General features: G+C 53.5%; 74 protein-coding genes and 1 pseudogene (1 of these 75 running past the window's edge). 66 read left to right on the top strand and 9 right to left on the bottom strand.

The genetic code is table 11. The features are described 5' to 3' along the window. Positions 1–1,087, bottom strand: the 5' portion of a protein-coding gene (locus KZ498_RS24085; RefSeq protein WP_312622207.1) for a hypothetical protein. It extends 146 nt beyond the left edge of the window; only the first 1,087 of its 1,233 coding nucleotides appear in the window; it begins with the start codon at positions 1,085–1,087; its stop codon lies off the left edge, out of view. 233 nt (positions 1,088–1,320) lie between these two features. On the opposite strand from KZ498_RS24085, the gene KZ498_RS24080 reads away from it, so the two are divergent. From KZ498_RS24080 to KZ498_RS24025, 12 genes are all read left to right on the top strand, one after another. Continuing rightward, a complete protein-coding gene (locus KZ498_RS24080; protein WP_312622206.1) occupies positions 1,321–1,956 on the top strand; it encodes a hypothetical protein in 636 nt (211 codons plus the stop codon). Continuing rightward, positions 1,953–2,207: a hypothetical protein gene (locus KZ498_RS24075; protein WP_312622205.1), complete on the top strand. Its 255-nt coding sequence runs from the start codon at positions 1,953–1,955 to the stop codon at positions 2,205–2,207. The genes KZ498_RS24080 and KZ498_RS24075 overlap by 4 nt, the downstream gene beginning before the upstream one ends. Positions 2,208–2,673: 466 nt before the next feature. Further along, on the top strand, positions 2,674–3,024 hold the full coding sequence (locus tag KZ498_RS24070; protein WP_312622204.1) for a hypothetical protein: 351 nt from the start codon (positions 2,674–2,676) through the stop codon (positions 3,022–3,024). Beyond that, positions 3,021–3,371, top strand: coding sequence for a hypothetical protein (locus tag KZ498_RS24065; protein ID WP_312622202.1), 351 nt, complete (start codon positions 3,021–3,023; stop codon positions 3,369–3,371). Before KZ498_RS24070 ends, KZ498_RS24065 begins: the two co-directional genes overlap by 4 nt. Before the next feature lie 365 nt (positions 3,372–3,736). Beyond that, positions 3,737–5,059, top strand: a complete 1,323-nt coding sequence (locus tag KZ498_RS24060; RefSeq protein WP_312622200.1) for a hypothetical protein — start codon at positions 3,737–3,739, stop codon at positions 5,057–5,059. 145 nt (positions 5,060–5,204) lie between these two features. Further along, the gene (locus KZ498_RS24055; RefSeq protein WP_312622199.1) at positions 5,205–5,873 is read left to right on the top strand and encodes a hypothetical protein; all 669 of its coding nucleotides are present in this window, start codon (positions 5,205–5,207) and stop codon (positions 5,871–5,873) included. Positions 5,874–5,969: 96 nt separating this feature from the next. After that, positions 5,970–6,731, top strand: coding sequence for a hypothetical protein (locus KZ498_RS24050; protein WP_312622198.1), 762 nt, complete (start codon positions 5,970–5,972; stop codon positions 6,729–6,731). 130 nt (positions 6,732–6,861) lie between these two features. Next, positions 6,862–7,272, top strand: a complete 411-nt coding sequence (locus tag KZ498_RS24045) for a ribonuclease HI family protein (RefSeq protein ID WP_312622197.1) — start codon at positions 6,862–6,864, stop codon at positions 7,270–7,272. 641 nt (positions 7,273–7,913) lie between these two features. Continuing rightward, the gene (locus KZ498_RS24040; RefSeq protein WP_312622195.1) at positions 7,914–8,369 is read left to right on the top strand and encodes a hypothetical protein; all 456 of its coding nucleotides are present in this window, start codon (positions 7,914–7,916) and stop codon (positions 8,367–8,369) included. 96 nt (positions 8,370–8,465) lie between these two features. Beyond that, a complete protein-coding gene (locus tag KZ498_RS24035; RefSeq protein ID WP_312622194.1) occupies positions 8,466–9,038 on the top strand; it encodes an XF1762 family protein in 573 nt (190 codons plus the stop codon). Positions 9,039–9,241: 203 nt separating this feature from the next. Next, on the top strand, positions 9,242–9,802 hold the full coding sequence (locus KZ498_RS24030; protein WP_312622192.1) for a hypothetical protein: 561 nt from the start codon (positions 9,242–9,244) through the stop codon (positions 9,800–9,802). After that, a complete protein-coding gene (locus KZ498_RS24025) occupies positions 9,799–10,158 on the top strand; it encodes a hypothetical protein (RefSeq protein WP_312622190.1) in 360 nt (119 codons plus the stop codon). The genes KZ498_RS24030 and KZ498_RS24025 overlap by 4 nt, the downstream gene beginning before the upstream one ends. Positions 10,159–10,216: 58 nt before the next feature. On the opposite strand, the gene KZ498_RS24020 is transcribed toward KZ498_RS24025, so the two are convergent. Beyond that, positions 10,217–10,507, bottom strand: a complete 291-nt coding sequence (locus tag KZ498_RS24020) for a hypothetical protein (RefSeq protein WP_312622189.1) — start codon at positions 10,505–10,507, stop codon at positions 10,217–10,219. Between the two features lie 596 nt (positions 10,508–11,103). Here KZ498_RS24020 and KZ498_RS24015 point away from each other — a divergent pair. From KZ498_RS24015 to KZ498_RS23985, 7 genes are all read left to right on the top strand, one after another. Continuing rightward, entirely contained in the window at positions 11,104–11,445 is a 342-nt protein-coding gene (locus KZ498_RS24015; protein WP_312622188.1) for a hypothetical protein, read from the top strand. Then, positions 11,432–12,253 carry a DUF5131 family protein gene (locus tag KZ498_RS24010; RefSeq protein ID WP_312622186.1) on the top strand — a complete coding sequence of 274 codons (822 nt, stop codon included), beginning with the start codon at positions 11,432–11,434 and terminating at the stop codon, positions 12,251–12,253. Before KZ498_RS24015 ends, KZ498_RS24010 begins: the two co-directional genes overlap by 14 nt. 352 nt (positions 12,254–12,605) lie before the next feature. Continuing rightward, positions 12,606–13,115, top strand: coding sequence for a hypothetical protein (locus KZ498_RS24005; RefSeq protein ID WP_312622185.1), 510 nt, complete (start codon positions 12,606–12,608; stop codon positions 13,113–13,115). Positions 13,116–13,132: 17 nt separating this feature from the next. Beyond that, positions 13,133–14,269, top strand: a complete 1,137-nt coding sequence (locus tag KZ498_RS24000; RefSeq protein WP_312622184.1) for a hypothetical protein — start codon at positions 13,133–13,135, stop codon at positions 14,267–14,269. Positions 14,270–14,489: 220 nt separating this feature from the next. Further along, the gene (locus tag KZ498_RS23995; RefSeq protein WP_312622183.1) at positions 14,490–14,978 is read left to right on the top strand and encodes a GIY-YIG nuclease family protein; all 489 of its coding nucleotides are present in this window, start codon (positions 14,490–14,492) and stop codon (positions 14,976–14,978) included. 208 nt (positions 14,979–15,186) lie between these two features. Then, a complete protein-coding gene (locus tag KZ498_RS23990; protein WP_312622181.1) occupies positions 15,187–16,239 on the top strand; it encodes a hypothetical protein in 1,053 nt (350 codons plus the stop codon). A 101-nt stretch (positions 16,240–16,340) separates the two neighbouring features. Further along, positions 16,341–16,703: a DUF6908 domain-containing protein gene (locus KZ498_RS23985; RefSeq protein WP_312622180.1), complete on the top strand. Its 363-nt coding sequence runs from the start codon at positions 16,341–16,343 to the stop codon at positions 16,701–16,703. Between the two features lie 88 nt (positions 16,704–16,791). On the opposite strand, the gene KZ498_RS23980 is transcribed toward KZ498_RS23985, so the two are convergent. Beyond that, positions 16,792–17,106: a hypothetical protein gene (locus tag KZ498_RS23980; RefSeq protein ID WP_312622179.1), complete on the bottom strand. Its 315-nt coding sequence runs from the start codon at positions 17,104–17,106 to the stop codon at positions 16,792–16,794. A 629-nt stretch (positions 17,107–17,735) separates the two neighbouring features. Between KZ498_RS23980 and KZ498_RS23975 the strand changes: the two genes are divergently transcribed. From KZ498_RS23975 to KZ498_RS23960, 4 genes are all read left to right on the top strand, one after another. Continuing rightward, positions 17,736–18,008, top strand: a complete 273-nt coding sequence (locus KZ498_RS23975) for an HTH domain-containing protein (RefSeq protein WP_312622178.1) — start codon at positions 17,736–17,738, stop codon at positions 18,006–18,008. Beyond that, entirely contained in the window at positions 18,005–18,460 is a 456-nt protein-coding gene (locus KZ498_RS23970; protein WP_312622177.1) for a hypothetical protein, read from the top strand. Before KZ498_RS23975 ends, KZ498_RS23970 begins: the two co-directional genes overlap by 4 nt. A gap of 393 nt (positions 18,461–18,853) precedes the next feature. Continuing rightward, a complete protein-coding gene (locus tag KZ498_RS23965) occupies positions 18,854–19,324 on the top strand; it encodes a hypothetical protein (protein WP_312622176.1) in 471 nt (156 codons plus the stop codon). Then, on the top strand, positions 19,321–19,686 hold the full coding sequence (locus tag KZ498_RS23960) for a hypothetical protein (RefSeq protein ID WP_312622175.1): 366 nt from the start codon (positions 19,321–19,323) through the stop codon (positions 19,684–19,686). Before KZ498_RS23965 ends, KZ498_RS23960 begins: the two co-directional genes overlap by 4 nt. A 1-nt stretch (position 19,687) precedes the next feature. Here KZ498_RS23960 and KZ498_RS23955 read toward each other — a convergent pair whose 3' ends face one another. Further along, entirely contained in the window at positions 19,688–20,329 is a 642-nt protein-coding gene (locus KZ498_RS23955) for a hypothetical protein (RefSeq protein WP_312622174.1), read from the bottom strand. Between the two features lie 284 nt (positions 20,330–20,613). Between KZ498_RS23955 and KZ498_RS23950 the strand changes: the two genes are divergently transcribed. The 14 genes from KZ498_RS23950 (at position 20,614) to KZ498_RS24835 (ending at position 30,112) form a co-directional block, all read left to right on the top strand. Further along, positions 20,614–21,360, top strand: coding sequence for a hypothetical protein (locus tag KZ498_RS23950; protein ID WP_312622172.1), 747 nt, complete (start codon positions 20,614–20,616; stop codon positions 21,358–21,360). A gap of 99 nt (positions 21,361–21,459) precedes the next feature. After that, positions 21,460–21,900, top strand: a complete 441-nt coding sequence (locus tag KZ498_RS23945) for an FxLYD domain-containing protein (RefSeq protein ID WP_312622171.1) — start codon at positions 21,460–21,462, stop codon at positions 21,898–21,900. A gap of 94 nt (positions 21,901–21,994) precedes the next feature. Then, positions 21,995–23,458: an AAA family ATPase gene (locus KZ498_RS23940; protein ID WP_312622170.1), complete on the top strand. Its 1,464-nt coding sequence runs from the start codon at positions 21,995–21,997 to the stop codon at positions 23,456–23,458. Positions 23,459–24,129: 671 nt separating this feature from the next. Further along, positions 24,130–24,573, top strand: coding sequence for a hypothetical protein (locus tag KZ498_RS23935; RefSeq protein ID WP_312622169.1), 444 nt, complete (start codon positions 24,130–24,132; stop codon positions 24,571–24,573). 2 nt (positions 24,574–24,575) lie between these two features. Continuing rightward, positions 24,576–24,944 (top strand): hypothetical protein, encoded by a 369-nt coding sequence (locus KZ498_RS23930; protein WP_312622168.1) that lies wholly within the window; start codon positions 24,576–24,578, stop codon positions 24,942–24,944. A 2-nt stretch (positions 24,945–24,946) separates the two neighbouring features. Beyond that, positions 24,947–25,333, top strand: coding sequence for a hypothetical protein (locus KZ498_RS23925; protein ID WP_312622166.1), 387 nt, complete (start codon positions 24,947–24,949; stop codon positions 25,331–25,333). Between the two features lie 62 nt (positions 25,334–25,395). After that, the gene (locus KZ498_RS23920; protein WP_312622165.1) at positions 25,396–25,758 is read left to right on the top strand and encodes a hypothetical protein; all 363 of its coding nucleotides are present in this window, start codon (positions 25,396–25,398) and stop codon (positions 25,756–25,758) included. Position 25,759: 1 nt separating this feature from the next. Further along, positions 25,760–26,026, top strand: coding sequence for a hypothetical protein (locus KZ498_RS23915; protein ID WP_312622164.1), 267 nt, complete (start codon positions 25,760–25,762; stop codon positions 26,024–26,026). Positions 26,027–26,371: 345 nt separating this feature from the next. After that, on the top strand, positions 26,372–26,554 hold the full coding sequence (locus KZ498_RS23910; protein WP_312622162.1) for a hypothetical protein: 183 nt from the start codon (positions 26,372–26,374) through the stop codon (positions 26,552–26,554). Between the two features lie 106 nt (positions 26,555–26,660). Beyond that, a complete protein-coding gene (locus KZ498_RS23905) occupies positions 26,661–26,954 on the top strand; it encodes a hypothetical protein (protein ID WP_312622159.1) in 294 nt (97 codons plus the stop codon). Then, complete coding sequence (locus tag KZ498_RS23900) at positions 26,954–27,697, top strand: hypothetical protein (protein WP_312622157.1); 744 nt, start codon at positions 26,954–26,956, stop codon at positions 27,695–27,697. The genes KZ498_RS23905 and KZ498_RS23900 overlap by 1 nt, the downstream gene beginning before the upstream one ends. Next, on the top strand, positions 27,633–28,082 hold the full coding sequence (locus tag KZ498_RS24840) for a DUF6884 domain-containing protein (RefSeq protein WP_396276200.1): 450 nt from the start codon (positions 27,633–27,635) through the stop codon (positions 28,080–28,082). Before KZ498_RS23900 ends, KZ498_RS24840 begins: the two co-directional genes overlap by 65 nt. A gap of 55 nt (positions 28,083–28,137) precedes the next feature. Next, positions 28,138–29,511, top strand: a complete 1,374-nt coding sequence (locus KZ498_RS23895) for a hypothetical protein (protein ID WP_312622156.1) — start codon at positions 28,138–28,140, stop codon at positions 29,509–29,511. A 100-nt stretch (positions 29,512–29,611) separates the two neighbouring features. Next, entirely contained in the window at positions 29,612–30,112 is a 501-nt protein-coding gene (locus KZ498_RS24835) for a hypothetical protein (protein WP_396276199.1), read from the top strand. Positions 30,113–30,189: 77 nt separating this feature from the next. Here KZ498_RS24835 and KZ498_RS23885 read toward each other — a convergent pair whose 3' ends face one another. Further along, positions 30,190–30,666, bottom strand: coding sequence for a hypothetical protein (locus KZ498_RS23885; protein WP_312622155.1), 477 nt, complete (start codon positions 30,664–30,666; stop codon positions 30,190–30,192). 101 nt (positions 30,667–30,767) lie between these two features. On the opposite strand from KZ498_RS23885, the gene KZ498_RS23880 reads away from it, so the two are divergent. The 3 genes from KZ498_RS23880 (at position 30,768) to KZ498_RS23870 (ending at position 34,041) form a co-directional block, all read left to right on the top strand. Further along, on the top strand, positions 30,768–31,316 hold the full coding sequence (locus KZ498_RS23880) for a hypothetical protein (RefSeq protein WP_312622153.1): 549 nt from the start codon (positions 30,768–30,770) through the stop codon (positions 31,314–31,316). 67 nt (positions 31,317–31,383) lie between these two features. Further along, on the top strand, positions 31,384–31,551 hold the full coding sequence (locus KZ498_RS23875) for a DUF1931 domain-containing protein (RefSeq protein ID WP_312622152.1): 168 nt from the start codon (positions 31,384–31,386) through the stop codon (positions 31,549–31,551). A gap of 72 nt (positions 31,552–31,623) precedes the next feature. After that, positions 31,624–34,041 carry a VWA domain-containing protein gene (locus KZ498_RS23870; protein WP_312622150.1) on the top strand — a complete coding sequence of 806 codons (2,418 nt, stop codon included), beginning with the start codon at positions 31,624–31,626 and terminating at the stop codon, positions 34,039–34,041. Here KZ498_RS23870 and KZ498_RS23865 read toward each other — a convergent pair. Next, on the bottom strand, positions 34,022–34,474 hold the full coding sequence (locus KZ498_RS23865; protein WP_312622148.1) for a TRAM domain-containing protein: 453 nt from the start codon (positions 34,472–34,474) through the stop codon (positions 34,022–34,024). The genes KZ498_RS23870 and KZ498_RS23865 overlap by 20 nt on opposite strands. 236 nt (positions 34,475–34,710) lie before the next feature. Here KZ498_RS23865 and KZ498_RS23860 point away from each other — a divergent pair, with 236 nt between their 5' ends. Together KZ498_RS23860 and KZ498_RS23855 are read left to right on the top strand one after the other, a co-directional pair. Continuing rightward, positions 34,711–35,421 carry a hypothetical protein gene (locus tag KZ498_RS23860; protein WP_312622147.1) on the top strand — a complete coding sequence of 237 codons (711 nt, stop codon included), beginning with the start codon at positions 34,711–34,713 and terminating at the stop codon, positions 35,419–35,421. 205 nt (positions 35,422–35,626) lie between these two features. Continuing rightward, the gene (locus tag KZ498_RS23855; protein WP_312622145.1) at positions 35,627–37,813 is read left to right on the top strand and encodes a helix-hairpin-helix domain-containing protein; all 2,187 of its coding nucleotides are present in this window, start codon (positions 35,627–35,629) and stop codon (positions 37,811–37,813) included. Positions 37,814–37,890: 77 nt separating this feature from the next. Here KZ498_RS23855 and KZ498_RS23850 read toward each other — a convergent pair whose 3' ends face one another. Next, the gene (locus KZ498_RS23850; protein ID WP_312622143.1) at positions 37,891–38,172 is read right to left on the bottom strand and encodes a hypothetical protein; all 282 of its coding nucleotides are present in this window, start codon (positions 38,170–38,172) and stop codon (positions 37,891–37,893) included. Between the two features lies 1 nt (position 38,173). Next, positions 38,174–38,731 (bottom strand): hypothetical protein, encoded by a 558-nt coding sequence (locus KZ498_RS23845; RefSeq protein ID WP_312622141.1) that lies wholly within the window; start codon positions 38,729–38,731, stop codon positions 38,174–38,176. A gap of 596 nt (positions 38,732–39,327) precedes the next feature. Between KZ498_RS23845 and KZ498_RS23840 the strand changes: the two genes are divergently transcribed. From KZ498_RS23840 to KZ498_RS23770, 16 genes and pseudogenes are all read left to right on the top strand, one after another. Continuing rightward, positions 39,328–39,582 (top strand): hypothetical protein, encoded by a 255-nt coding sequence (locus tag KZ498_RS23840; RefSeq protein WP_312622139.1) that lies wholly within the window; start codon positions 39,328–39,330, stop codon positions 39,580–39,582. A gap of 13 nt (positions 39,583–39,595) precedes the next feature. Then, positions 39,596–40,216 carry a hypothetical protein gene (locus KZ498_RS23835; RefSeq protein WP_312622138.1) on the top strand — a complete coding sequence of 207 codons (621 nt, stop codon included), beginning with the start codon at positions 39,596–39,598 and terminating at the stop codon, positions 40,214–40,216. A gap of 772 nt (positions 40,217–40,988) precedes the next feature. Then, positions 40,989–41,984, top strand: a complete 996-nt coding sequence (locus KZ498_RS23830; protein WP_312622136.1) for a ParA family protein — start codon at positions 40,989–40,991, stop codon at positions 41,982–41,984. Next, positions 41,981–42,457, top strand: a complete 477-nt coding sequence (locus KZ498_RS23825; protein WP_312622135.1) for an acyl-CoA dehydrogenase — start codon at positions 41,981–41,983, stop codon at positions 42,455–42,457. The genes KZ498_RS23830 and KZ498_RS23825 overlap by 4 nt, the downstream gene beginning before the upstream one ends. 130 nt (positions 42,458–42,587) lie before the next feature. Next, positions 42,588–43,244: a hypothetical protein gene (locus KZ498_RS23820; protein ID WP_312622134.1), complete on the top strand. Its 657-nt coding sequence runs from the start codon at positions 42,588–42,590 to the stop codon at positions 43,242–43,244. A 28-nt stretch (positions 43,245–43,272) separates the two neighbouring features. After that, complete coding sequence (locus tag KZ498_RS23815) at positions 43,273–43,446, top strand: hypothetical protein (RefSeq protein WP_312622133.1); 174 nt, start codon at positions 43,273–43,275, stop codon at positions 43,444–43,446. 417 nt (positions 43,447–43,863) lie between these two features. After that, complete coding sequence (locus KZ498_RS23810) at positions 43,864–44,175, top strand: hypothetical protein (RefSeq protein ID WP_312622132.1); 312 nt, start codon at positions 43,864–43,866, stop codon at positions 44,173–44,175. A 3-nt stretch (positions 44,176–44,178) separates the two neighbouring features. Next, positions 44,179–44,418 carry a hypothetical protein gene (locus KZ498_RS23805; RefSeq protein WP_312622131.1) on the top strand — a complete coding sequence of 80 codons (240 nt, stop codon included), beginning with the start codon at positions 44,179–44,181 and terminating at the stop codon, positions 44,416–44,418. A 49-nt stretch (positions 44,419–44,467) separates the two neighbouring features. Beyond that, positions 44,468–44,896, top strand: coding sequence for a hypothetical protein (locus KZ498_RS23800; protein ID WP_312622130.1), 429 nt, complete (start codon positions 44,468–44,470; stop codon positions 44,894–44,896). Positions 44,897–45,029: 133 nt separating this feature from the next. Beyond that, a pseudogene (locus tag KZ498_RS24830) lies at positions 45,030–45,134 on the top strand (AN1-type zinc finger domain-containing protein); the annotation flags it as partial. A 552-nt stretch (positions 45,135–45,686) separates the two neighbouring features. After that, positions 45,687–46,268 carry a CAP domain-containing protein gene (locus tag KZ498_RS23795; RefSeq protein ID WP_312622129.1) on the top strand — a complete coding sequence of 194 codons (582 nt, stop codon included), beginning with the start codon at positions 45,687–45,689 and terminating at the stop codon, positions 46,266–46,268. A gap of 65 nt (positions 46,269–46,333) precedes the next feature. Then, the gene (locus KZ498_RS23790; protein ID WP_312622128.1) at positions 46,334–46,513 is read left to right on the top strand and encodes a hypothetical protein; all 180 of its coding nucleotides are present in this window, start codon (positions 46,334–46,336) and stop codon (positions 46,511–46,513) included. Next, on the top strand, positions 46,510–46,806 hold the full coding sequence (locus tag KZ498_RS23785; protein WP_312622127.1) for a hypothetical protein: 297 nt from the start codon (positions 46,510–46,512) through the stop codon (positions 46,804–46,806). Before KZ498_RS23790 ends, KZ498_RS23785 begins: the two co-directional genes overlap by 4 nt. Positions 46,807–46,936: 130 nt before the next feature. Beyond that, positions 46,937–47,203, top strand: coding sequence for a hypothetical protein (locus KZ498_RS23780; RefSeq protein WP_312622126.1), 267 nt, complete (start codon positions 46,937–46,939; stop codon positions 47,201–47,203). A gap of 17 nt (positions 47,204–47,220) precedes the next feature. Further along, positions 47,221–48,006, top strand: coding sequence for an N-6 DNA methylase (locus KZ498_RS23775; RefSeq protein ID WP_312622125.1), 786 nt, complete (start codon positions 47,221–47,223; stop codon positions 48,004–48,006). 19 nt (positions 48,007–48,025) lie between these two features. Beyond that, a complete protein-coding gene (locus KZ498_RS23770; RefSeq protein ID WP_312622123.1) occupies positions 48,026–48,688 on the top strand; it encodes a hypothetical protein in 663 nt (220 codons plus the stop codon). Here the strand turns inward: KZ498_RS23770 and KZ498_RS23765 are convergent. After that, positions 48,680–49,201 (bottom strand): hypothetical protein, encoded by a 522-nt coding sequence (locus tag KZ498_RS23765; protein WP_312622121.1) that lies wholly within the window; start codon positions 49,199–49,201, stop codon positions 48,680–48,682. The two genes, KZ498_RS23770 and KZ498_RS23765, sit on opposite strands and share 9 nt — an antisense overlap. Before the next feature lie 71 nt (positions 49,202–49,272). Between KZ498_RS23765 and KZ498_RS23760 the strand changes: the two genes are divergently transcribed. The 8 genes from KZ498_RS23760 to KZ498_RS23725 all read left to right on the top strand — a co-directional run. Beyond that, complete coding sequence (locus tag KZ498_RS23760; protein WP_312622120.1) at positions 49,273–49,776, top strand: hypothetical protein; 504 nt, start codon at positions 49,273–49,275, stop codon at positions 49,774–49,776. A gap of 86 nt (positions 49,777–49,862) precedes the next feature. Next, positions 49,863–50,147: a hypothetical protein gene (locus tag KZ498_RS23755; protein ID WP_312622117.1), complete on the top strand. Its 285-nt coding sequence runs from the start codon at positions 49,863–49,865 to the stop codon at positions 50,145–50,147. 17 nt (positions 50,148–50,164) lie between these two features. Continuing rightward, positions 50,165–50,650, top strand: a complete 486-nt coding sequence (locus KZ498_RS23750) for a hypothetical protein (protein WP_312622116.1) — start codon at positions 50,165–50,167, stop codon at positions 50,648–50,650. 239 nt (positions 50,651–50,889) lie between these two features. Beyond that, positions 50,890–51,363 (top strand): hypothetical protein, encoded by a 474-nt coding sequence (locus KZ498_RS23745; protein ID WP_312622114.1) that lies wholly within the window; start codon positions 50,890–50,892, stop codon positions 51,361–51,363. A gap of 68 nt (positions 51,364–51,431) precedes the next feature. Next, positions 51,432–51,830 carry a hypothetical protein gene (locus KZ498_RS23740; RefSeq protein ID WP_312622113.1) on the top strand — a complete coding sequence of 133 codons (399 nt, stop codon included), beginning with the start codon at positions 51,432–51,434 and terminating at the stop codon, positions 51,828–51,830. 110 nt (positions 51,831–51,940) lie between these two features. Next, the gene (locus KZ498_RS23735; protein WP_312622112.1) at positions 51,941–53,074 is read left to right on the top strand and encodes a hypothetical protein; all 1,134 of its coding nucleotides are present in this window, start codon (positions 51,941–51,943) and stop codon (positions 53,072–53,074) included. A 28-nt stretch (positions 53,075–53,102) separates the two neighbouring features. Next, the gene (locus KZ498_RS23730; RefSeq protein ID WP_312622111.1) at positions 53,103–53,465 is read left to right on the top strand and encodes a hypothetical protein; all 363 of its coding nucleotides are present in this window, start codon (positions 53,103–53,105) and stop codon (positions 53,463–53,465) included. 65 nt (positions 53,466–53,530) lie between these two features. Continuing rightward, positions 53,531–53,876 (top strand): helix-turn-helix domain-containing protein (locus tag KZ498_RS23725; RefSeq protein ID WP_312622109.1); only part of this gene is annotated, 346 nt, incomplete at its 3' end.

Below are 53,876 nucleotides of genomic sequence, written 5' to 3'. Positions count from 1 at the left end.
ACTCATACAGCGGCCCTACTTCTGCTAAGTCCGAGGCTTCCTCTGAAATGATGTCAGAGGTCTCTTCTTTCGCCTCCTGAAGCTCGTCCTCAGCCCACGAAGTGTCCTGGCAAAGCCAATGCGACCATGCTTCAACGTCAACCTCTCCGTTCCACTCAATCTGAAGATCCACCTTCTCATTACATGCCGTGAAGAGGTCGACTGCCTGCTTCCCTTTCAGTACCATTTCGAGCAACAGATGAGAACGGTGGATAGCGTGAAGCATTGCAGATTGAGCCTTCTCTGGAGACACGTCGCTACCGAGCGGGACAGTCCCCTCTGAAATACACGACTCAAATTCGCGGATTGCCTCCATAGTGACTGATGAAAGGTAGTACTGGACAGCGGTATCGACGTTAATCGTAGACCGGAGGGTGGTGATACTATCGCGAAGGCTGTCCAATTGGGTCTCTTGATCGGCAGATAACTGATACTCGGTGTCTAACTCAAATGTTACAGACGTAGCCTCTTCCTCAGTCACCGTGAACTCAATAGAGAAAGATTCGAAATATTGCTCTAGTTCGGGGTCATCAATTGCGACAGTGTAACTCCCGGATGTCAGTTCCAGTTCCGTCAAGCCCTCCGCTGGTATCGTTACGTCAGCATCAGTCTCGTGTCTTTCCTCCAGGAATTCGTCAGCAGGAGAGAGTGTGGTGCTGAGGCTGCCAAGAAAAACATCGTCACATCCTAAATGAGCAGTTCCAGTCCCGAGCTCCAATTCAACCAGAGCCTCTGTCTCCCCATCCTGGATATCCAACTTCTCATTCACGGTCTTATAGGGGTCGTGAGAGACTGTTATCTTCCCCGTCCTGACGCGGGGGGCGAGTTTGAATTCGACCACGCCTTGGAACTCCTCGGTCTCTGCAGTTGCCGCCGTGGCCTCAGCATCGTCTTCACTATCCAATGGGGTGAACGTCACCTCTGCCCCGGGAACTGGGTTGGTCGTTTCTTCGTCTACGACCAGCACGTTGATGTGCGAAAAATCGATTGCATGTGCCGCGTTATCTGCCGATTTGGAGTCTGAAATCTGCTGACCTTGGTCTGGCATAGTTGGACTGTGTTCATGCTCCCCAGAAATCTGAATGTGCCTGCTGTAGACAGTCAGTCTTCCTGAGGTTGATAAAGGAAACACGCAGTCCCGTCACTTATCTTTTGTTCAACCCTTCGCTGAAATGCGGTGAGCCGGCGTATTGAGTCCCACGCCGAGATGAACCAATGACTGCCACTACGTGTGCTGTAAGTGTTCGGACGGCCAATAGTGCAATCACCGAATACCGAGGCGTGACGTTTGCCGACAGAGGAGTCGATCCCGATACAGGAGTCCCGGGTGTGATTCTCCAGTACAAGTGCCAACCGGGTGAAAAGACGCCAGACACCGAATTCATCGAGAACGGAACCATCGTCAGCAGTTACGATGAAGTGTGTCAGACCCAGCCGGCAGACGACTTCTCAAAGTATCTGAGCGACGAAGCACGCCACGGGGAGAGCGTGCCGCCGCATATTCCGGCGGGGACTGAAATCGAAGCCAGCCCTGGCGTTCTCTCTGGAGAGTGTGACAATGCCGTGCTAGTACCCAAGCAAGCAATCGACCTGGTGAAACACCGCGCCGAAATCGAGTACAATGAACTCATCAGCGGGTATGGGAACGTCGACGACGAATTCCTTGCTGAATTCAACGACGCACTGTCCGAACTCGAAACGGAGTTGAATGCCTCAGAGGAAATCGCTCAGAACACCCAGTCGGACTCTCCCGACACAGTAGCCGTCGAATCTCCCCGGAAGTCCTTCGAATTCCTTCTCAGTGCAGCTGAACAACGACTCGCCCAACTCGAAGAGCATCCTCAGATGATGGCGAAACCTGCTGAGCTTGGAGCCGCTATTAGAGACCTCCGAGCAGACCTCGAACCGGCACAATGAGCACAGTCGAATTACTGAATCCGAACGGGCGTAACCCAGAGTGCACACATTCGTTCGACCTGGACGAGGAGGTTTATATCTCGGTCGACATCGCTGATCCCGACCGAGGGACCGATATCGTGTGTGCCGTAGTGGTCGACCGTGGCTACACTCGGCCGAGCGACCGGCCAGTCTACGTACTCGTGACTGACGAGAATCTCGAGTACTCACGCATTGAAACAAACGTCAGAGGCAACCACCCAGAAGAATGAGCCGACAAGCAACAAATCCCGCTAGTCGCGACCCTGCAGACGTCCTTGGGACCTCGCTTCCAGATACTGTCAGTGCCGCCTCCTTCGTCCGTCCCTACACCTACGTGGTTGTGAGGACGGACGACAACCGGCGCAAGCAGTTCGACAATCATACGGAGGGGAGAAAGATGAGTGGCGGCCTCCACACTCGTCACAACGCCATCGGACGCAGGGCTGTTCTCTCACGGCGTCACCCCAGTGCCACGTACAGAATATTCGCCGAAAAGAACGACAGTTAAGCGAGTATTCAGCGGGCCAGACGAGATAGGCCGCAGTATCGGTCAGGTCCTACATAGGAGGCCAAATTAATGACTGACAACACCCTTGACCCAGTAGTCGAAACGCTCTACAGTAGCCCCGGTAGTTGGCTGAATGCATCTACAGACGTGTACTACATGTCTGTTGGGGGGGAGGTCGAATCGAATCGTTGTGTCCCACTGGGGTTGAGTTCATCAACTTCCTGACGACAACTCTCCCAGCACACGCAGAGTTCTTCGAAGATATCCAAGAGGAACGCGAAAACAACGACAAAATCAACGGTGCAAGGGTCGTTTCCGAAGAACCCGACTTCAGTGCCGTTGACCAGCCAGTGACGTGGATAGAGCAGAACAAAAATCACGTCTTCATCAAAGAGTTCGTCCCGTTTGACGACCGGGTCACGACACGAGAAGGGCTCCAAGACGAGCTTCTAGAGATTCTCGACTACGAACCGGATTTCACGACAATATTCCAAGACGCAGCACGAGCCGCGAACTCCCCCACTCTCAGGAACGCATGACACGGCCACCCAAGCGACCCGACGACCTCATCGACGCCGATGCGTTTGAAAACCCAACTGGATGGGACTACGGAACCGTAGTCCACACCGGAGGCGGGATATATAATCGAATCTGGAAACAACAACGGGGAGAAACCACCATCGAAGTCGCCTACGACCCGAAGAAACCAAGCGGTGCCTCAGCCGGCCTCTACGACAGCAACAGGGAATGGCTGGGCGTCATCAAGACGCTTGAGCTGGACATCCAAGATCCAGACGAGCAAGACGTGCTCGACCTCGCGATTAAGTTGATGAAAGCCATCAACCACGGAGTATATGAAGACAGAATTGAGAATCTATCCCCATGAACAGTTCTGCTACGCCAGAGCCGATTCCGGCTGACGACCTTGGTCCCGCAGAGCGGAAAGTCCTCTCGATCATCCACCTCAACACAAACCCAATGCAAGGCGAATGGGTGTCGAAAAGTGTCATCAAAACCATTGCCTGCCCCTACGGGGAACTTAGTGGCTCAAAGGCCGACGATACACTAGACAGGCTCAAGGACAGAGGACTAATCATCCAAAGCGAGCAAGGTTACCAAACCGCTGAAGGTGTCGGTCGTCCCAAGCATCCAGGCGAAAAGTAACAATGAGACGGCGAGCGTTCCTCACTGCCGCAGGTGGGCATTGAGAGTGGCAGTCCGCGATGTATTCAGTATCGTGCAAAGTGAGCCATGAGCCTGCCCAGTCAGACAATAGTTGAGGACGGTATCATCCCGTTTTCGGGACTGTCTCCGCGTGACGGAGAGGTTAAGATACCGCGTGTCGTCGCAGAGGAACTTGACCTCCCGCGGTATCCCGAAGCGTCACTGAAAGAAATAATCGAATCGCTGCCATCAGCAGAGCGCAGAACGGTCGAGATTGACAACTCGTTCGTCGCGGGCAACGGGATCGTCGCGACCGACGAGGTCAAATCTCTGATAGAGTCTGACGACTCGATGGGGTCCGGCCTCAAGGAGTTCAACGATACGAATACCGGAGACCCGTTCGACGCTGGCCGCCAAGAGCCCACGCAGCGAGCTCACGACGCCCGAGCGATTGTGGACCCACGGCGAGAAGCACTTGCCGCTCTCGGATACAACGTCTCCTACCACTGGCAGATTGGGAGCGACGGGTACACGGTTATCAACCCGACCGACTGGTATTACAAATGCCATCAGACCCTAGAAAAGCACGGCGAGAGAGAGCCTATCGGCTGGGTAGAATTCTCAGACTTCGGCGGGGCAGTCGACCTCTACGTGCTGCTTCCATCGCAGCGGTTCATTCCGCCCACGATGGAAGAAGGCGATGAAGACCGTGGGCCAGTGTATCTCGGCTACCACTCCGGATACCGCTTCGATGGGACCCGCTCGCTCGATTTCGAACTGTTTGGATTCGACACGGAGCATCAGACAGCGTACTGGGCGCTCGGGAAGTCCAAGTCCCAACCGCATCGTGGCGATGTCATGCAGTACGCCAAAGACTGGTGGGAGAAAGGCTACGAGGATATCACCAGCGCCACCTCCGTCGACGGCGACCTGCTCGAAACCGTCGACGATGCATCCACGCTCAAGTTGGACTTCAGCAATGAGGATACCTGGGACCCCGCTGAGTTCATCGAGCATCTTGGACTCCCACCCACGTACGCAGAAGAAATCGCCGACCGGGCCCAGCAGATCAGCGCCGAACCAGACGTCCTCTCAATGTGGAATCTGTTCGTCAACATCAGCGCCGTCATCAACGAGAAATACACCGGCGAGGGGAAGTCACGGAATTCGATGACGTTCCAGGGACACGCCCGTGTGGGCCGGAAACTCCTGCGGGACCCCGAAACGGAAATCAACCGTGCTAAGCGGAAATACGACGAAGCAACGGATGGAGATGAAGATGTTGAGGAGTCACAACGGACTCTGAGTGAAAGTATCGACGACATCGACGGCGTCATTCAAAGCGAATCCGAAATGTCCACGCACGAGAAGTTGACCGTGACCCAGCAGATTCAGGACACACTGGGGTAATGGAAGGAGCTAAAGAAGTCCGCTTGAGACTGAACTAGAGTAAATCGGTTCTGAGACTGATTTTTATCCTGATTCGTCCGTGGGTTCAGTCACGCAACAGTATTCAGCCATCTGACGGTCTGAGTTGAGTCAGAGGAATACACCGATGGCAGTTGACAATCATACCACGGCGGCATCAGCCAGTAGTACAGGAGACGGCGGCCAGAGTGTGGAGACACTTGCAGACAGTGCCTCATTCGCCTGTGAAATCACCATTAGCGGGTCCGTTACCACCGAGAATACGATAGCCGTCCGAGAGGATGGGGAGGTCTTCAAATATCACGACGCGTGTGAGCCAGTCTGGATGAGCCACACCGTCGATACCTACGAGTGTCTACACTGCGACGAGCAGTTCGAAACGGAAGCAGAGGCCAGAGAGCACTTAGAACGGAAATACAACAGGTGGAAAGCCCGCTATACACTCCCAGGAGTCCCTCACAATTCGGTTGCAGAGTCAGTCAAAGACCAAATCCAGTTCCGGGAGCTTGAACAGTTCCGGTGGGACGGCGTCGAAGTTTCGGTTCGCCCGAGCGGGGAGAAGCGAATAGGCGAGATAGAAGACGGAACTGAGTACCTCATTGCATCCAGTCACCGGTCTTTCGCGTTGCCGCCCGACTATGAATTTAGCTCGTGGGAACCACTGGATGGAGGGAAACTCACATACCCTGACGGGGTCCCACGAATCAGAGAATATCCACTCAAGAAAGCTATTCACTATTTGTCGGTTGGTGTCGGAGCCAATTACGACAGCGAGAAGTACACGCTCTATGACTGAGGGTGGAGCCCCTTCGTCTTGGTAGCGCACGGGAAAGCCGTCGCTATCAATCCAGTAAGGCACCGCTCAGACCGGTACACGATTCCGTAGAGAGCCATGGACGGAAGCACAACGCTAACCGATTTTGCGGAAGAGCACGGGACGACAGATTCCATTAGCAATTCGAGTGCGGATACCACCGAGGTGTCTGAGCGAGATTCGCCAGACGACATACCGGCCCCTCTACTCTCGCTTGATGGAGCGGTCGACAAGAAATACATCTTTCCAGATCGCCACGTCTCACTCAATCAGGTCCCTCAGTACTGGGAAAACACCCGGAATTCTTGGAACCTCATTCCGGAAGGAGCGTTTTCGATCATCTTCGATAGCACATCGTGTCAGAACGGGTGGCCAACCGAGAGCGAACTTCAGACCGGTGTCTATCTCCGTGGGAAGCACATCTCGAATCCGCCGGCCCCCGTCGAAGTAGACGACCAACTGCTATGTGGTGCCGCAACGACCGCCGCTCAAGCGGCCCACAAGATTCTCTCCGAGTACGACTTGACCGACGCTCCCGTGGTCGGCCTGACGAAAGAGTGTTCAACAAGCCTCAGTATCTATCTCGACGCAAGGAAAAAGCCCCGACAGCGAACCGTTTTCCGCCAATCAGCCCCAGAAGAATCGGAGCTTGAAGCAACTATCCCAGCCACAGAACAATCCCCAGCGCTGTTTCACGGCTTCGAGCATATCCGGTTGTTCAACAAGAGCATGAAAAATCGTAGCAATCGCCCAGGACACGAAATCTACACAGAAGCGACAGAGCCGAGACTCTCCCTCGCCGACATAGGCTGGACCGGTATGCTCAACGATTCCCTCTGACTTTAATCGCTTGGAGTATTCAGCTCAGACGCAACAGTGTATGACTGTGGAGATGAGCGAGTGCGACTCATGCCAGTGGACAGATATTCGAGTGGATGGGTCCCCGTGTCCACAATGCGACGACGGAACAATGATAGTTGAGGATACGCCCGAGGAAGCCATCGTTCGTTTCGACGGTGGTGCCAGACCAAATCCCGGCGCTGCCGCCGTTGGGTGCTGGATTGACGGTGACGGCTGGAGTGAAGAGTACAGCGATACAATCGGGACGGCTACGAACAATCAGGCCGAGTACATGGCACTCATCCGTTCCCTGAAAGTAGCCCAGAAAGAAAATGTCGACCGTGTTGAGGTGGAGGGGGATTCCCAGTTGGTGGTCAAGCAGGTCAGTGGCGACTGGAACACGGATGACAGTGAACTCAGGGAACTTCGTAACCGAGCACAGGAGTTGGCCAACCAGTTCGAGTACTTCAGTATCAAGCACGTCCCGAGAAAAGCGAACAAGAAGGCCGATGAATTGGTAGACCAGGCCCTGTGCGAGTAGTACAATTAACAGGCGGGGACCGAAATCATGGCTGTCGCATATAATCACGAAGCGGAGTCAACCGAGTTCCATCCTCGATCGGAAGAAGCGAGGCACGACTTTGAGCTAACACAGCCGCAGAGCGTAGACGACCTCCACCTGACTCGGATTGAGAACGAGCAGGACATTCAAGCATTCCTGAACCAATTTGGGCATACGACTGAGGTGGGCGAGACGGAGGCCTGTTTCGGGGCCACCTGTCACGGATATCTCGTTGCCATCGGTGTCCTTGGCCCCGCCGCGTTTTTACAACACGTAACTAGCAGTGCAACTACCGTTACCCATCTGTGTGGCAGGCCAGATACCCCTCATAATACCGGAGCATGGCTTCTCGGGAAAATCCGGAGATGGGCGATTTTAGAAGGATACGACTCACTCTACGGTCTCGCAGACAAGAGAGGATATGCAGGGACAGCCTACGAAAGGGCCGGGTTCAGCCGAGCGCACTCTATGCAAGCACAATCCGCGCTCATGATGGAATCCATCTGGAAGTGTGATATTACACAGTTCCGCTGATATTCCGTATACCACCCTCCGGTGGTATTCAGCCATCTTGCTTTCGTGGGATGCTCGAAAAAACCAACAGTGGGCGAGAGGTGCCAATGGTAGAAACACCGGGGGACCAGCGACCTGTATCTCACCAGGTGATAGCACAGAACCGTAACGGAGTGGACTTATCCAAACTCACAGAAGGCGACTGGCACCCAGTCGAGGTCGAGGGATTTCTGACGAACGCAAAAATACTCCATGCCAATACCGCTGAAGACAAATTCGTGGTGAAATACGAATACCATTTCGAGATGTACGAGACAGTCGTTGATGGAGACGCGTTCCAGCCCATCGTTACAGAGGTTCGCAACCCAATCACCGACGACGAATTCGCTGCACTGAGTGAAGGTGACCGTGTTGCCGTCTATCTTCGAGGGTACGAAGCCACTCACAGCTGTTGGGTTGAAGAGGTGGACCGCGAAGCAGAGCAAATCTCTGTCAGCGGAGAATATGGCGGCCATAGTATTTCTCGAACAATCCCCCGCGAACTCATCTACTCCCAGTCGTAAGGGTCGCACGTCCCTGAAAACGATATTCTTGGCCGGTCCAAAGAAGCTTGAAACCGTAGAGTCCAGTATTCCAGCAATTCGCTCAGGTAAAACAATATGGAGGTCAAAACTGAACAGCAGACACTGGTAGAGGCGGGTTCAAGAAGCGACGAACCAGCCGCCTTGGATACCGCTCTTCCGACCGCCCCCAGTGTCGACGAACTAAATCTTGTCCGTGAGCGGACGAAGGCCCCGATTGACCTCTTTCTACAGGAACACCACCACCTCGGGTCAATACAGGGCTGGAAAGCCTGCTTCAGCGCTCGGTACCGAGGCCATATTGTAGCAGTCTGCATTCTGGGCCGACCAGCGAACCCCGACGTCGACGACGGGACGAATATCTATATCACACGGCTGGCTGCACGCCCCGACCGTCCACAGAACACTGGGTCTTGGCTCATCGCGAGAGCAAGAGAGTGGGCTGCATTGGAAGACTACGATACTTTAATTGCACTCGCAGGTATCGCAGGCAATCCTGGCACTGTCTATAGTGCTGCAGGATTTACCTGCGAGAACTTTGACGACCCCGATACCGGCGGCGGCGATAGCTGGCAGTCCCGCGAAGGGCGACAAGCATACGAGGAGTACGACAAGCGCCGATGGACGTGTGACCTTAGAAACTACCGATAGCAAGGGTAGAATACATTGTAGAGGATGCCCTCGAATACCTCCGGGGTCTGCCCTCCAAGTCGGTCGATTTCGCACACCTAAATGACGCCTGGGCCAGACCACAGCGCTCCGGTGGGTTCGGGGTCAACTATCGGACGCACCCCTTTGATGAAGACGATGCAGAACTCGTTGAAGGAGAGCCAAGAGTTGATACGAATCTGACAGTGGTCGAGTTTCTCGATGCGGTGTATGATGCTCTCCAGCCAGGTGGGTTCCTCGCCCTCGATACGGACTCTTATTTGATTTCGCGAGCCGGGAGCTACTTCGAGAAAGTATGGCCGGGTCGCTGCCAGTTTACCTATACAGTAACATCTCTCACCTCAGACGGAGTCCCGGATCGAAGCACTCCAGGTATGTACGGTTCATCTGGTGGCTACACCATCCTCATAGCGCAGAAGGAGGCAACGCCGGTTCCACAATCGCATCCTGTCGGGGGGCGGCATACACGAGGGTGTCCGTGCGAACGAGAACGGCGAGACTGGGAGTGGGGGACAGTCAAGCCACTAGCCCCTTATCTGGACCTCATACAAGAGTACACCTCACCAGACAGCCGGATTATCGAACCCTGTGCAGGCACCGCGCCAGCAGTAATAGCCGCAGAGCGGGAGTACGGGACTGACGTCGACGCCACAGCCATCGACATCGAGCCTGATGCAAAACGAGCCTACGAGCGCCGGCGTGAAGAAGAACTCCCGCGCCAGACAGGGATCGGAGAGTGGGGATGACGGACACTCCGCCACCAGAGCCACAAGAGATCACCGAAGCTATACAGAGCGTTCTTTACGAATTTACGCAAGAACGAGACGACATTACTGCTAACGACCCGATCACGGTTAACTCAGGGTACTGTCGAGAGTTCGCAGAAGAGGTACTGGATTATCTTGGGTACCCGAGTGAAATCACCCAGTACGATGCTTGGTACGTTCATTCATGGATTGAGTTTGACGGACAGCACTACGATGCAGAACACCCCCGAGGAGTCAAGCACCCGCGTGAGTTCCCTATCTGGGAACGAGTTACCGCCGACGAATACGAAATGGCAGTGTCCGACTGTGACATACTCAATCAGAAGACGCCATGAGGGATAACAGCGGAAACGGTGGTGTGTGTTCTGCGTCCAACCAGGCCCACGAATGACATCACAGCGGCCCGTCGATTAGGGAATTTTTGTTTGGTCCCCTCCAGTCCTCTTCGTCCTCCTCTTCATCATCACGAGAGTGTTCACGTTCAATATTTGCGGAACTGTGAGAAGCGGAAGAGTTGTCAGGGTAAGATGAGTCCTTTGGCCTGTTACCGTGTCCTCGTTTGGCGATTTTCCCTACTGTCGCAATGTCACCACCACACTCAATTGCTTCTTCGGGACTAAGTGTCCGAATATGCTCCCCCTTGTACTCAACCACAACTTTCCCCTCCTTGACGTACGCATCCACTCGCGACTTCACCATGGGAGATATGCTACATCAGCCTATGACAAGTAGATTATTATTAGAAGTTGAATACTTGGATGGCTCCTTGTCTGAAGCGTATTGAGAGTCGTCGCAGGGTAGCGCCCTCATGGCAACCCACTCTGGAGTTTCCGTGGGAGTGTGACAAGGAGTCAAAAATCATGTCAACCGAATCATCGACACTCGCAGACTACAGCCCGGAGAGTGAATTCCCCTCAATGGCCGTCATGAGGCGGTTAACAGGGCCTACTCCGTCAGCGAGCGCAGAGGCGATAATAAATCGCCTCACCCGCTTCGGAACAATCGTTACTCTCGAGGACGAATTGGGACCATACCTTGTTGGCGGGAGCATCGGTCGGCAGGTGTGCGATTACCGGCTGTATCACCGCCCAACCGACGCAGCCAATAGTGGCCTCGCAGGGGTCCTCCGATGCGAGAAACACCTGACCGAGAGAGGGGAGCCAGACGAGTATAGATTCGGCTTCGAATCATCTGACAGCTGTGCCGGCGAAGGACCCATTCGCCATATTCAATCGATATCGGCGTACCCCCACGCACTCAACCAGCGGTTAGACAGTTTGTTGCCCGAGCTTCGTACACATCTCACCGACACCGACTGGGTCGATGCGGACCACCCTGACGCCGGCTACGGTGAGTGGCTCCAGGCGGCGAGTTCGTTGGCAGATAACATTGCCGAGACTGAGACACCGTACGCCATCGAACCAAATGACATCCACCGAAACCGAGTAACGCACGCTATCGCTCGGTATCCCCTCACCGCAGTCGATCTGCTTGCACAGGTAGAGCAGTGCTTTATCGACACACGAGACGACGGCGTCGAAAACACCACTCCCGAAGCCATCCGCCAACTCTTGTTCGACTACGCCGACGAACACAGCGTCAGTAGCTATGCAGACGACTAGTATATCGTGGTGTGACTACTCCTGGTCGCCAGTCACCGGGTGTAGTCGTCACGGACCAGAGTGCCGGTCGTGCTGGGCAGAAGCCTTCACCCGCCGACAGGCGGCCCGAGACGACGCGCCAGAATATATGGACGACCTCGAATGGACGCAAGAAAACGCCGAGGCCGTCGTCGACACCCACGAAGATCGTCTTGACGAGCCACTGGCCTACACCTATCCCGATGGGCCGGGCCGTGTCTTCGTCGTCTCGATGGGTGACCTCTTCCACCGCGAGGTGCCGACGTCGTTCGTCCGCCGCGTTATTGCCGTCGCTCGCCAGCTTCCAGAACACGAGTTCGTGTTTTTGACCAAGCGACCCGGTCGGGCTGCCGAAATTGAGGTTTCGTGGCCAGACAACGCCATCGTCGGGGCCAGCGTCGGAAGCGGTCCCGGTGGGGAGTATCCCGACACCACTCACCGAATCGAACAATTACGCAACGTCGACGCCCGGCGCTGGGTGAGTTTCGAGCCACTCATCGAGCCCGTTGGCGAAGTCGAATTAGATCATATTGAGTGGGCGGTCGTCGGCGGCGAAAACGCCAGTGACGATATGCGTCGAGAGATGGACCACGAGTGGGCGCGGGATATCCTCCGTCAATGCCGACGCAACGACGTCGCGTTCCACTTTAAACAGAGTAGCGCGGCGACGAACGAAACAGGCACCCGGCTCACCGTCAAAAACGAGCAGTACGGCGTCTACGAGCAAAGAGTAATTCGTGAATTTCCACCTGTCCCGGAGTGCGTGCAAAACGCTCGCGACGAGCAATGACGACACCCCGTTTCAAGTGTTTTTTAGCCTCCCGTCAGTGGGTTTCCAGCGCCAGATTGAACCCGGCCAACTAATTCCAAAATCATGAGTCAAACCTGTCCACACTGCGAAGAACAAGTAGAGACACTGAAAAACGACAACATGGGATACGCCCCAGTCGACGACACTGAATTCGAATTGTGGGTTAATGGAGAATGCCCTCACTGCAGAGCCGATCTGATAATCTATGGTAGTGGGGTCTTGCGGCGGAACAGTGAATGACCGCGCCCCGTTACAACAGCCCTCGACGTTTTTGGATTGAAACTGCATTAACTGGTCTGTATTCAGTGTTTTGGCAAAGATGAGTCAAATCATGGGAGAACATCCAATACTAGAAGGGACCCTCCAGTTCCCGTCGCTTGAATCGCTTGAAGAACAAATCACCAAACTCCAGAGAGCAGGGTACTTGAATACCGACGAGCAGTGGGTCGAAGACAACGGAAAAACCAATCCAGTCAGTGGTGACTACGAGGCGATTGACCGAGAAGAACTGGTTATCCGTCTGCCAGAGGGGTGCTATCGCAATCTCAATCGTGGGCTCTCCGGACTCGCTGACAGTGCGACTGCAGGAGGAATCGTTGGGACGATACGGTGTCAACGAATCGGAATCATTGCTACGGCAGACGATGGCCAGGTGTCCGTTGACTTGGAACAGTGGGGACTGAGCCGAGGTTGGGACTCCCCGCCTAGTATCGAAGACGAGCAGTACATCCCAGAGAAGCGCGACGAATGGTTCCGTGCCGTCGGCAAGAAATTCGTCGACACGCATCGAGCTGCCTTGAGAGGAGAGTATGCAGCCAGCGACGAGCCGATAACAGTCTGAGTCGGTGAGCCTAATCCATGAACAACAGTCAACAAGGTCTCGGAAGCTACGGAGTGAACGTGGAGAACAACCCAGGGTCACAGGTCCGACAAGACCCACACACTATCGGTATCCTGGGCAGTGCTGACGACTACGCGACTCACTCGATGAATAGGGAGGTACTTCCCGACATCGAGGGATTCGACTGGGAAGTCCAACCCGTTCAGCAAGGACCAGTTAAAATCCTTGAATACTGGCGCTTAGATGGTAAATTTCACGACGACCTTTCCCACGAGGAGATTCCTGGGAGCGGCGGAATCATCATTCACGGCGCGGATGACTACCTTCGGGACCACGCCCTCTCGGAAATCAACGTGCCGGAATATTACACGAGTTTTGACGAGATGGATACCCACTATCGCTGGAGTGCAGACGGGCGTACACACATTTCGTGGCGGTTTTTGAAGCGTGCCGTCAGGCTATCGAATGGGTACGGAAGAATTGACCCCGTGACCACGAGGGTCGTCCTGTGCGATACCGGCCACCTCTTCGTGTCTGGGCCACGCGGTGCGTTCTTGGTGGACATTCCGCCAGGCCGGATTTTCCGCAACGGCGACGACCTGCCAGAACCGCCAGACAGCGTGTATGAAACCATCCGTGGGATTCAGGTGCCAGAAGAAAATCCCGAGCTCCAGACAGCCTTCGAGAGGTACATCGGACTTCTGTCTGAATCCCCGTATCCATCCCCCATCAGCCACGCCGGATTCAATGGAGCCGACCACGTTCTCGAAACAACAAGCGGAACAACGGTCGTCAATGAGAACAGTCTCAAAATAGTAGGTGGGCAAGCCGAGTCCTTCGAAATCACTGTCGGCGTATATTCTCGGCAATGTGAAGGGACTAATTTTGTTGTCTCCGTTGACCCGATGCACCTGCCCGGAAAGATTGGAGAAGAAGTGACTCTCGCTGATGACATTACGTCGTTCGGTTCAACCGGCGACACAACAGGCATCATCACTGGGTACAGGACAGAGTGGCGGGAAGACGATCATATAGCACCGAGTAGTTCAGGAGTGTCAACCCTCCGCTTCAACCTCATTGTCGGGCTAATCACTCCAGACCTGACCGTTACCCGGCGGAGAATCAACGTGGCCGCATTTGAACCACGAAAGTGAAAGCGCCGGTCTCAATCTTATATTTTCAGTTAAAACGGAGACGTCCCGCAGCCCCGCAAAGGTAGTTGCCCTCTCGACCGTGGGGACTGATTCTGACTCGAATTCGTCCTCGGTATTAGTTCCTCTGGAGGGGGAGGTTTTTGTATCGGTATATTAAATTGATCCTATATCATTCGGGGTGCGAGGAACCGCAACCATCACCCGGACTAGGGAAGAAGCGATGCGGGATGAAGTCCAGGAGAGAATTGTCGAAGGAATCCCCACCGAGACGTACCACGAAGCAGAGCAGATTCTGCCGTTCAAGCACGACACAAGCCGATCTACCATAGCCAGCGCACTCTTGCCACACACCACAGGAGAACCCCGAACCTATGCTGTGTACGTGCTTGAATGTCTCCAAAACGGCACAGGGGCCGCTACTGTTCTGTCTCAAGGAGTCTCCACAACGAGTGTAAGTCGCTACGGAGACGCCGGCGAATGTCGACGAGTCATCTACGTCGGGATGGCAAAGCGGGTCCTCGACAGGATAGACCAGCACCTGAACAAGCCAGGAGGTGAAGGAGCCTACTTTACCGCGTTGTATCCGCCTATTCGCGTGCTGCAGGTGGGATGGTTCAACGGTAAGGAGCAAGCTCAGGAAGCAGAGCGGCTCACTGCTGACCTCCTCGAAGAGAAATTTCCTGCCGACTTCATCGCCTATCCCGGGTAACGTTCCCACCGCACGTCTGAGGACGATGTGGCCGTTCTGTCGTTCAGCCACGTATTCAGCCGAATTTGCTTTCGTGAGAGAAACAATGAGAAACGAGTGCGACCAGTGTGGTCGGGGTGGGCCAGGTGTCGAACTATGCCAGACGCGACGAGGGGATACGGAAGTATATCACGACAGCCGGCCCGGGCGGTTCTGTCGCCGGTGCCATGTGGAGGCGCTTGACGACCCCGAATTGGTCTACCCGCAGTTGCTTGACGATGATTTTACCTTCTACTACTCCGCTGCATCAGGAACATCGCGAAAGGTCCTTGCGGCCATGGAGGAGACACATACGCTCGTGTCGTATCTGACCCAAAATAACGGTCGGATTGGCACTGAGGACCAACATTTCGTCGACTGCGGAGGCAATCCGGAGACGTTCCTCAACAATACGAGTGCAGACTTGTCCTACCCAGACAGTCACAGCGACTATCTGGACTACGTCGAACAGACCACAGCCGGCCGCCAGGACCGCTGGGCGCTCCGAGACTTCCCAATAGTCACCCAGATTCAGGAAACCTTCGAGATGTCCGTAGAGCGTCTGCAGGACCGGACTACAGATGCTCATCGTACCTTGCTTAACCAAGCTAGCGACCGTGGCATCTCCGCCCAGCCAGTGTCAGTCATTCATGGCGAGACGGTCGCAGACTACTTGCGGCACATTGACCATCTCGAGGCTCACGGAGCGTTGACCGACTACGTCGGTATCGGTTCGTTCGCCCTTTCCTCACCCGATTTTAAGCGAGACGTAATTCTCGCCGTTCGAGAGGCACTGTCCCCGACAATCGATATTCACGGCCTGGGAGTCTCGCTCAAGACCCTGCAGAAGGATAACGTGATCGCGGCTCTCAGGAGTGCGGACAGCGGTGGCTGGATATCACAACGGATGCGTGCCAATGAAGACCCGAGATGGGATACAGACAAGCGAATGGCACTGCGGCCAGGGGCATACGAGTATCTCGAATACACGCAAGAACTCGGCATTCTGATTTCCGAGTCCCTCTCAAAGGCGGATGGAGAATCGACGCTGAACCAATTCACCAGCCCGGAGCTACGGACGGACCGTGACTGGAGCCACACCCTCACCGGAGAGGCAAAGCGAGCTATCGACAATTACCAGGCAGACTCACAGACAGCCTTCACTGCAGATAGCGGAACAGCAAGCAGCCAATCCAAACAAAGCGGAGTGTCCGAGTTCAGTGTGGCGTCATCCCACAGCTGATCCGTTTGTATCCACGCCGGAGAATACCCTCAATCAAGGGCATTGCAGGAGCTCTCAGACCGAGCGCATTCAGTGCATTTGGCTTCCGTGAGTACTTTCCAATGAACACAGTCAAGGGGATAATCGAACGAGCAGGATACGGTTCGGCAATAGAAATGAACGCCGGCGAGAATATAGAAGTTTCAGCCCCTGGCGTGATGGACCTGACCATAGAAAAAATCAGCCAGGACAGACTCTCAGTCGCCCATTATTGGACCCAGCGAGGTGATATGATGTGGGACCCCGAGGTTGTCTTCGAGATCGGGAATAGCGATTGGCGGCCAGTCGAATACCGTCAAGATCCGCTCTTCCATCAAATGGATAGTAACGGTCTGGACATAGACGACTTTCTGGAAACGTGGAACGATAATCTCGAGGCGCAAGGATTCCTTGAAGACGTGAGCGAGGCGGCCTCCCACGAGTAACAATCTTCAACTAAGACTGGTCTATCACACTTGCGACTCTACCATAGCCCTTGACTAGATATCTATTGGAGAAGAGGGAGCGTCTCAATCACAAAGACAAATCAATAGTATTAGACTCACCAGCTACGGCTACAATATAGGAGCAAATGAGTTCCTCAATCATCTGGGAACCGAAGAACATCTGATTCTCAATGTACGAGGGAGCGTCCATTTCTCGGAATGTCTGCTCCATCTCATCCCGAATATAAATGAGGTTGTCAAGCGTCTCATCCTCGACAAACATATTGAAGAGTTCTTCCTGCTCATTTGTAGTCAGGGTCTGCCAATCAATCGCGGTATCCTCTTCATCAAGGGCTCTGACAATGGTTGCAAGCGGTTCGTCAGTGCGTGGTATTTGATTCATTTTCATTTTAAGAGTCCCTGTCATCGTACAGGTGGGCTACAGCTCGTCTGCCCTCATCTGGTCTCGTGTATTCGTTAACGACTTGGAGATCTCTTGGGGCTATGATTGAAGAGAAATTAGTAGGTGGCATAAAACCTCGCGTGCCATTTTCATTTGCGATAAATTCTCTAACAATTGCTTGTTTACCGTCGGCAGTGATGTACAAGACCCGCAGACCCGGTTCCTCACGATGAGGCCCAGATAGCAGGGTCCCGTCTTTATCAACTGTGTACTCCAAGAGCAATCCTGTCTTTGCTTGAAATGCGTAAAAGGGGTCTCTCTCGTCGGGTATATCGTCTCTCTTTCCGTTTTCAGCCCAGGATTCCGGGATTAGTTCAGCTTCAGTTAGTTCGTGCCACCGGAATTCGTACCCAGTCCCGCTAGAATGTCCCGCCGAGGCGGCCGCCGTGCTTGCTCGACCCGCCCGTTGCTGAGATGCCATATTTAACGTTATTAGCTCCCAAGTCCTTCAAATTAATGATTCATGTATTTGGTTCGTATGACTACTTCATATCACTATATCATGCACACGTACCAAAAATTGAAGTCGGATGCGTAGAATATATACACATATCGAATATATGCTCTCTATGGTCCAATTTGAGATTGATGATCTGATGGACGAAATCCTCGATCTGTTCCAGGAGAAGGGGAATCTGACGACTGGAGCGCTTATGGATATGACCGGCACGAGCCGGCAAACTGTTGTGAAACGGCTGGACAAGCTGCGGGTCGCAGAGTGTATCGGCTATGTCCACGAGCCCACTGCGCTCCATCAACTCATTGAAGATCCCCGGGACGGCCATGAGGCAGGCCAGCAGTCGCTCGACAACATCGGTACTGAAGGAGGTGCCGGTGAATGAGCGAAGCCCCCTCTTTCGAGGGCCTCGATGGCCGAGTCGACCTCGCTGATATCCATCCGCTGCTCAGCGACGACGTCTCTCGCGAGGAACTCAGTGCTGGGCGTGGGGCTGACCCTGCCATCAAAGAGTTCCTGGCCCAGGATGTCGTTCACGACCAGATAGCAGATGCTGGTGACCAGGTAGATGCTCCGTCTGAATTCGTCACTGCAGTCCTTGATGCCATTCTCTCAGCTCAGGGACCGGTCACCTACAGAGAGATCTGCAGCCACGCAAAGACGTACAATCTCGAAGCGGTCAAGGCTGCCGCCCTGGAGCTCAGCCATCGGAACATCGTCTTCCCCCAGACGATGAACGGCGAAGAGTACGTCGCATTCCATCACGGCGGTCTCGAAGCAGTGCAGCGAGCACGCAACAAGCAGCGAATCCGGGCCGCTGCAGTCGACGAGTTCTGACTGCGTTTGCGTTTGCGTCTGCGTATTGAGTTTTCTGCCACCCTGAGCCATGAGCATAGCTACAGGCCACGGTGCTGTTACCCCGGTAGAGGAGGTCCAGGTCACTTCAAAACAGGACGAGCCGGTACCCAGTGATTCTGTCAGCGATGACGAGTCAGTCCTAATTCGCGTTGTGCAGGGCCCTGACGGAGTTACAAGGTGGTTCGAAAAGTCCTTTGCTGGGAGTCGACGCTGCCAGCCACAATTCACCGAGTGGGGAGAGGCCGAACAAATCCAGCAATGCCCGGACTGTCGAGAGTTCCACAGCGCCAACAGCCCGCCGCGCTGCTTCGGCTGTACGTTCGGTCTAAAGTAGCGTGCGAGACCGTATTCAGTGGTTTGCTACCCCGAGATATGTCACAGGCAATTGCTAACCGAGCCCGAATTACAAGTCTCGGCGAAATCGGCGTGAAAATACACCAGTACGTTGCAGAAGTGCTGGTCGAATTTCAGGCCAGTACTAACGCGGGTCCGGCTTCGGAATGGGTTGGTGCAGTCGACACGCTCGTCGGTGGAAGCTTCCTAAAAATGTCCGAGGACAACCCGGGCGATATTGACATTCTAGTCGCGACAGACGCCCCGCCATCGCAGGGTGTCAAAGACGGGTTCTGGAGGTACATCAACGAGAAGCAAATCCCCCTGACCCATTTCGGATACTCAGACGAAAGTGTTGAACTCGACTGTTGTGGCGTAGTCGAAGTGGATGCGGTTGATGAAGCAACGGCCAAGCCCCGGCAGTACTCCCTCCGCTTGGGAGAGCACGTCCCAATCGAAATGTATGCCGACATCGCTCAACTGATGCAAGAACACGAGGTGCACCGATGACGATTCTCACCGGCGAGCAGATTGTTTGCGAAACCATCGACCAGTTTTTCGACCGAACATCCTTCGAACTCGTCGACGTTCTCGAAGCGATTGACGGTAGTGACGATGTCGATATGCCCCGGTGTGCCGGGACCATACTCGAGGATGTCCAAGACTACCACGAGCAGTACCCTGAGGAATTCCCCGAGCCGGTCACCGAATACGGAGAAATCCCGGAAGAAGAAGCGATGGAGTATATCTGGATGATCGGAGAAAACCAGGCCCTTCAGCTCCTCCTTGAAGACGACGACCGCGATTGGGTGCACCTCTACAACGGGATGACACACAATTTCGTCAAAGTAACGGATTCAAAGGAAAGATAGGTTACTGCATTTCAGCCATTGCTTCAGCCGCTTCTTCAGCCAATTGCGTTCGGTACTTGAATGTGAACAGGATAGTAATGAGGAATAACTGAAAGAGAATAAACAGCGTCAAGAGAGTTACTGCATACCTCTGAACCACAGGAACAGCTGGGGTAGCTGTTTTAATCAATGCTGCAGTTTCTGGGGCTGTTCCACTTAGCCGAGACTGGAGATCGGCAACTACAAACGGGAACGCAAGTATGGCAACAGACGATTTTATCCACAGTTTAGGAAACTGCAGTGTTCTACCCCGTAATGTCGAACGACGTCTCGTGATATCGTACTTATTTCTCTTGGTGGGTGACAAATGATGCACCTCATCGATGCCGAAATGCCAGAGTCCAAGTGCCGCCGGAAAACCATAAAAAAGCAAATGAACGGCTAAAAGGGCGTAAAGGGCTGGTGCAAGAGGGGTTACTTCACCGAGCGATAATCCGAAGATAACTACTAGTGCAATGTCTGTCATTATCAGGATTTTATGAATGTAAGTAGAAACGTAATCTCTTAAGAAGGCATGTAGTATCGCGTAAAACCGAGTGGTGAGGTCCAGTTTTTCTTTTAAATCCTCTATACTGTCTTCAGTTGTTGTGGCTGCTGCCACCATCAGTTAATGACTGGATAATAACTGATATAAAATTTGGGTATACTTATCAGTATTTTAGCCACGACAGTCGTCATAGAACGGCTGAGAACTGAAGTTACTGTGACTGCTTCTTGTTTGATCGTCAGCGCCGGTAGGTAAGATGTATACCCGTATCTCAAATGCCGAGTCACAGTAGATGAAAGCCTCTCCTAAGATGACCTCCGTCGACGATTGTATTCGGAGGAGAACGCCCTGCTGCATCAAGCGGACTAGGACCCTGTTAGGGGAGTAATCAGGAGGTAAGAATGGGACTTAGTGAATTTAGCACGACTGTCGATTCTGAACCGGTCAGTGAATTATACCAGGTTCTCGGCCGGCTTCGTGACAAAATCGATGGCCCCTATCGGTTAGCCGACCTTGATGGGACGTTTGACTGGCCTGAGAGGGGCATCTACTGGTTTTTCTCACCGGAGAGTTCACTGAGTTCCGGATCTGTCGCTGACAACAGACTCACACGCATTGGAACGGTCGGTGTCTCTGAGGGAAGTTCCAACACACTCTGGAATCGATTGCGCCAGCACAGAGGCAACAAACGAGGCAAATATAGTGGAGGCGGCAACCACAGAGGCTCGATACTTAGGCTGCACGTCGGTGCCGCCCTCATCGAAAAGCACGATTGGTACGATGAGTACCCTCACTGGGGCGAACCGAACCCAGATGCGCCTACGACCGAAGTCCGCGAACAGGAGCACGAGTTGGAACAGAAGGTTACTGAGTATATTGAGGCGTTGCCGTTTCTGTACGTGAATGTCTCTGGCGAGCCGGGTCCAGAGTCTGACCGCGCAACCATCGAGGCAAGTACAATCGCGATGGTCAGCCACTATCGCCGGACAGCGAATCCAGCCGACCTCGACTGGCTGGGATATCACTCGCCCAAGCCCGAAATCTACCGCTCTGGCCTGTGGAACATCCAGCACATCTCCGAACTCTTCGACCCGTCCGTTATCTCGCTTTTGGATGAGTACGTCGACGAAACGAGCCCGATTGAGTGACCGGCATAAAATTGCTTAGAGCGTCTTGTAGTATTTTTATAAAAATGTGTTTAGTATTAGCGCGAAACAAAAGTATATATGAATCGACGTGACGTTATCATGCGTGTCGGCGCAGCAGCGACCAGTGGTGTTGCCATATCTCTCGCCGGTTGCTCCGGGGGGAGTGGAGGGGGAAACAACGGGGAGGATACCAGTGGAGAGGGGGATTCGGAAATGCAGCGAACAGTCATGTATAGAAGTGGAGCGGAAGAGATTTTCAGAATGTCAGAACTGTCTGAAGAACCTGGGCAGGTAGACGGGTCTGAGGGACTTCTTATTTCTGGGGTAGTGACGAACACCAAAGAAGACGGGACTGCCGATGGGGTTGGGTTACAAATAATCTGCCAAGACAGCGACGGGGACAGAGTCGAGGCAGTAGAGGTGTGGCCGAAGGGGATGGATGAGAAGTTACAGCCCAAGGAGTCCGTAGAATTCGAGGCTAGAGTTGCTGGGAACCCCGACGATATCACAGGGTACATCATCAATGTGACGGCGTTTTAGCTGACCGAGCACTCATATTTTTGACCGCAATTTGATTTCGGCCCGTCTGGACCGCAGTATTTAGCTGACACTGCGGGGGTGAGGTAGTCCAGATATGAGCACTCACTCAGAGGCGGGTGGCAGGGCACAGCCAGTTTCAACGCTCTCCCCATTGTCAGAAAACGACGTAGAGATTCTCAAGGACAGTGGCGTCGAAACGGTGGAAGATTTCCTTGAAAACGCTGACCAAATCCAGGGGTTCCTCCGGGACGAAGAGTTCGAAGCAGCCCTCACCGAAGCAAAATCTGGCAGTGGAGCCCTTGACATCACTGAGCAAGCGTACCAAGAGCATGCCGAGTGGCACGACGAACTGGTGAGTGGAGGGCACGACCCAGTCACCGAGATCGTTGATGCTGAAGACATTAAGCAGCCTGCCGGTCGCCCACGCAGGGACACACCTATCGGAGTCAAATGCCCCGAGATGGACCACTCGGTCGAAGAGGCCCTCTCGAGTGTTGGCTACTCTACCGGCTCTGATTTTAACGGGGTGACCCCCGAAACCGTCGCACAAGACTCCGGGCTCGATATTGAAACCGTCCGGCCTATCGTCGAGCAATGCCGGACGACATACTACGGCCTCCCCGTTCTCGAGGACAACGGCCACCCACTCATCCCAGACAGGGAGACGTATCGAGAAATCTGGACCAGGCGGACGCTTTCTGGGGCAAAGGATGTTGTCGATGTCTGCTACGGCGCCGCAGCGAACGAGTACCCGATGTGCCTTGTCGGCTACCCCGGCGTGGGGAAGTCGTATCTAATAGCGCACATTTGTGCGATGACGAACCGGCCCCTGATATCCATGGATATGGACTCGTCGCTCAGTACCGAAGATGTACTGGGATTCCACATCCCCGAAGACGGCCAGCAGGTGTCGTTCAAGTACGGACTGTTCCCCATAGCGTTCCGATACGGTATCTGGCTGAACATCAACGAGTTAGCAGCGGCAGACGCAGGCGTGTGGCTGGCCATGCATCAAATGACAGAGAGGGAGCCACAGATCATGCTACGGTCGACGGGTGAGAAAATTGACCCACATCCGGCCTTCCGGATCACTGGAACTCGGAATCCGGACACAGACGCGTTTGCCGGCCACGGAGCAAGCAACGAAGCGTCCGACAGTCGATGGGAAGAGATTTGGATCGACTATCTTCCGCAGCGAGATGAGGTCGCGTTGCTGGACCACATGGTCAATGGCGACCAGCAGCTCGTTTCCGACTACCAACTCGAACAGTTGGTCGGCTGGGCAGAAGGGTTCCGTCCAGGTGTGCCAGACGCAGATGCAGACCCAGATGAAAGCCCCGAAGCAGAGTTGGAGTTCAAGAGCCACGTCTTCACTGGCCAAGAGCACTCACGTCTCCCCCGTCTGTCTACACGCGAACTCGCTCAAATCTGTTTCAAATCGGCTCGACCCGGAGCGACAATGAAACGAGCGGCCAAGGCTGTCGTCTACCACACCTGCCAGCCGAATAAACACAACATCGAAACTGCCATCGAAAAGGCAGAAGATATCAACCTCTGACCGGATATCCAGACAGCCACCGAGATCGCCCCTGCATGAATTTCCGATATTTCACGTCCTCTGATTTCGACCCCGATATTCCTCGCCCACTTTACGGATACGTGCAGCGGCTCAGGGACGGGCTTGTTCCCGTATGGGTCCTTCCAGTGACGGTGGACCGAGACATACTCCGACGGTGGTTACATAGCGTAGATGGGCAGTTAGAAACGGCAACTGGAGGACGGTTTCCAGACGGAATCAGTGCAGTACCGCTCAGTTCCCGAGCCCCGACAGAAAGTAACAGCTCTCTCGAATTCGAAGTCGACCCTTCTCGATACGTCGAAATAAAACGAGCAGTCGCAACAGAAATCTCAGACCCGTATATACGAATCCCACTCGCCGTTTCAGACTCACGACGCAACCAATTTCAAGAAGGCCGACAGCAGACGATTCCAGCCAAGATCGAACGTCGGTTAGAATCTATCACAGAGTCGCCGGCGTGGGAGGAGAAGTGCCAAGCAATGGATTTCAAGCACTGGGTCTTGACATACAAACTCGATATCGAACGAACCGAGAGCGGTGTCCCCTCTCGAATCGAATCCGTCGCTATTGAGGCCCAATTTCGCTAAGAACCGTATTCAGGACTGTCGCATGAATGTCCAGACTGTTTTTGGACAGGAACGAGTCCACCTATGGGAGCATACGTTAATTTCCGACTCGCAGATCCATCACAAGCACAGAAGGCCAACGACTGGCTAGAAGACCAATCAGAAACGTCTGAATTGAAGCCTCTTGAGTACGGCCAGCCAATCCACTTCTGGGATGAGGTCGATATTGGCATCGAGAAAGCCAAAGACACCGGAGTTCCAGATTTCCATGAGGTTGGAGAAGGACAGATCAAAGTTAGTTGTCTCCGCCCGTTCGAAGATGGAGCTTATATCAAATCACTGTGGGTATCCCTCTTCGAGAAGCTCCATGCCCACGAACAGTTCGATGTTGAGGTCTTGAGCGATAGTTGCGGCTTCAACAACCACTACTTCACTAGCGACCAACTGGTGAAAATCACTGACGACGGAGACGCCCTCACCGGGTCCACTATCGAAGAGTTTCAACGCACCCTCTCGGAGGCGGACTAACCATGGGTCACGAACGAATTATAACGGTCAAAGCCACCGACGGTTCGCTGTACAGCGTTGATAAATGGGAATCCACGGACCGAAGTTCAACGTCGCCGAAACTCAAGTATCCCGCTCGAATCAAAAACCTCGACGAATCGTACCGGCTAGACCGGTGGGAAACCGGCAACCGGCCAAAAATGGCCGTTCGCATGGTCGACCCGCTGGAGGTGGCTATAGAAGGGCTTGAGCGCCTACTGTTCGACTACTATGTCGAGCCGGAGGTCATCACAGTCACCCGGCATGCTCCCTTCTCAGTGGATGAACTCACCGCTGCAATAGACGTTGACGCAGAGTTCGTTGAATCAGCGGCACAATCTCTTCGGGAGTAACCATGCTGGTGCAGTCCAAATTTAGAGACTTCTGCGAGTGCCTTCCAGGAGAGTGGGAACATATAGCAGAGAGCAATCTGCACTATCGGCTAGAACCTCCCAATGAACACGACGAGCCCGTTGAAATCGCCTTCGAGAGAGACACCGGCACGGTAAGCGTGCAAGCACAGGATTCGGAAAATATACTTCTATTCTCCTATTCCGCCCCGGTATCTGAGTGGCGAGTGAAGCAGATCGTCGACGACCACAACCTGCTGACCCTACTCCAAGTCAACAGCCACGGGCAGCACAAAGACATCTTGAGCATTCGCGGGCCCTACGCTAAGCACACCCCCGAAGGAATCAGTCTGCCGAACGTGGACGCCGAAGAAAAGTTTCTATTAGGCTGAGGTGGCCAATATTACAGCGATTCGTCCAAACTATTTAGCCAATAGATAATAACTGGTAACCAATGAAAGCATATTCGAAAGCTCTCAAGCAGGTTCTCTTCGGTGTCAAGCCGTATGACTACACTGCTGAAGTCGAACGTTCAGAGTTAGTATCATCAGCCTCTATCGGCCTTGATGAAGAAGGAGCGGTGCTGACTGTCAATTTCGTAGAGGCGATTAAAGATGGAAACCAGATTGACGGCATGGTGGTTCTAAATGGGGGCAGAGCAATCGACAAGAAGAGTTTGCTTCCCGGAGAAACGAAGGCCAGCCTCTTTTTTGACGGGTTCGATATAGGCGGCACGGAGTACGAAATTACTCTAGTCGATACAGATGAGCAAGTAATTGAGACAACTGAAATACAGATTCACGAGGTGCAGCGGTAAGATGGACTGGGAGAGGGTGAGAGTATCCGTCGGCATTTACAGTCTCAAACTGAAAAACAAACTTCGTTTCGGGGTTCAGATTCTCGGCCTCGCCCTCGTACTTCTAGGCGCATACAACCTAGTCGCCGTCCCAGTCTTAGGTACAGAAGCGTACGCACCGTATCGACTCGGCATCGCAATCTGGGCGACAACCACATCTCCGGCGGTCTTTGCTCTGGGGGATGTCCTGGCGATAGCCGTGGGTTCGATACTAGCTTTCTGGGCTTGAATGGGGTGAGAAGGCCCTCACAAGGTCGTATTTTAGTCCCGAGCCAATCTGGAATATGGACAGAGAGACACAAAAGGACCCGTCGACGGGAATGTGTGTGGCACTGGAATTGACGATGGGAGTCATTCAAAATCAAGACGAAACCATGGAAGACGCTGTCCGGCGAGAACTCAACCAGAACCTCACTGGTATTCGAGCAGCTAATCTTCTCGATTCTGCGAGAATCACAGATGTACAACGGATTCAAGACCTAAGCATGGACCAATCTACCAATCCTAAAAGCGGAGGTGAAACATTACTCTCGTAGAATCCGATCGAACCGTCGTCGAGGGTTACTACAAGACGTTGATCCGTGAGCTGGGGCTCGAAGACGAGTTCGAGGAAATCACCGGGGGTTCGCTGGAGGACCACAATCTGGAGGTCGCTGAAAGAACCCTCATCGAAGACGTGCTTGAAGCGGGCCCCGAGGACTACCTCATCATCACCCCACAGAAGCGCCCTCTGGAGTACTGGGTTGAAGTTCTATAGCGGTCAGAAAGTGGTCCAGTTTGGCGCGAGAAGCCCCTTTGCAGACGGTCACTCAGTAGAAGGCGTGCCGAGACGATAACAGCGAAAAGGAAACCCCCGATCCACAATGGAATCAGAAACCGAACAGCAGTACCTGGAAGAAATAGCACAGTACGGCCAGAGGAAATTACTCTTGTGGCAACTCGCTGCCGACGGAAGAAGTTTCTGCGGAGTGTCGGCCACGGTGAAGGCGTTAGGATTAGAAGATGCCTCCGTTGAAGAGCAGGTCGAAGCCTTCGTCGAAGATCTACGCCAAGATGGAGAAATTAGGCAAGAATACGATGACGGAACGGACTGGAAGCAGCTCGAACGCCTCTACGGTGATACCGCGACGGAGCTATTAGAAGAGGTGGAGAACTGATGACTCCGTTCACCATCCTCGAGAACCACCCTCTCCCGCTAGAAAAGCATCTTGTAGAAGCCCTCCAAGATAGACACTGCCAGTTCAGTCCAGAGGACGATGGCTACCTGTCAGTCGATGAATTGCACTCGGAGTACCAGCATGTTCTCGCCGAGACACACAATTGGCGAGCATTCAAAATCCCCATCGTCGGGTGCGAGGGGCTCTACCTCTGGAATCACTATGCTGGCTACGGTCTCCGCATACAGGGCGAAGAGAACTACACAGAAACGGAACTGGCCAAACTGCTCGCCGGCTACTCAGACGAGATTCCCATAACCATCGACGAGTTGGATAACACGATTCGCTTTGCAGAGAAGCACAAGACGCCGATCCTCAACGGGGAGAAGACAGCGACTCTGCGATTAGGGTACCCGACGATTGCAGCCGGTGACTCCCTCACGCTCACCAGTGAAGGCAGAGACGAGTGGGCAACTGCGACGTGCGAATCGACATTCACGAGTCGGGCCGATGCCGCCGCAGAATACCTGGAACGCCAAGACGCGCACCACTCGGCAGTCCGTACCGACAAACCAGTCTCTGAAATTCTCGCTCCATATTATGACCAGCCAGTGACCCCCCAAAACTACTGTCAAAGGCATCGTATTCACCGTCGACGAAACAAGATAACCAGTTCACATGACTCGCTTCACGTTAGTCAGTTGCTCGAAGTCCAAGCAAGAGGGAGTCCGCCTCGCTCGTAACCTCTACCAGCCGAGTCGAAATTTCCGGAAGCGGGTCGAGTACGCAACAGAACACGGGACTGGGTGGGGAATCCTGTCGGCAGAATACGGCTATCTCTATCCGACAGAGGCGATCCCAAAGTACGAGCGGAAAATTTCGAGCCGGAATGATACGTGGGGGGCGATTGTCCTGCGGAAGCTCCTGCCGGTGTTAGAATCTCACGACGTCGATGAAGTGACTATCCTAGCCGGAAAACGATATATCGACCCAATCCGAACTGAACTGGAATCGCGGGAGTACGAGGTACACGACCCACACGCCGGCCACCGACCGGGGGAGCGATACAGTGCGCTTTGCGACGCTCTGTCCCCGGGCGAGCAGAAGAATCTGAGCGAAGATTTCTAGCAAAGTCCGTTTCTGGTCCGATCTAGAGTATTGAGAGCCTATGCAGAGGTAGAGCATGTCTATTCAGTCCCGCCTCGGTGGATTTTCTCAAACTACAGGCGGGCCAATTGTTGACCGGCTTCCAGACCCTCCGAAAGACAACGAACTGGACTCTGTCATTGCACCTACGGAACTCTACCCGTTTCCGGTCGATGAAGTCGAAGGTATCGATAAACTCCGTAGAGAAATTCGGGAGATTATCTTCTTTTCAGATGACCATATCGAGGCATGGTCGCGGTTGCTTGGAGATCACGTTAGCTACGGGAATAAAAAAGTCGCAGACGAGACGGCTATCTACAATTTGGGCTCCGCCCACGACTGCGTTAATCTTGGAACTGCTTACTGCCAGGTAGAGGACAAGCATTGTTATGCCGCCAAGTCGGAACGCAATTATCCACAGCCGCTTGATTACCGCCGTCGTCAAGCGATTATCTGGTCGCTGCTCGACGGCGAAACGTGGGCAAGAGCCTTCCGTCGACATGCAGAACGGAAACGAAGTCCAATTGATGCCCTCCGGTTCAACGAATCAGGAGACTTCGCAACGCGGCAGGATATTTTGAAACTGGAGACGATCGGAAAGCGGTTGGAGGACCTTGTCGATACCTACACTTACAGCGCAAGCTCAGACCTGCCATGGGAAGAGGTCACTTCGGTGGCCGTCAACCAGTCAAATGATTTCCGTAACTATGGAAAGGGTCGGTTCATCGTTGTCGACTCAGTTGACGAGATTCCGGACGACGACGGCATCAGATGTCCCAACGACCTTGATGAGAGTGTGAAATGCGGCGACTGCAGACTCTGCATTGATATGGACGCCGATATCGACATCTACGTGAAGAATTTTTACACCGATGGAGGGGGGGAAACTCACTCACCCACGGATTCACTCTCCCTTGCCGAGTACACCGAAACGATACGGACCGAGATACCGGACGGCTGGTCGGTCGCAGCCCTCGAAAAAGAGGAGAACATAGTTACAAACTCAAGCATGGTCTTGGACGGTGCAGTGGTTTCAGATGGCTCAGATGCCATTGTTCAGGTCGTGCCGTTCGGGACTGTCGAAGACGAATCGGGCTACAACGCAAACAGGGTGCGAGTTCAGGACAACGAAGCCGATAACGAATGCTACGTCGGGCTTTCGGCCACTGATATCGATATTCCGCCGGAGGGAGTCAATGATGCGGTCGCCACTGGGTCGGTCGACCCTGATACAGTTTTCAAGAAGGCGACGTTCCCCGACCAGACTGTCATCCACGGCGAGTCAGGGAGCGTCGACACGAAGACCCGCTCCACATTCTGGAACCCGGATATGACAGTCTTAGCGGTTCTGGCAGGAGTGAAGCAAGTGGAGAAGGGACGAATGAACCAAGCGGGGCTCTCAGCGTTCTAGTGCTGACACACCCCGTTATCGATTTGTAATTGCACCAAAATTCCTTTTCGGAGGGGCGAACGAGTCGTATTAGTTTTACAGATGGATGCGGACTTGAAAGATGCCAATGGATAACCCGCAGCCAGCGCTTGACCTATTAGTATCATTGCCCTCTGAGAACAGAACTGTTCTTCGCGACTGGTGGGTTGTCATAGACGGTGCTGAGAAAGGGGATGATATCAGAGATTATCCGGAGGTGTGGAGAGGAGAAGATGGCTGGGAACTGCCGCCCGGCCTCAAAACTATCGGTGAGCAAGATTGGGTTAGTATCGGCCACTGGAACGAGGGTGATTCTCCGCTCAGTCTTAACGCAATAGCGATTGGGTTAGGTCTTGATGACATCAAGTACGAGCCCGAGCAATTTTCTGGATTAATCTACGACCCGCCTGAGCACAGTGGGATGGTCTATTCGTTCTGGGAAACAGCTCTTGCGGTCGGTGATACAAGAGACGAAGCGTCTCACGCCTTCGATTATTTCATGGAAACGCTTGAGCGGCTAGACCTCACTGATGGGACTTCCGTCGAAGTAGAAACAAAGAAAGTGAGCAACGTCATCTCTTGACCCTCGATTCCTCTATACAGGCCGTCAAAATTCGATGCTCTCACTGCCACTCTGTATCTGCCTAAAGCACACAGTTCCTATGCGACGCCAGCAACCGATATGACCATTTTGGCGGTTTCCTTCAGGACTGGAATCTTGTCTTTGAACTCTTCCTTTCGTTGTTCCCACGTCAACTGTTGTAAAGCGTCAGCATCGTGTGAGGCGACCGCTAGCTTATTCGTTACCTCCTTGATTTGCTCTGCGTTTAGTTTCCCCAAGCGAAAGACAATCGCTTTATCTCCCTCCTCAACCTCTTTAGGATGATCTTCAAGGACTACCAGCCAAGGCATGTAGACAGAGGTCCAGTCAAGGCCGAGATTATCCACAACGAGTTCTTTTTGCGCTTCAGTGTTATTCGCAATGAGATACAGAACTGATTCGACTTCTCCGAAGTCTGACTGTGCCTGATAGATTGCATTTTGGATTTCAGTATCGGTACTGTCCCCAATCTCCGCAATGTACATATTGAACCCATTCTCCACTACTGACCAGTTCCAGTCATGGGCTGTGGACATAGTTAACAATTCACAAGTAGGTTACTTAATTACTAGGATAAAGCAAGTCGCCTGAAACAGACTCCCTGAGCTTAACAAGACAGACAGTCAAGCGGTATGCTGTGCGAGACCACTATGAAGCAGCTGGTAGGGTGGCCAGCGCCGCTATCGCGAACGGGGACAGAATCGTACACACGTATGATACAGCAGCCAACGATCGGGGTCACTTTGGGCTTCACATTGAGTCGAGAAATACGACAATACAGGTCGATGCTGACCCAGCAGCACAGTATTTGAGTGGCGGCGCCGTCACCAGGCTGACACACGAAAACGGGTTCAGTCCCAGCACCCTTCCAGAAGCCGCAGCGGCACGAGAAGTCATACTCGAGGACAGAGACTTGCGGGATTTCGATGGAGATATCCACGTTCTTGAGTGTCAGGAAGGCAGCGATGACACGGAGACCTTCGACGGTATCCGGGTCATACGGCCCATATATGCGTACGACTCGGAGTTTAGTCTTCGAGATTACCGTGGAGTGATCAACGACTTAGTGTTCAGAGGACGGGAAGCATTTGATATCGTGGCCGACGAACTAGACATTGACCTGACCGGCCAACAACCAATCGAGTCAACCGAGGCAGAGCCAGAGAGCGGACGGTCTTTCCACTGAGTCCGCATGCCAATCCGTAGATACGTTGGAAAAGGTATATAACTCAAGTCGACTACAGTACGCTTGCATGGCAGACCTAGTCGTCAAAGCCGCAGTTAAAGAAGCGCTGAGTGACATGAATGTTTCCGCTGACTTTTACGATGCCCTCGACGAGGAAGTTGAAGAGCTGCTTCAGGACGCGGCCCGTCGTGCAGAACAGAATGACCGGAAGACAGTCCAGCAGCGCGACCTGTAACAACGCAGATCCCTTTCTGAGATAGGTGAGGGGCTGGTCGAGAAATCGTATTCAGCCTCTTGCCAGTGTAGAATGAGTACAGCCGTTAGTCCCACAGACGACCCTGGAGAGATAGCAGACGCTCAAATACCGGATGTTGCTGCGTCGGGGTATCGAGAGCGGGCGATTCGAGACTACCTACTCTCGCTTGGCGGTACTGACGGCCTCTCAGTGAAATGCATTCCTGAACTCACCACGGCCACCATCGAACAGGACAGCCGCGAAGAAGCGCCTACAATACGGATTCCAGCCAGAGACTTTCCCCAGCGAACGCACGACTACTCGCAGGAAGTCGCGAATCGGCTCATCCAGTACGGATTAGCGCTTCACGAACACGGTCACGACCGCTACACGGCAGGGCCATTCCTCAAAGAGATATTCAACCGGGCTGAATTCTCTCAGCCCTACGGCGACCTCTACTGGGACTGTATCAACGGCTTCGAAGACTACCGTATCGAAACGGCGCTCATTGAGGCAGAAGGAAAGTGGGCCGAAGAGCGTCTGATGTTCACCCACCAGAACTTCACGTACGTCCCGCCTGAGCAGACTCCAGACCCAGAGAATATCACGTGGGCCACCGCAATTCAATCAGCCACGATCCACTACGGAAAGGCCCGTGAAACATTCGATTTCCAGCCGATATTAGAGGATGAATCCAACCAGTCACTCCAATGGAAATCGACTCTCGATAAGCAGATCTACGACACTATTCTCCCCGAACTGAAGCGAACTCTTGAAGCGGTCAGTTCTGAGCCAGATGGAAAGGCCGCTGTTCGGCGAATGATGGAGTTTGTTCACTCTTTAGACGAGTTCCTCGACGAGCTATCTGACGACCCGCCAGAACGAGATCAAGAACAAGAGGACTCCGTCGACAACAGTGGCGATGACCAGCAGAATGATATGGGGTCACAAAAGGAATCGGCAGATTCGCTCGAACAAAGCGATGAAAGCGGCGACCAGGGCCGTTCAGAAGAAACCGACGATACCACCGGAGACCCCAGCGACAGCAGTACCAGCGGTAGTGAGTCTGAACAAGAAGATGGACCGGAGGCAGAACACGATACTGAGGAACAAGCGGAGAGTGGCGGGACCCGGGAAACTGACTCTTCCAACGCCGAAGGGAAGAATGAGGCCGAGTCAGAGACCGATTCAGATGGAGTAGGCAGTCCAGATCACGGTGGGGAACAGGAGAAGCAAGATAACGGCGATGGTGACGATAGCCCCGACTCGAAAGCCACCACCTCCGGAGACCCTGATAGCGCCGGCGAAGAGAAAGAAGACAACCCAAGCTCGAGTCAGCAGCCGGTCGAGACAGTTGATGATTCAGTCGAGGACGATGAAGAGACCGACGACGCCACGCCTGGGGGCGACCCTAAAGAAGCGACTGAAGACTCAAGCGACCAATCCAGTGGTAGGGCGGGCACCGAACAAGAGAGCAACCAGTCTCCCAGCGGGGAACAGCAAGAGCACGACGAACAGCAGGAAGCCGGAGAGTCGGAGCGTGATGGTGGGGAGGAACCGTCCGGACACCAGCCAGAGGGTTCGGAGGCGGCGCAGTCTGAAAGCACTCAAGAATCCAGCCACGAGCCAGAACCAGCCCTCGTTGAACGGGAGTCTCGAAAAGCCTCTCACGAAGAACGAAAATTAGAGCGAGACAAGCAGGAATTGGAGCGCGAGATTGAACGGCTTCAGGCAGCGGTGGCCAGCGGTGACGGAGAAGTGGACCGGTTACGAATGGTTGACCCATCCGATGAGTCAGGCAATTCCGAAACGTGGGACGATATCACCACAGAAGCCCGAATCCTCAAGGGGCCGCTCCAGCAGTCTCTCCAGCAATCTCAGAGAACGAGCGAGCGGCGTGGGACCCACACCGGAACATTTGAGCCATCGCTTAGCCACCGTCTGTCGGTCAGTAATCTCGCGATCAACAAGCGGACAACTGACGGGCAGAAGAAGTCCTACTCGGTTGTGTTAGTCCTCGACCGGTCTGGGTCAATGGCTCAGCAGATCTCAACAGCCGAAGTCGCTGTCGGTGGGTTCGCCCTCGCCTTAGAACAACTTGGCGTGAACGTCGCAATAGTAGACCTCTACCGGAGTAATGCCCGGATGGTCAAACCCTTCGGAACCCCGACTCGACAAGTCCGAAACAATCTGACCAGTAAAGAAACTGGTGGGGGGACGCCGCTCTCAGATGCACTCGTTGTAAGCCGGGAACGGGTTCGCCAGGAGCCCCACTTCCCGTTCATGTTCGTCGTCTCAGATGGAAAGCCCCACAACAGTGAAAGGTATCTCACTGCTCTTGAGGAAACGCACTTCCCTGTTGTCGGAGTGACTCTAACGCAGTCCTCGTCGGCTGGCAAATTTGACGAGTACTACGACGTGTGTCGGTCAGCTAGGCCTGACGACATCGGAGACGAACTCGTCTCACTAGCTACCGAGATGATGTTTTAGAAGCGCCGGTGACCCGGCCACTAACAGGTTCTGCGAATGCGTAGCTGTCGTGGACTGTCTCGATCTTCACCTCAACATCGTCGCCCACCTGGACTTCGGGAACAAATACGGCATACCCAGTGTCAATAAAGGCGACACCATCTCCCTCCGCCCCCTCACTCTCGATGTGAACACGGCGGTGTTCGCCCTCAGACACCGGGGGCGTAAGGCCCTGTCTCCCAGCCATCTCTTCGTCTGTCGGTTGTCGCTCCTTTAGCGAAGCAGTTGACGAACCTGCCCCCACTTCAGATTGTAATATTGCCACTCTGTAGAGACTGTCTTCTGTGAGGCTCCCCATCTCCACCTCAGACTTCGGTATCCGTATCTGATATGCCCCGTCAGAAGAGGTGACCCGACCGTGAAATAAGGTTAAGAGAGCGTCCTCAATGACCATACTGACCAAACACAGTCTGTATTATTTAAAATCTGGTGGCTGGTCGATCCAGTGAGTTTGCGTGGCCAGTGGAGGGTATCTGCACCATATTTTTAATACTGAGACTGATTATATGGAAAGTAAGATGATAGCAAAGTGGGGTGAAAATGAGTAATCCGATTCGAGGGTGTGTTGCACGAGTTGAGCCGACCCCATACCATCGTGAATTCGTCCAGACTGTCGAACCAGACTGGGCAATGTTGAAACTCCACCACGCTGAGCGGTTGGTCGAAGATGGGTATACTGGAACGACGTGGGGGTCTGGACACACCCAGTTTATCACGACGTCAACGATCAACGACGAACGGCTGGATGATATTTCGTGGAGCGAAGAGCGGGACATCGTCCGGGAGTTCAGTCCGACCTATCACATCCCCACCGACGTTTCCGTGTATGCGAGCCAGCGGGCCAATGAGCGGGCAGAGTGTATTGAAAACTGCTTGACCGGAGCCGCTTATATGCAGTCGGAACTCGAAGAATATGCCCCCTCGATTATTCCACTATTCAAGGGATTAACACACAGCGAACGGGAATTGTGCCTGAGCGCTGCTGACGCCCTTGGAGTAGACATGGTTGCGATTTATGTCTCACCGTATTTCTCTTCCAAGCAAGGGAACAATCGCAAGCAACTTTTCCGCGACCTCAACCGGTGCTGGAATCACGACATGCCGGATGTGTTTCTCATCGGGCTCTTATCCCCAAACTACCTCGACCGGGTCCCAGGATTCGTTGTTGCAGCAGCGGGGCAGTACCAGTGGAGACAGCGATACGAGCCGGAAGCACAATCGACTGACGAGAGGCGCTCAGCATATCGTGAGTTAGAGACTCAGGTCGAAAGCGCACTCGGGGTTAACCGCCAGAGCGTCACAAGTCAGGCACAGATTAGTGAGTATATCCAAGGAGACTAACAGCATGTCACTACGCTGCCCAAACTGCGGTTACGTCGACGAAAACCACGACAGAGAACAGGGGTATCGCCTCGAAAACGAAGACACGGGCCAATCAAACAGCGGTACTTGGCGTAACGACCAGGGGTTCGAGACGGTCTTATCCACCCCACAACGACAGTCTGTGCGGTGTCCAGAGTGTGGCGAACGGATCTAACTTCACAGCATGCAGAAGAAGAAAAACGCTGGGGGAGTGAACGTCGAAGCCGCTGGGGAGCAGTCAGTTGAATATGCCCTCTCCAACGCAGAGAACTCAAGTACTCAAGCCTCAGTTGGCGAATTCCAAGAGGAGATTGAAGACGACGTCGAGAAAGCCAAGAGCGACATCGATGAAGAGTCTTGGCAAGAGCTCGTCGACGAAGCCCGAGAGACAGAAACCACCTATGAATCTGAGATTGGGTCCCGAGCCGAAAAGTACAACGAAAATGGAATGGAGGTCGTTGACGAGGGCAGCAGCCAGCAGTACGATTTCGATGAGGGCGGCGGCCATAGAAAAGCCGCACAACCCGGTGAGCGAGAATCCGTCCGGCGAGACAAGCCGTCCGCAAAAGAAGGGTTCATAGAGACGCAAGAGCCTCAGATAGAGACGGTCTCTGTTGCTCAAGAACTCGGTGCAGAGAACGAAGCGGTCCAGCAAGTGTTTGTCGAACCTGCCGAACAGGGAGAAAGCAATCAACTTCGACTCGAGGAACATCACTTCGAAGATGCTGAGGCGTTTCTGTCTGGGAACGAGGAAGTCAGCCTCCCCGAGGATAGAGCATTAGACGACTCGTTCCGCGACCTCGAGCGGGACGAAGTTACGGGAATCGACTTTGACAACCTCGAACCGCCTCAATCCGAGGGCGTTGGACCTGATCCAGAAGAAAGCGGTGGGGGTATGCACGAAGGGATGGAGAGGGCTTCAGCTAACCAAGCAGAAGCCGAATACTACGCTCAGAGAGTCGTCGAGCAGTATAATAATGGAGAATCGCCAGGCAAAGCATCGAAGCACGCCATTGAAAATTCAGCCCTTCGAGAGGACCGGCCGTGGGTAGGAGAAGACCAAGGCCCAGCCACCGGCGAAGATTATATCTACAGATTCGTAGAGGGCGGAGCCGGGGTCGATACGCTCCAATCTCCAGCATTCCAGCAACAGCTCGCAATGCGGCAACCAGAAAACTCCGTCACTGTCGACAACACCGAATACGGGAATGTGTTTGAGGCCATCACTGACGGTAATAAAGTCCTCGACGACGATGTCGAACCTGCTCTGGTTGCCCAGTCCCTATCAGCAGATAGCCACGACTATCTTGGAGAAACAGCCGTCCAAAATCTCAAAGATGCAGGATATGAAGAAGTCACCGACTTCGCGGACGCTACTGTTGACGACCTGACTGAGGTTGACGAAATTGGGCCTGCTAAAGCCGAGCGCCTCATCGAAAACGAAAAAGAGGCCGTCAGAGAGCTAAACCGCGTTGCAGAGCAGCTGAACGACACGATTGAGAGCGATGAATTCGATACTGGAGACTACAAGCGTATTTTAGAATACAGCGCAGAAAAAGGAGTCCCACCAGAGGTTGCTGAAACAATCTTCTTTGACTCAGCAGTCCGCAAGGAGATCCCAGGGCCGACTCCCGTGACTGACCTGACGCCAGGAGAGAGCCAGCGGCGTGCCCAAGTCAACAGGAGTCGCAACCGGCAATACGTCGATACACACGAGACCTCAGACGCTCCGTCGGCGTTTGAGCCAACTCATGGCAACTACGACTATCAGGCCCCGATTGAAGTAAAAGCGACAGTTGAGAAAGTCCACAAGCCAAGCAATCCAGACCACGGTGAACACCAAGTCGTTCGAATCAAAGACCACGAAGGGAATTTGAGCAAGCTTACGATATACAAAGACTCCCTCTATGAGTGGGAAGATGACGAAGAGTTCACGTCCGGTGTTCACGACTGGGGTGAAACAACCGACCCAGACGCCGCTGTCGATCCAAATTTAGTGCTCAAAGAAGGCGACCAAATTACAATCAAAAATCCACAAGTCAACGAGTTCGGGGGTGGCGACGACGACCACTACGACGGCAACACTCTCGCGACCACACCAGATACCACAATCAAAACCGATGCCCCGCCGCGGTCTGGTACAGACGGGACGATTTCATGGGCCGAACCCTCCCGTGGTGGAGTACAAAAGAAGCAAGAGAGAAACGGCGTTCCAGACTACGTCGAAAACAAGAGTCGAGCCATGCGGCGCAGAGACCGGCAATACAAGAAGCGACACGGCCAGCAGGACCAGCATCAAGAGAAATCCGTTGATGACCGGACCGAGAGCACAGTAGAAACCCGAGATACCGACGACCTCTACAGCCACTGACCGCACCTCTTTCGAAAGGGCCTACCCCCATTCAAGAACGAACCGGACAAACACTGGCCCACTGAGCGACACGCTGGTCAGTCATCGTGCTCCAATTCAGCAATCCGGTTTTCCAATTGTTCAAGCCGGTCCTCGTGAGCGTCCAGCCGGGCTTCCTGTTCGAGGTCGATGCTGAAGAATATCGGCAGCAATGGGTGCTGGGGGTTCAGCAGACCGCTGGCATCCGCATGCTCTCGGGCATATTCGAACAGTCGATCGTATAGCGGTTGGTCGCGGCGGCGAAGACCTCGTCGGAAGTCGCTCCATCGATCTTCAGTAGCGCCAAGCAGGTCACGGAACGTTGGGTTGGTGCGGCCCATGTTACCAGCTCCTGTTCGCGGAGAGCGCGTCTTGCAGTGGATTAGGATTCAGTGGTTGGTCTGACCCATCCATCATTGAGCCCTTTCCAAGACCCGTGTCTGCGGGCTGTGGCGGACCCTCCGGGGTCGAAGAGAGCCCTACCTGCTTAATACGGGATTCGAGTATATCTCGCCAATAGGCCAGCGTTGTCTGGTAGAAGCCGTCTTCAAGCGGATAGAGTTTTGTCTCGAACTCGTCGCCGACAAATCTCGGGCCGAGATCGGTTATCTCGCAACGCAGGTGGTTGTCTGCGATAGTTTCGACCGGGGCTGTGAAGTCGCTCTGTTGGGTCCTCGTTACTATAACGGGGGCGTCAAACCCATCTGCATATTTCCGTAAGAGAGTGACCGCACGAGTTTGGAGTGTTGCAGCCTGTTCCCGTTCCAAAGAATCCTCCTTACGGTAGAGCACATCGACAGCTGGAGCGACGATCAGCGCAGGGGTCAATGTCTCAGAAGCCTCACCCTCAGTATGCCGACAGTCTCCCCCACCTGACTGCCACACGTCGGCTTCAGACATCGTCGCCGCTGCTTGGACATGTTGGCTAACTGCCGTCGGCAGATGGTCGAGGAGGCTGTAATGCTGATAGGCAGTGAAGCCCCGTGCAACGTGGATTCGGTTGAGCAATCGCTGACTTGGCGCTAACCGAGCCAGCGACGTCGTCATCGCATACCCGAGAGCGTCGACCCAGTATGCTGGGCCCGAATTCATGAGCATATGGTCCAATACGAGAGATTGCAGGACCCGGACGTGCCTACCATCCACATCCAAGAGAGTAACACCGTCATCGAGAGAGGGGAGAAGAAGGTCCTCGTGTCTGGACCGTCCCCCCTCAGTCAGTGACGACTGGTTCCGGTCAGCTCCACGGGTGGGAGGATTAACAGCCATCGGTTCTCGGGTGGGATTGTGCTCGTCCATACCAGAAACAACGTACACGGGCCAAATAAGCGAATGAGGGGTACTTCCGGGTTTCAGGGATGGAGAGCCAACGCCGTCGGTACCGCCACTGTCCAGTGAATCTATCGCACAAATCGTATTTCCACGTTAGTTTCCGGATTCAGAGAGACGTGCAAATCGGCTGGTCAATGTATTTAGCCGGATAGCAGGAGTGACTCATGTCCGATGATGACGATTCAGAGAAAGTGACGAGAACAGACGTCGGGGCTTCGATTGAGGCGAGTTTGAAACGAGGCAATGACCCCCGAGACCAAGACAAGGTCAAAATCAAGGCCAAAGGCGAAACCGCCAGCGAAGCAATCGATGAATTCGACGAGCTGCTCCGGGAATACGAAGAGGAGTACGGGACCAGGCTCAGAAACATTGACCCCGACAGGGAATCAGGTGCTGTTCAAGAGACAGATGAGAAATAGACTACTCTGACCGATGTTCGAGTATCACTGTCCGAATCCTGACTGCCAGACGACCTACGACGTCCACGAAGCTGGGTGCCCACACGAAGGGAAAAGCCGGAGCGAGATAGAGAAAGCCTACGTTGATATCCTCTCTGTCCTCTCACGGCTAACGTGCTCGAAGGAAAGTCTGGAAGAAAACGCCCACGAGTGGGATGAACTACACGATAGGGCATTCGAGAGGCTTGTCCAAGTCGGTCACGTCGCGAAGACCGAAGAAGGATACTACACTATTGGAGATCGCAGTACCCGTGAATCGAAACGGCCCTATAGTGACCCCCTGGCCACGATATACCGCCACGGGACAGTCTCTGGCTGCCACGATAATGGCCTGTTCGCGCTCATGGCCTTCTTCTCTCACATCGGGCTTTCCTGGGAAGAAACAAAGCGAGAACTCATAGACTGGTACGAGAGAACAGGAACCTGGGAACGAGGAGGATTCACTGAACCGAGCCCAGAAGCCCTCATACTCAAAAAGAAGCACATCTACGACGAAGGCTACGGGTGGAAAACGAAGGGGCAAGCTGCAAAAGAGGTGATTGACAGGCACCGCGGTAGGGCCACCAGTTCACAGCAGGAGACAGCACAATCGTAAGCGCGATCACCGGCTGATTTCCCAATTATTACAGAAATACATTAGAAATCGAGGGGCGAACATATTCTTTCTAAAAACAACTTTTTAGACCATCTATCCGCATTTTTGGGCCCATTTGTTCTCGGTGCCGTGTGTGGATGCACTGAATTTATTGGGCTTCTTTTTTATACCTAGAGTATTTTTACAGATGATAGGAACAGAACTCAGTCTGTTCCTGACGTATGGCCCCAGCTAACGGTAGGGGTATGCGACGGGGTGCGGAGCGTGTGACACTTTCATTCCAGCCCCTCCGTTCCGCTGGCAAAAGTAACGTGCCTGAGGAAGTCGAAGTTGATCCACGATTCAATTGTCACAGTGAGACTCTATAGCCTTCGACTAATCTGTGCCAGACGCCTGTTACAGAATATATAGCCGGATCTCGAATATCTGGTATAGCATACGGTTACAGACACCTGTAACAGAAGCTTGTTACAGATGACATGGCCGCTCCAGAATATCTGGCATAGCTGACAGTTACAGATACCTGTAACAGACACTTGTTACAGTAGAGTTAGTCCCATCTGGAATATCTGGTATAGCATACAGTTACAGATGTCTGTAACAGATGTATATGGAGCAATGGGGAGCGGCATTTTGGCTGAATAGTTTGAAATCGCAGTAAGGAAGCGGTACTGACAGCTATCGCAATCGTCTGTAACAGGTATCTGTTACAGACATCTGCCCTGAGTGTCTGACACAGATTTATGAGAGAGCATGTTATAACACGCACTATATGATTACGGCCGTGGTGTACTCAGAGTCCGGCGGGACGTACAAGACGACGATGACGGCCAACTTAGCCGTCGCACTTGAGCGGATGGGGCAGAACACACTCGTTCTGGATTTCGACCCACAAGAAGGTAACCTGACCAGCCTCTTCGATGCCGGCGAGCAGCGTAGCGACCCAGACGCGGACAATCTGGTCAAGCACATCTTAGACATGCCCGACGGGGAGTTCGAAGATCTCATCGAGACGACTGAAGAGGGCGTCGACATCATCCCGAGTCACGACATGCTCGGTGACTTCACGTCCAACCTAGAGCAGAAGATATCCTACGAGACGGGGATGCAAAACATGTCCCGGGAGGAGTATCCCCGGTTCGAGCTACTATACGAACTCCTCTGGGAGAAACAGGCACTCCACGAAGAGTACGACGCAATCCTCATTGACCCTAACGCCCGTGCGGAGGACTTGCTGTATAACGCTATCTTTGCCCTTCGGACACTCGTGGCGCCGGTCAAGCCCGCGGGCAAGGGGAACCTGAGTCTCGATGGGCTGGAAGAACTAGTCGGCAACATGGAGACACAGCTCGACATCGAGATCGGGCTGTCATGTGTCGTTCCGTCGGGGGTCGGCCAGACCAATGCCCACAGACAGTACCAGCAACAGTTCGAGGATACGGCTGAGTTCGCCACACCGGTGACGATTGGCGACCGCGAAAGTCTCATGGACGCGATGTGGGAGGCGAGAGGGTCTGCGTTCAAAGTGGTAGAAGAGCGCTGGAAAACCTTTGAGAGAGACGGCAAGATGGTCAGCGAGGCTGGCCAGCGACGTGTCCGTGACCGAGAAATCGACACACTAGAGAAACTCTACGAACTGGCTCGCTTCATCGCGACGGAAACATTCGACGCCGAGATTGACCCCATCCTCGAACTGGATATCGACGGCCACGACAATCATCAAATCAATCTTGAAGAGGACGAGCCAACGGAGGCGACAACCGCATGAGCAATTTCAAATCCGGCTCCGGGGACCTCGACTTTGGGGATAGTGACGACAATGCCGACGGTGGCGAGGCGGCGGCTGAAGAAGACAAGAGACAACACCCGTCTACGGGCAGTCAGTCCAAGACAGCCGAGGGGAATGATTCGACGGCGACAAAGACCAACTCGGCAGACGCGTCCACCGCGACGTCGTCGGATGCCGAGGCAGTTTCGGAAGATGAGTCCTCCACTCCGAACTATCCATACTTCGTTCGTCGGAGCAACGTCGGTGACGAGCGTGACAAACGCATAGAAATCCACCTACGGGAGGAAGTCGCCGAACAAGAAGCGGCGTTCCGAACCGCACTCGCAGACGAACTCGACACGGATGAAGTCGCGAAAACCGACGCTCGGGAGTTCGCCCTGCTCGCTGCGTTCCAAAACCCCGAGAAGGTCGCCGAATTGATGGAAAATCAAGGCTTCGGCGCATTGGATTGAGTAGCCGTAACGGTCTGTTTGCGTTTGTGCGTATAGTCGAGTAACACGTCGGTTCTATTTGCTAACCAACACAGAGCCAGTGGAAGCAATTGCCAGCGTATTCAGTGCACCTGCTATCCCGAGGCTGATTATGAGCATTCAAGAAGGAGGCTACCACGTCGAGGGATTACATCAGGTCCATGAGGAGCTGGATGAGCAAATCACGAAGGCAGAGCAGCGAATCCAGCAGTGGAACGAGTATCAAGAAGCCCTCTCAGAGATTGACGATGCAATCGCCCACTTCGATTCCGTTGCGTGTGGCACCCTGAAGGTAAACGAACGCGAAGGAACGATTGTCGCAAAGATTGCTGCCCCACAAATTGGCGAGCGACTACGGGAACTCCACCGGGAACACGACTGGGACTCGATAGAATTCAAACATCTCCAAGATGTGGGCGTCTTCCAGGTGAAGATGGAGATGAGCACTGAAGGAATGCTTGCCCCAGACGCTGACAGGACCCCTCTCGGCTATATCGAGGAGATCAAACACAACGTCGAAGAAGGTCTCCGTGCGACAAGCATGGGGGAAATCCAAGACGCCGAATCAGCCCTCAACAGGTTGGTTGATATCGGTCGGGAAATGCAGCAGGACCCTGACGGTAGCGTCTCAAACCGAGCAGCCGAGGAGCTTGAAGGGACTGCACGTACACTGCTTCAACAACTTGATGACGGTGACATTGATCAGGTCGAAGACGGTCTGCGGCACATTGACCGTCTGGAGTTCATCGTAGGTGATGGCAGTGTCTGATATCAGTTCTCTGGTCCCTGGAGATAAAGTGCAGTCGATTCTCACCGGGTACACGTACACTGTCGACAATATCGACGAAGCCGAAGGGGAAATACAGATGGAAGGCCAGCCACCAGTCTCTATCGACGCCCTCCAAGAGGACATCGATGAGGGTCGATTGCGGGTACTCGCTGCGAAGTCCGATTCAGACTCCATCCCGTAGAAAAGTCCCGAAGAGAGCGCTCAAATTCTGTTTCCTACCCGGCATCCGGTATATTACAATGGCAAGTACCACCACCAGACAGTCCACCGTACCGTTCCAGTCCCCGAATGGGTTTCACCGGTCTTCTGAGGCCCCAAATGCGCTCACTGCGTCTGTCGCCGATTGTTTCAAACACGACGGGGGGCAAGGCCAGATCGTAATTAAGAAACTCCAAACAGTTGACGGCGAGAGTTTCTGGCAAGTGGAACGCTGGCTATACCGAGACGGCAACTTCTGGAGAGAGGCCACCTTCGCAGAACAAAGCCGTAGTGAAGTCCACGAGCGTGTTTGCGAAGAGACGAACATCATCCGTCGTTGAGAGAAAGCCAGTCGCTCAGACGTGCTGGATTGTATTCAGTCGGGTGGCCGATGCGACCTATGGCAACTAGAGTTGACAAGGGCTACTACAAGGTCGGACGCATCGAAGTGAAACGAGGTGGACCACGGCCGAGAAACTGTGGTACCTTTGGAGTGATCTTAGGCGAGCGAGCAGAAGAACTGGGGCACCTAGAATGGATGTCTTTCTGTGAGGGCTCGCTAAAGACGAGCAAATGGTTCGCGTATCGAATCGGACCGGGCGACAACGGAACCGGGACGCGAACTGACCTTCTGAAAGCCTTCGACACGAAATCCAACGCAATCGACTATCTCACCAAGCGCTACGGTTCAAAGTTCGACGAGGAGTTCTGATTCATGCCTGAGGATAGTAGCAAACCCGGTGAGGAGAAAGAATATGTCGTCTATTCCTACTACGAGTCAACGCTCGGCTTTTACGAGGAACTGGCGGCAACTTCCCCAAGGGACGCCGTAGAGAAAGCCGTCAAACAAAGAGACCAAGAGAACTTATTACCCATCAAGGAAGGCTATCAATCTGAAAAGGGCGGATTTCAAGCGATTCGGAAGGAGAACATCCACATCTTCCACCACCAGTGAAGCCGGGTTGAGACTAGTGGTGTGTATTGAGCGCCAGTTGCACTCGTGTATGCCAGACTCCAATGCCCCCGCTGACACGGGCTCTTCGCAGCACAGTAGGGAGAAAGGACAGCAATCGGATGACGTCGCAGAGCACACCTGGACCGCGATTTCATACAATCGACCGCTCACACGTCAAGCCCGTCGAGCTCTGACGGACTGTGAGATACTCGAAGAACGACATCCTCAGGAACCAAATCGGTGGTCCGAGGTCGACGTCGACGAGCGTCCGCCTGATGAGCTGCTAGAAAAACACGAGCTACATCTGGAAGACCCGACAGGCGGCAAAGAACCAACTGCGGTCTACAAGACTCCCGACGGCAAGCGAGTCGAAGTGTTTGACGACGCGGTCTTCACCAACGGTTCAGAAAGCACCGTGAGTCCCGAAGAAGCCCGAAACGTAGCTAAACAGAGCGGATGGGAGAAAGTCTCCGAGTGAGAGCGAGAGGCAGAGAGCAAAGAGCGCATCCGACACAATATCCGTATGAGCCTATCGAAGAAGGAGATTTTATTAGTTGATGAAATAACCACTTGCTCACACTTATTTACCATTCCAAGAAAGAGATTGTACTATGGCCGAGTGTGAGACCTGTGGGGCCACCGACGAACTGGTCCATACATGTAACCATTGTAGTGGTAGGTTCTGTCCGAAGCACACACTCCCCGAGAATCATAACTGCCCCGCGCTACGGACTGACAATCTCGAGTCTGGAGCGTATGAGAGTGATGAGGACAATTCAGAGGTTGGCCCAGAAACAGGCTCACGGGGATCGCCTCGGATAGTCGATGAAAAACCGGATTTCAAAACAAGTCCCGATGTGGCGATTGATGGGTCTGTATCAAGAAGTTCAAACACCTCAAAGACTGATGATCCACCCCAATCCACGACGGGTCCGAGTGGCTTCCGACGGGTGAAACGGGCCTTCACTGGTGGATTTGTCTCACAGCAATACCGGGGGACATGCCCACACTGTGGAAACTACGTGTCGGAACGTGGAAATACAGGTGCTGCTGGTATTCTTGAGTGTCCCAACTGCGATTGGCGGGCCGGATACCCAGTACTACGGCATCTAACGCATCGAATACACTGGAGGTTGTGGAAGCGCAGGACGCTCAAATCTGTCAAATTTGCACTGGTCCTGATAAGTCTGTTCGGGTTAGTCGCTGTATTCGGGACTGGAATTGCCCCGGTAGATGCTGCTGCAGACGGTGTAATCAACGCGACTGGATTGAGTCAAGATGCAGACCGCGCCGGAGCCGCAGTTGCGGGGTTTGCTAACCGCACTGAGCAATCAGACGCATCGAAGGCGGCCGAACCAGACTCCAGTGATGGCGGGGGTTCAATCAATGAAACCCGGGTCGAAATTCTGATACATGAGTATATAAATCAAGAACGTAACGAGGCTGGTCTGCCCTCCCTCGTTTACAACGACGAACTCAACAGCATCGCAGACAACCACAGCGAGGATATGGCGACACGATCGTATTTTTCCCACGAAAATCCGTTCGGCAACGGCGTTAGCGACCGATACGCCGAGGCGGGCTATGAGTGCCGGGTCAGTACCTCTGGCAACAGCTATGCCACCGGCGGAGAAAATATCGCCCAAACGTGGGTATTCAAGCGCATCGACACTGGACAGGGGACTCAGTACTTCACTTCTGAACGTGAGCTAGCACGCGGGGTCGTCAACCAGTGGATGAACTCATCCAGCCACCGGCAAAATCTACTTCAAGACTACTGGGAGTCCGAAGGAATTGGAATAGCCATCACGCAAACAGGAAAGGTCTACGCCACACAGAATTTCTGCTGAACCACGAATCGCTCTCAGAACAGTAGCAGCGGACGTATTCAGTTCTTGGCCAGTGTGGAATATAGATGCCAGAGTCAGACTCCAAATCCAACCGCCGGAAAATAGCCGTTCTCGAACTGACTAACGAACCGAGCAGTGACGAGATCGCGTTCCTCATCGACGATACGATTGAAAAGCACCCAATCACGGCCGAGTCAAATCAAGACGGTACATACGATATTTTTCTCTTAGAGGATGCCGAATGACGGTTGATGACCATTATCTCGATGGAGTATATTACGACGGGGAAAACGGGTCCTTCGTGAAAGTGAGACAGCCCAAAGGAGGTGAAGGGGTGGCAGCAGAAATCATCTCACCACCTCAGCCCGATGTAGAACCAGTCCCGTTGGGTGATGACGAGTGGGAAAGTCTCAAAGCGAACCTCCTACCAGTTCCGGAGAAAGCCATCGAATCGCCAGCAGCCTACTACGAACACGTTGTGGAAACCCTCCGCCGTGATGACCACCAGTTCGATGTAGGGTTCATGTACGCTGACTGAATCCCGGATTTCTGTCTGAACTTTTTCGAGAACCATTCAACCCCTCAAATCGCTGGGAGGGCAGTGGGCCCGCTACAGAGGTCAGATATCACTCACAGAGTGTTGGGTTCGAATCCCAGTCCCAGCCGTTATGCCAAGTAATACAGACGAATTCGCACTGGCTAGTCTCGATGTCAACGATGTATTCATACACCCAGATACCGGTGAAGAAGCCATCCTGATGGACTGCAAGCAGGTGGGAGAGTACAGTAATTCAGTCTGGGCGTACGGTGATCCAGAAACGGGAGCGTTCCAAGGGCTGATCGAGGATGGTGGTATGCCAATTGGCGACTCTGTCGAAGTGACTTTCGTGAGGCACGCAGGGGCCGGTACAACGCAGACGAGTGCGGAAGCATAAGGGACTCAATTTTTATCATGGCCACAGACACGTCCAAATCAGCGGCACCAGCAGGTATTGACTGTAGCCCGATCATCGAACCCCTGGAAACCATCGAACGCCGTGGATTCAGCCGCCACAATCTGTTTCGAGACTGGCTGGAGTTGATACTATACGCATTACAGCGGGATGATGATGCCTACTTGGCGACACTTGAAAAATACAAATCGGAGAAGTCTAGGGAAGAGGGGAACCGGAATGCAGACCTATTTTCTGAGTCGTTCGGACATTTGATGCGGCTCACACAGGAATCGAATCTCGATGTCCTGGGCGATGTATACGAAGAGTTCGGGATGAACAGCAATCACTTCGGCCAGTACTTTACACCTCACCCGACAGCGAAGATGCTTGCCCGTTTCGACGTCGACGACTCTCATGGCAACCCTCCAGTCAGTATAGCAGATCCAGCATGTGGTTCTGGCCGATTGCTGGTTTATGCAGCAAGAGAAATTGACGAAGAAGTGTGGGCCTTCGGCCAAGACCTCGACGAGATGTGTGCGATGATATCGGCAATCAATTTCACCCTGTTCAACCTCAACGGCATCATTATCCAGGGGGACAGTCTCAAGCTCACCAAGCATAGAGCATGGCAAACAACCAATTCCGGACTCGGCGGGAGCATACGTGAAATAGACCCTGAGCAATGTTCAGTACACGAAGACGCTCTCCGGGCCGCAAGAGAAGATGCCCAAGAAATAGAGGCCAACGAGGAGCCGACCGTTGCCGACCTGACCGGCCAGGCCGACATCAGCTCGTGGACCTAAGAGACACAGAAGCTCAATCATGACCAACAAGAACACTTGGGATACTCGCCCACTCCCACCCGCGGTGCGAGAGTGGGCAGACGACGTTTCGGGGTACCTGACTGATCTCTATGCAATCACCTGGGAGAAGGAAACAGCTGCTCGCAAGGATGCGGACTGGGAGTTTTATCAGAGCGAAAAGAGCCACGTACTAGACCAAGACGATATCAATTGGGTAATCGAAGGGTCCGAAAGGACAGTCGTGTACATAGGGAGAGCATGGGATGGGAAGACACTCTTTGATGATAGAGCGGGAGTCGTCGTAAAGTTCCAGTCCAGCGTTGAAGCCACTGAAAATCCGAGTGCAGTAGCGAACCGACAGGCCATCGAAACGTTCACAGAAATTTGCGAGAGGGAAGACGGAGACCTCGTTTCACCACTCTACAGCGCCGCAGAGAACGGGAGTTGGATTGCCCAGCAGTACGCAATCCCGATTAATCCCCCACGTACCGAAGATGCCGCTCCGTACGACTGGATTCGAGATGACCCAGATAAGCAGTTGCGAGAAAAATTTAAGCAAAAATGTCAGCAACGCGGTCTCTCAGTGAACACTTCGCGTGGGAACGTAGGGGTCAATCAAGCGGGAGAAGTAGTGCTGACAGACATAGGAGGACATACGTCCTACGCGTCCAAGTCAGGTTGACTCCGATTGATACCCTTCAGCAATTCGTACGGTAGTTGACTCGGTGATAATGCCCGGGTCCCTTTTCGACGGTCCCGTGACAACAAGTGGGACTGGGGGGCTGTCATCCGTGACCTGGAGTGGAACGACACCGCCGAGTCGGACAGCCCTTGACTCCAGTTGTCGCTTAATATGCTGAACTGCATCGCCCCCGAAATTGTAATTTGCATCGCGGTATGGTATCAAAAGGACCCTATCGAGCCCATCAAACGATGCTTCCGCCAGGGTAACAGTATCGCCTATCTCAACTTGGGAATTGTACCGGGTGTACTGGTCGATGAAAATCTCATCCTGTTCCCAATCCGCTCTGTCAGCCCTCCACACAGTCACAAAGGTTTCTGTCTCGCCAGATATCTTGATATACTCGCCTGTTTTGACACCAAGTTTGAGGAGAGTTTTCGGATCAAGACGGGCTACCCCTCGTCCCTCGTCCTCGGGGTAGTTGTCTGCCACGATACGCTTGACTTCACCCATAGAAAATTGTTGGGCTGGACGTATTAAAACCGTAGACTAGCGGGTATTCAGAAGCCGTGCCTGAGTGAAGCATGATACGAAAAGGCGAGAAGTACATCGTCGAATCTCGAGAGGAGTTCATCGACCGGACGAAGTTCTCGAAAATGGATGCGCTAGAGGCGAATGGCGTCAACATCATCGAGATCGCCCAAGAGTCTCTACCCGATACCGAGCCCATACCGGATGATATCAACGACGTTCCAAAATCCGTCATTCACGAGTGTTTCGCCGAACTGGATGGAGTCATCCAGCCCACGCTACAGGCAGACACCGGAGAATGGGTTCATCTCTACGATGGAATAATTCATACCATCATCAATCTTCATCCAGAAGAGAAGCCAATTTGGGCCGAAGGAAAGGTTACGCCTGAAGGCATCAGCACCTCACTGTACCAAGAGAACGGTGATCAGCCAGCGCTTCTAGACGAATACTGGGTCACGTGGTCCGAGCTCATCGATGGAGACGAGAGTTGGGCCAGTTTCCAAGACGTCAATATCGACACTGAACGCTTCGAGCTTCAAGGAACCGGACAATGACTCAGCCAGAACACCCCGCTACCAGTGACACTGATCGCGCCGACGATTCGAAATACTACAGGATTACAGATGTCGCAGCACCCGATGTGGGCAATGCAGTATATTTCAACCACCCGAACATGGGCTGGTGTCCAGTCCTCGATGTCCTCACCGATATCGAGAACGACAGTGTCGTGATTGCGCTCGGAGACACCGAAACCGGCGCTTACGCCGACCTCATCAAGACGTTCTACGGCGAGTACGCTGACGTCATCGTCAGTTTACCGAAAGCACCCCAACTCGTCAAAAACTACCCTGACTCCCAGATCGAACCTGCCGACCACCTCGTCGAAGACCTCCCTGCAGACCCGCCAGGGGCGCAGAACGTCTGAACACCCGCTTCGAAAAAATGAGTACTAAGAACACCGCAACCCAAGATCTTGAACTCGGTATCGATGCATACGCCGGCGACGAAACCTCAACAGCTGACCTCCTACTGAATCTGGAAGGCCGTGCTGTCCACAGATTCACTGAGGGGACTGGGAAACACGCTGGCACCGCGCTCATGGCCGTCGAACTTCCGACAGGGGAAGGGCTCGGAGTGCAGGTATCGATGGATGTGGATACCTCTCAGGCAGAGGTCCATCCAATCGCGTCGCAACAACATGACGGTTCCTGGGTCGTCGACCCGACCACTGAAAAGTGGACGCTCGACAGTCTTGAAGAGCCCTGCCCGGAGTCCCAGATAATCGGTGTTGCTCAGAAAGACATCATGGACCCGGACAACGCCCGCGTAGCTGTTATCCTCGAATCCTACCTCCATGACTCACCGTACGCGCTTGATATCCACATCAATGATAGCGGCGGGACAGAGTTCTTCGAAATTGAACTCTGAAGCCGCAAAGGGATGGTAAAGTTTGGGGGGTGACGGACACCTCAAATGGGGTTCGAAAGTGTCCGCACTCCCACGGTATTCCAAGGAATAAAAAACATTTTTCGGTTCTATATTTTCGTGAAAAAGCTACACTGTACAGCAGTTATTTATTTGATATAGTGTGTAAACAAAGAAATTTGTTATTTGAATAACCCGAATATAGGGTAATTTTAACTGTCATAACTAGAGTTGTGATACTAATGAGCGAAAGTACAACTGGAGAGTCAGAATGGAGTCGGAATACAGATGTTCCATCGGACAAGGGCGGGAGTACCCACCAAGAGGGGGTGATCGAATACGAGAATAACAGCGAATCCTGGGAAGGCTGGCAGTTCGCCCCCGGAGAGGTCGTCGCAGCGATACCGGGAACCACAGCGTTTGACCCCGAGTCTCAAAGAAGTAAGATACACGACCAAGAGAATCTCTGTCGGGTTGGTAGACGGGTGATTGATGCAGAATCGGGATTTCGCTGCTACCTCGTTGAATATCTCAACACAGATCGGTTGCAGTTGGAACTGGCGGGTTCCTTTCATGAGGAATACCGTCGGCTGGGTAGTCTCCAAAGGCAGAGCATCGACCACATTCTTGAAAAGTATCACATAGGAGAACATAGCTCTGACAGCGACGAAGAGGGCCTAGACTGGGACTTCGATGATGGAGATGAACAAGAGTAGGTAAAGCGGGTCGCTACTCTTGGAAGTATTCAGTGGGACTGGCTGGTCCGAGTTGTTCTCAACAGCACATGACCGCCAAACCACTACACACTCACGGGAAGACGCATCTCTTCGGCGGCTCCTTCGAAGAGTACGCCGCTCAACAGCTCTCCCCTAGGGCCGATGTACTTGTCGCCTCCCAGAGCGAGAAATATCGGTCTGCAATTGTCGACGAAATTCGCAGCTCGGACAATTTCTCAGGCCACGTAGAGTGCTACGGAGGGGACCAGAGTGACATTCCATTCGAGCCAGATACGTTCGACACTGCCATCCACTTTAACCCCAGCCGCGGAATCCTCCAACGGCACACCCCGCTCTATGAGATGGTGGCCGCTGTGCGCGAACGCGGAACGATTGTTTACCGAGCACCCAACTATATAGCGCAGTCAGATTCAGCGTCGGTTGGAGAGGTGCACGTTATCGGCTGAGGCAATCACGGCGATCCCGTCGTTGCAGCGACGTTCGAGGTTACGACTCCAGGCGACCCCCGGAACGAAGAACAAACCGAAAGCAACGAAACGACTTTTTCAGACTTCATATGACCAGCAAACCGAAAAAAGAGCATCAGTTCACCTCGTCGTGGCGGTGGCCAGATGCCTTTGAATCATGGGTAGAGTCCATGACGAATGGATTCACGGTCAACGTCTGTGCCGGGCTCTCCACACTAGGAGACATTCGCGTTGATCTGATGTCGCCGCCTGAAATTATTGGACTTCTCCAAGACGACGACAAAACATCGCTATCCGATGCTCGCGAGGTTTGCTCAGACCTGCTTGACGGGCAGTACATCGGGAGGGATGTGATTCAAGAATTGTACGAATCGTCTGCTCCGGCCACCCACGAGCTCGCTGACCTGATTGACACCAGTGGTTGCCTTCGGGTCGACGTATTTGACGACAGTCAACTCCCGATCGACGATAACACGGCTGACTGGACTATTTGTGACCCGCCCTGGAAGTCGCTCCCAAAAGAAAGCAGGCAGCGCCTCTTCGACGAACTCATCCGGATAACAGACGCGGGCGGGCATATCCTATTCAATGCCTGGTGGGTCCCGACGTCCGAATACACCACTCTTGACCAGATCCGGTTGCGACGAGACGACGAGCGCTACGGCATGGGGACGCCGAATATCTCATACGCCAGCATCCATACTGTCCACCCGTCGTCTCACACCGCTCGGTATCTCTCGCAGACATTCACCAACCGGGAGTACGCCCCTGAGCCGTCGTGCCTGAAAGAAACGATTGAAGCCGAGACTGCATACCGATTGGAGCACATCGAGGGAGTGGACCACACTGCCTACGATATTCGTGCAGTTGGACCGGATACATCACAGCGATGCCCGCACTGTGGCTGTGCAGACCTCTCGCTAGTCGCTGACAACGCGGAATTCGACAGCGGCGGCTGTGACACACTCTATGAATGTGCGAACTGCGAGTATCCTGTGTCTCAGCACGAACTCGACTTAGTTGCCGAGGGTGAAATTCAACAGGTCCGCTACGAACACGGGTGGTCAGACATTTCGCCCTGTCAGCTGGAACGAGTTGACCCACGCGAGCCAACAGCCGAGATTATCGCCCAACTCGAATCTGAACCTGGAATTGAGGCAGGCGATGCTGAGTCGTACTTGAAGACCGCACTCAGTAATTCCAGTAGAGCCCCCGCGAGGTGACTGTGGGTTCGAATCCTACACGGGGAATATGGGCACGCAAGATGCTCAACCAGATACCGAACAGAATTCAGACAGTACACTCGCCATCGCGAACTATGACGACTTGGATGTCCTCGAATCTGGAGGCCACCACTACCTCACCGGTCCAAAGTCGGCGTGGGAGCAGTTAGAGCGAGCCGCGAAGGATATGCAGGGGAAAGCAGTCGAGATTCCAGAAGACGACGACACTGTCGAAATAAACCGTAATACGCTACAGTCACTTCTGGAGTTGGTCTATATGTACCGAGGTGACAAGCGGGTCACTCACAACGCAGATATGAAAGAGCGGTTCGACGTCGTTCACGTTGTTGAAGACAGTCTCCGAGTACTAACCAACAAAATGAGCCGTTGAGAGGCTTTGTTGGTTAGCTATAGTAATCGTTAGAACTTTTTGCCCGTAGTACGTTGAGTGATCTAATGGATCATCTTGACGAGATCTCCGTCAAGGAACTTCAAGACGCTCTCGAAAACGTGGACGGAAACAAGCCGACACAACGGTTGTTAGCGGCAATCGCCTACAAAAATGGCGTCACTCAGACCGAACTTGCTGAGTGGCACGACACCGGTCGAAGAACGATCTATAGCTGGCTCAAGCGACTCGACACTGACGAGTCGCTTGAGCAGGCTGTAACTGACGATAAGAGAACTGGTAGAAAAAGAAAGTTATCAGATTCAGAGCAGCAAAATTTCCAAGAGACTGTTCACGAACCGCCCGAAAAAGCTGGGATCGACGCGCCGGCGTGGACGCCGGCGCTCGCTCAAG

This window comes from Haloarcula sp. 1CSR25-25 (assembly GCF_032027985.1).
In the GTDB taxonomy this organism is placed as follows: Archaea; Halobacteriota; Halobacteria; order Halobacteriales; family Haloarculaceae; genus Haloarcula.
Note: the sequence above shows the minus strand (reverse complement) of the source record. Positions and strands in the feature narration are given on the sequence as shown.

Excerpts from the sequence above, each read along its gene's own strand:
- KZ498_RS23975 (WP_312622178.1), top strand. The coding sequence starts at position 17,736 with ATGGTCCAATTTGAGATTGATGATCTGATGGACGAAATCCTCGATCTG.
- KZ498_RS23875 (WP_312622152.1), top strand. The coding sequence starts at position 31,384 with ATGGCAGACCTAGTCGTCAAAGCCGCAGTTAAAGAAGCGCTGAGTGAC.
- KZ498_RS23835 (WP_312622138.1), top strand. The coding sequence starts at position 39,596 with ATGTTCGAGTATCACTGTCCGAATCCTGACTGCCAGACGACCTACGAC.
- KZ498_RS24060 (WP_312622200.1), top strand. The coding sequence starts at position 3,737 with ATGAGCCTGCCCAGTCAGACAATAGTTGAGGACGGTATCATCCCGTTT.
- KZ498_RS23840 (WP_312622139.1), top strand. The coding sequence starts at position 39,328 with ATGTCCGATGATGACGATTCAGAGAAAGTGACGAGAACAGACGTCGGG.
- KZ498_RS23965 (WP_312622176.1), top strand. The coding sequence starts at position 18,854 with ATGTCACAGGCAATTGCTAACCGAGCCCGAATTACAAGTCTCGGCGAA.
- KZ498_RS24050 (WP_312622198.1), top strand. The coding sequence starts at position 5,970 with ATGGACGGAAGCACAACGCTAACCGATTTTGCGGAAGAGCACGGGACG.
- KZ498_RS23865 (WP_312622148.1), bottom strand. The coding sequence starts at position 34,474 with ATGGTCATTGAGGACGCTCTCTTAACCTTATTTCACGGTCGGGTCACC.
- KZ498_RS23895 (WP_312622156.1), top strand. The coding sequence starts at position 28,138 with ATGTCTATTCAGTCCCGCCTCGGTGGATTTTCTCAAACTACAGGCGGG.
- KZ498_RS24075 (WP_312622205.1), top strand. The coding sequence starts at position 1,953 with ATGAGCACAGTCGAATTACTGAATCCGAACGGGCGTAACCCAGAGTGC.
- KZ498_RS23905 (WP_312622159.1), top strand. The coding sequence starts at position 26,661 with ATGGAATCAGAAACCGAACAGCAGTACCTGGAAGAAATAGCACAGTAC.
- KZ498_RS23920 (WP_312622165.1), top strand. The coding sequence starts at position 25,396 with ATGAAAGCATATTCGAAAGCTCTCAAGCAGGTTCTCTTCGGTGTCAAG.
- KZ498_RS23740 (WP_312622113.1), top strand. The coding sequence starts at position 51,432 with ATGACCGCCAAACCACTACACACTCACGGGAAGACGCATCTCTTCGGC.
- KZ498_RS23870 (WP_312622150.1), top strand. The coding sequence starts at position 31,624 with ATGAGTACAGCCGTTAGTCCCACAGACGACCCTGGAGAGATAGCAGAC.
- KZ498_RS23820 (WP_312622134.1), top strand. The coding sequence starts at position 42,588 with ATGAGCATTCAAGAAGGAGGCTACCACGTCGAGGGATTACATCAGGTC.
- KZ498_RS23810 (WP_312622132.1), top strand. The coding sequence starts at position 43,864 with ATGGCAACTAGAGTTGACAAGGGCTACTACAAGGTCGGACGCATCGAA.
- KZ498_RS24055 (WP_312622199.1), top strand. The coding sequence starts at position 5,205 with ATGGCAGTTGACAATCATACCACGGCGGCATCAGCCAGTAGTACAGGA.
- KZ498_RS23800 (WP_312622130.1), top strand. The coding sequence starts at position 44,468 with ATGCCAGACTCCAATGCCCCCGCTGACACGGGCTCTTCGCAGCACAGT.
- KZ498_RS23950 (WP_312622172.1), top strand. The coding sequence starts at position 20,614 with ATGGGACTTAGTGAATTTAGCACGACTGTCGATTCTGAACCGGTCAGT.
- KZ498_RS23935 (WP_312622169.1), top strand. The coding sequence starts at position 24,130 with ATGGGAGCATACGTTAATTTCCGACTCGCAGATCCATCACAAGCACAG.
- KZ498_RS23945 (WP_312622171.1), top strand. The coding sequence starts at position 21,460 with ATGCGTGTCGGCGCAGCAGCGACCAGTGGTGTTGCCATATCTCTCGCC.
- KZ498_RS23775 (WP_312622125.1), top strand. The coding sequence starts at position 47,221 with ATGGCCACAGACACGTCCAAATCAGCGGCACCAGCAGGTATTGACTGT.
- KZ498_RS23900 (WP_312622157.1), top strand. The coding sequence starts at position 26,954 with ATGACTCCGTTCACCATCCTCGAGAACCACCCTCTCCCGCTAGAAAAG.
- KZ498_RS23760 (WP_312622120.1), top strand. The coding sequence starts at position 49,273 with ATGATACGAAAAGGCGAGAAGTACATCGTCGAATCTCGAGAGGAGTTC.
- KZ498_RS24005 (WP_312622185.1), top strand. The coding sequence starts at position 12,606 with ATGGGAGAACATCCAATACTAGAAGGGACCCTCCAGTTCCCGTCGCTT.
- KZ498_RS24065 (WP_312622202.1), top strand. The coding sequence starts at position 3,021 with ATGACACGGCCACCCAAGCGACCCGACGACCTCATCGACGCCGATGCG.
- KZ498_RS23770 (WP_312622123.1), top strand. The coding sequence starts at position 48,026 with ATGACCAACAAGAACACTTGGGATACTCGCCCACTCCCACCCGCGGTG.
- KZ498_RS23845 (WP_312622141.1), bottom strand. The coding sequence starts at position 38,731 with ATGTCTGAAGCCGACGTGTGGCAGTCAGGTGGGGGAGACTGTCGGCAT.
- KZ498_RS23765 (WP_312622121.1), bottom strand. The coding sequence starts at position 49,201 with ATGGGTGAAGTCAAGCGTATCGTGGCAGACAACTACCCCGAGGACGAG.
- KZ498_RS24835 (WP_396276199.1), top strand. The coding sequence starts at position 29,612 with ATGCCAATGGATAACCCGCAGCCAGCGCTTGACCTATTAGTATCATTG.
- KZ498_RS23930 (WP_312622168.1), top strand. The coding sequence starts at position 24,576 with ATGGGTCACGAACGAATTATAACGGTCAAAGCCACCGACGGTTCGCTG.
- KZ498_RS23985 (WP_312622180.1), top strand. The coding sequence starts at position 16,341 with ATGAACACAGTCAAGGGGATAATCGAACGAGCAGGATACGGTTCGGCA.
- KZ498_RS23830 (WP_312622136.1), top strand. The coding sequence starts at position 40,989 with ATGATTACGGCCGTGGTGTACTCAGAGTCCGGCGGGACGTACAAGACG.
- KZ498_RS24840 (WP_396276200.1), top strand. The coding sequence starts at position 27,633 with ATGACTCGCTTCACGTTAGTCAGTTGCTCGAAGTCCAAGCAAGAGGGA.
- KZ498_RS23885 (WP_312622155.1), bottom strand. The coding sequence starts at position 30,666 with ATGTCCACAGCCCATGACTGGAACTGGTCAGTAGTGGAGAATGGGTTC.
- KZ498_RS23860 (WP_312622147.1), top strand. The coding sequence starts at position 34,711 with ATGTTGAAACTCCACCACGCTGAGCGGTTGGTCGAAGATGGGTATACT.
- KZ498_RS23850 (WP_312622143.1), bottom strand. The coding sequence starts at position 38,172 with ATGGGCCGCACCAACCCAACGTTCCGTGACCTGCTTGGCGCTACTGAA.
- KZ498_RS23745 (WP_312622114.1), top strand. The coding sequence starts at position 50,890 with ATGAGCGAAAGTACAACTGGAGAGTCAGAATGGAGTCGGAATACAGAT.
- KZ498_RS23780 (WP_312622126.1), top strand. The coding sequence starts at position 46,937 with ATGCCAAGTAATACAGACGAATTCGCACTGGCTAGTCTCGATGTCAAC.
- KZ498_RS23940 (WP_312622170.1), top strand. The coding sequence starts at position 21,995 with ATGAGCACTCACTCAGAGGCGGGTGGCAGGGCACAGCCAGTTTCAACG.
- KZ498_RS24025 (WP_312622190.1), top strand. The coding sequence starts at position 9,799 with ATGACGGACACTCCGCCACCAGAGCCACAAGAGATCACCGAAGCTATA.
- KZ498_RS24035 (WP_312622194.1), top strand. The coding sequence starts at position 8,466 with ATGGAGGTCAAAACTGAACAGCAGACACTGGTAGAGGCGGGTTCAAGA.
- KZ498_RS24000 (WP_312622184.1), top strand. The coding sequence starts at position 13,133 with ATGAACAACAGTCAACAAGGTCTCGGAAGCTACGGAGTGAACGTGGAG.
- KZ498_RS23730 (WP_312622111.1), top strand. The coding sequence starts at position 53,103 with ATGGGCACGCAAGATGCTCAACCAGATACCGAACAGAATTCAGACAGT.
- KZ498_RS23790 (WP_312622128.1), top strand. The coding sequence starts at position 46,334 with ATGCCAGAGTCAGACTCCAAATCCAACCGCCGGAAAATAGCCGTTCTC.
- KZ498_RS23855 (WP_312622145.1), top strand. The coding sequence starts at position 35,627 with ATGCAGAAGAAGAAAAACGCTGGGGGAGTGAACGTCGAAGCCGCTGGG.
- KZ498_RS23915 (WP_312622164.1), top strand. The coding sequence starts at position 25,760 with ATGGACTGGGAGAGGGTGAGAGTATCCGTCGGCATTTACAGTCTCAAA.
- KZ498_RS23955 (WP_312622174.1), bottom strand. The coding sequence starts at position 20,329 with ATGGTGGCAGCAGCCACAACAACTGAAGACAGTATAGAGGATTTAAAA.
- KZ498_RS23970 (WP_312622177.1), top strand. The coding sequence starts at position 18,005 with ATGAGCGAAGCCCCCTCTTTCGAGGGCCTCGATGGCCGAGTCGACCTC.
- KZ498_RS24045 (WP_312622197.1), top strand. The coding sequence starts at position 6,862 with ATGATAGTTGAGGATACGCCCGAGGAAGCCATCGTTCGTTTCGACGGT.
- KZ498_RS23925 (WP_312622166.1), top strand. The coding sequence starts at position 24,947 with ATGCTGGTGCAGTCCAAATTTAGAGACTTCTGCGAGTGCCTTCCAGGA.
- KZ498_RS23805 (WP_312622131.1), top strand. The coding sequence starts at position 44,179 with ATGCCTGAGGATAGTAGCAAACCCGGTGAGGAGAAAGAATATGTCGTC.
- KZ498_RS23995 (WP_312622183.1), top strand. The coding sequence starts at position 14,490 with ATGCGGGATGAAGTCCAGGAGAGAATTGTCGAAGGAATCCCCACCGAG.
- KZ498_RS23980 (WP_312622179.1), bottom strand. The coding sequence starts at position 17,106 with ATGAATCAAATACCACGCACTGACGAACCGCTTGCAACCATTGTCAGA.
- KZ498_RS23825 (WP_312622135.1), top strand. The coding sequence starts at position 41,981 with ATGAGCAATTTCAAATCCGGCTCCGGGGACCTCGACTTTGGGGATAGT.
- KZ498_RS23785 (WP_312622127.1), top strand. The coding sequence starts at position 46,510 with ATGACGGTTGATGACCATTATCTCGATGGAGTATATTACGACGGGGAA.
- KZ498_RS24010 (WP_312622186.1), top strand. The coding sequence starts at position 11,432 with ATGCAGACGACTAGTATATCGTGGTGTGACTACTCCTGGTCGCCAGTC.
- KZ498_RS23750 (WP_312622116.1), top strand. The coding sequence starts at position 50,165 with ATGAGTACTAAGAACACCGCAACCCAAGATCTTGAACTCGGTATCGAT.
- KZ498_RS24040 (WP_312622195.1), top strand. The coding sequence starts at position 7,914 with ATGGTAGAAACACCGGGGGACCAGCGACCTGTATCTCACCAGGTGATA.
- KZ498_RS23960 (WP_312622175.1), top strand. The coding sequence starts at position 19,321 with ATGACGATTCTCACCGGCGAGCAGATTGTTTGCGAAACCATCGACCAG.
- KZ498_RS23735 (WP_312622112.1), top strand. The coding sequence starts at position 51,941 with ATGACCAGCAAACCGAAAAAAGAGCATCAGTTCACCTCGTCGTGGCGG.